We start from the raw sequence: 56245 nt of genomic DNA on the forward strand, positions 1-56245 counted from the left end.
GCCGGGCGGCCGCCGTCCCCGGCTTCGGCCGTGGCGTGGGGCCGGTGGCTTCCCACCGCCTTCGCCGCGGCATCCGTCGCGGTGCCTCCCGCTTCGGCCGGCCGCCCCCGTCATGGCGCCCGCCGGGCCGCTTCCTGCGCCCCGGGCACCGGACTGTCCGGCCGCCGCCCCCGTCACGGCACCCGCCCCAGCACCGCCGCCGACTCCGGAGGCAGGACCAGTTCGCCGCCCGCCCCGTCCGGCACCGACACCGGCTCCCACGAGGCCAGCACCCGCACTCCGTTGCCGCCCAGCGTGATGCGGGCCGGGCGGTCGCCCAGGTTCACCGCGACCCGCACGTCCCCGCGCCGGTACGCGAACCAGCGGGCCTCCTCGTCGTACACGATGTGCGGCGCCGTCAGGTCCGGGTCCGTCAGGTCCGGCTCAGCCGCCCGCAGCGCGATGAGCAGCCGGTACCAGGACAGCAGCCGGGCGTGCGGCTGCCGCTCCCGCTCGGGCCAGTCCAGACACGACCGGTCCCGGGTCGCCGGATCCTGCGGGTCAGGCACCTCCTCCTCCCGCCAGCCGTGCGCCGCGAACTCCCTCCTCCTGCCCTGCCGTACCGCGTCCGCCAGCTCCGGGTCCGTGTGGTCCGTGAAGAACTGCCACGGGGTGCCCGCGCCCCACTCCTCGCCCATGAACAGCATCGGCGTGAACGGACCGGTCAGCACCAGGGTCGCCGCGCAGGCCAGCAGCCCCGGCGACAGGGACGCCGCCAGCCGGTCGCCCTGGGCGCGGTTGCCGACCTGGTCATGGGTCTGGGAGTACCCGAGGAAGCGGTGTGCGGGTGTGGTGTCCAGGTCCACGGGGCGGCCGTGGGTACGGCCCCGGAACGTCGAGTACGTACCGTTGTGGAAGAACACCTGGCTCGTCGTCTTCGCCAGTGCGGCCAGCGGCGCCCCCGCGAAGTCGCCGTAGTAGCCCTGCGATTCGCCGGTCAGCGCGGTGTGCAGAGCGTGGTGGAAGTCGTCGTTCCACTGTGCGTGCAGCCCGAGGCCGCCCGCTTCGCGCGGGGTCGTCGTCCGCGGGTCGCACAGGTCGGACTCCGCGATCAGGAACAGCTCCCGGCCCTGCTCCGCCGACAGCGTGTCCACCGCCGCCGACAGCTCCTCCAGGAACGGCAGCGCCCGCGAGTCCGCCAGCGCGTGCACCGCGTCGAGCCGCAGCCCGTCGATCCGGTAGTCCCGCAGCCACGCCAGGGCGCTGCCCAGCAGATAGGCCCGCACCTCGTCCGAGCCCGGCGCGTCCAGGTTCACCGCCGCGCCCCACGGCGTGTGGTGGGTGTCCGTGAAGTACGGTCCGAAGGCCGGGAGATGGTTGCCGGACGGCCCCAGGTGGTTGTGCACCACGTCCAGCACCACGCCCAGGCCCAGCCCGTGCGCCACGTCGACGAAACGCTTGAGTGCCTCCGGGCCGCCGTACGGTTCGTGCACCGCCCACAGGGACACCCCTTCGTACCCCCAGCCGTGCCGCCCGGGGAACGGGCACAGCGGCATCAGCTGCACATGCGTCACGCCCAGCTCCACCAGGTGGCCCAGCCGCCCCGCCGCCGCCTCCAGGGTGCCCTCCGGCGTGTACGTCCCCACATGCAGCTCGTACAGGACCGCGCCCTTCAGCCCCGGCAGCCACAGCCCGCGCCCGGGCGGCTCGTGCCGCCACCGGTACGCCGCGTGGTCCACGACCGCGCTCGGCCCGTCCGGCCCGTCGGGCTGGCGGCGCGAGCGCGGGTCCGGCAGCACGGGCCCGCCGTCCAGCGCGAACCCGTACCGTGCCCCGTCCGGGACGCCCTGCTCCCCGGCGGGCGCGCCCACCGTGGTCATCCACCATCCGTCGCGCCGCGGGTCCCGCTCCATCGGGTGCCGGGCACCCTCCAGCTCCAGCTCCACCCGCTCGCGCGCGTTCGGCGCCCACACCTCGAACAGCACTGGCGATCCCCTCGTCGTTTCGGTACCGCGCCCCCATCCTGGCAAGACCGGGATCGGTAAGCACGGGACCCGGCCGATCGGCCGCCCGCCGATCCTTTCCCCGGGACGCCCGTCGCGTCACAGGTCAGCACCTGGAGGCCGCCCGTCTGGACACCTCGGGGCCCCGAGACCGACAATCGCGTCTGTGACGTCGTCTTTTGAGTCCTCAACGCATCCCGCCCGGCTGTCGGACGCCGAGCGGGACCGTGCGCTGGAGATACTCCGTGAGGGCGCCGCGAAGGGAAAGCTGTCCCATGACACGTTCCTCCGGCGCATGGAACTCGCCCTGGTCGCCCGTCGCCCCGACGAGCTCGCGGCGCTCACCGACGACCTGCGGGCCCAGGGCGGCTGGTCCAGGCGGCTGTTCGGCGCGGTCGAGCGGATGTCCGCGTTCACCGTACGGCTCGGGCGCGCCTGGCAGTCCGAGCGGCTGCCGAAACTGCTCCTGCCGGAGCCGGGCCCGTATCCCCTGCGCATAGGCCGCGACCCGGTGAACGGCCTGCGGCTCAGCCACGAGACGGTGTCCCGGCTGCACGCGGAACTGAGCCTGCAGGGCGGGCTCTGGATGCTGCGGGACCTCAACTCGACGAACGGCACGACGGTGAACGGGCAGCGGGTGACGGGCACGGTGGTGGTCCAGCCCGGGGACCTGATCTCCTTCGGCCGCATGGCGTTCCGCCTGACGGCCCGGAACGTCCAGCCCTGACGCCTGCGGCGGGACCGCTCCCCGCCCCCGGTCCGGAAGGCAACCGCCCGCCGCGCAGCGGCTATGAAGGCAGCGTGGAACGGACCAGCAGAGCCACCGGACGCCGCTCGAACAGCTCCGCCAGCCCCACCTGCCCCCCGCCCTGGAACCCGCGCGTCTCGTCCAGCGCGTCCACCCACCGCCCCTCCGGCAGCACGAGGGACGTGTCCCCCCAGCCCCCCGCCTCCGCGAGCCGCAGCGCCAGCCGCGTCACCGCCGTGACGACCCTGCCGCCACGGCAGAACGCCACACAGTGCCCGGCCGCCGGTCCCTCCGCCGCCAGCGGCACATAGGCTCCCGACTCGCCGAACGCCTCCGGACACCGCCTCCGCACCCTCAACGCCCCCCGCGTCAGCGCCGTCTTCTCGTCCGGCACCGGCTCACGGAACGCCTCCCGGTTGTCCGGGTCCACCAGCGCCTCGTACACCGCCTCCGTCGCCTGGTACAGGTCCGGCACCCCCGGCATCGTCAGATGCAGCAGCGCCGCGCCCAGCACGTTCGCCCGGACGTACGGGGCCAGTTCACGCGCCAGGTCCGCCACGGCCGCGTACGGGGCCCCCGTGGGGCCCGCCGCGACGAACTCCGCCACCGCCCGCTCGTACGCCGCGTCCTGCTCCGTCCAGCTCGTGCGCAGCCCCGCCTCCCGGGCCGCCTTCAGCAGCGCGCCGCCCAGCCGGTCCCGGTCGGGCGCGCCCAGACCCAGGGCGGTCTGCCACGCCGTCCACCCGAGCTGACCGTCCGGCGCGGGCACCCGCGCCACGTCGCCCAGCAGTTTCGCCCACCGGCCGGGGCACTCCGACAGCACCGCCACCCTGGCCCGCACGTCCGCACTGCGCTTGGTGTCATGAGTCGACAGCACCGTCCCCGTCCCCGGCCAGTCCCGGGCGACGCGCCCGCAGTACGCGTGGAACTCCTCGGGCGACACCGCCGGACGCCCCGGCTCGCCGCCCACCTCGTTCGCGGACAACAGCGGCACGTACCGGTAGAACGCCGTGTCCTCCACCGACTTGGCGCGCAGCGCCGAAGCCGTCTGCGCGAACCGCACCCGGAACGCCCGCTGCCCGGGTCCGTCACCGAGCCGGCCCAGCGCCAGGTCCCGTACGACGTCGACCGCCGCCGACTCCTCGGGCACCGCGAACGTGCCCTTCGCCGCCAGCGCCGCCTCCGGCGTCAGCACCTCCTCCGCCCCGGAGCTGTACGGCCGGTACACCGGCACGCGGATCAGCAGCTCCCGGACCGCCGCCCGCAGAGCCCACGGCGCGTGGTCCCGCAGTGCCGGGGAGGCAGCGCAGATCCGTCCCGCCGCCCGGGTCAGGAAGCCGACCTCCGCCGCCAGCTCGTGCGTCACCACCTTGTACGCGGCCCGGCGCGCCGTCGCCTCCCACTCGCCGCCCCGGTCCGCCGCCGCGCCCGCCGCACCCCGGTACAGCGCCGCCAGCTCCTCGGCCCCGTCCGCGTCCACGAACAGCCCGTCGACACGGCGCAGCGCGTCGTACCCGGTGGTGCCCGCGACCGCCCAGCCGGACGGGAGCCGCTCCTCACCGGTCAGGATCTTCTCCACCACCGTCCAGCACGCCCCGCCCGTCGCCGTCCGCAGGGCGCGCAGATACGCCTCCGGGTCGGCCAACCCGTCCGGGTGGTCGATCCGCAGGCCCTCGACGACCCCGTCCCTCACCAGCTCCAGGATCTTCGCGTGCGTCGCTTCGAACACCTCGGGGTCCTCGACCCGCACACCGATCAGGTCAGAGACGGTGAAGAACCGCCGGTAGTTCAGCTCCGTCCGAGCCAGCCGCCACCACACGGGCCGGTACCACTGCGCGTCCAGCAGCTCCGGCAGCGGCAGCCGGGCCGTGCCGTCGCGCAGGGGGAAGAGCTGCGTCCGGTACCGGAGGGCTCCCGCCTCCTCGTCCACCCGCAGTTCGTCGAAGACCTCCCCGAGCCGGGCGGGCAGCACCGGCAGCAGCACCTTGCCGCCGCCCGCCTCCCAGTCGATGTCGAACCAGCGCGCGTACCGGGACTCCGGGCCGTCCCGCAGCAGCTCCCACAGCGCCCGGTTGTGCGGGAGCGCCGCCGCCATGTGGTTGGGCACCAGGTCGATGACCAGGCCGAGCCCGTGCGCCCGCGCGGTCCCCGCGAGCGCCCGCAGCCCCGCCTCGCCGCCCAGCTCCTCCCTTACCCGGCCGTGGTCGGTGACGTCGTATCCGTGGGTGGATCCGGGCACGGACTCCAGGACCGGTGACAGGTGCAGATGGGTGACCCCGAGGGAGGCCAGATACGGCACGGCCTGCGCAGCGGCGGCGAACGGGAACGCGGGCTGGAGCTGAAGCCGGTACGTGGCGAGGGGCGACGTCATGCGATGTCCGTACCCGCCGGGCGGGTCGTCCTCTCATCACGTCATGCGACGGCTACGCCGAACGGGCCCTTCCGGGAGGCGTCGCCCCCGGTCGCGGGAAGGTGTCAGGCCGGGCGCCGCAGCACGGTCAGACTGCGCCCCACCAGCGCCAGCCGGTCCCCGGCCGCCACCTTGTCGCCCTGCCCCGGTGCCACCACCTCCGGCATCGCCGTGTCCACGACCACCTGCCACTGGCGGCCGTGGTTGACCGGAACCACGAACTCCAGGCTGTCCGGGCTCGCGTTGAACATCAGCAGGAACGAGTCGTCGGAGATGCGCTCCCCCCGCGGCCCGGGCTCCGAGATCGCGTGCCCGTTCAGGAACACCGACAGCGCCCGTGCGGAAGCCGCCTGCCAGTCCCGGGCCGTCATCTCCTGGCCCTCGGGGGTGAACCATGCGATGTCCGACAGGTCGTCGTGGGTGCCCTCCACCGGCCGTCCGTGGAAGAACCGGCGCCGCCGGAACACCGGGTGGTCCCGCCGCAGCCACACCATGGCCCGGGTGAACTCCAGCAGCGCCCGGGCCTCACCGTCCTCGGCGTCCCCCTCCTGTCCCGGCTGCTCCGCGCCCGGCCAGCGCACCCACGCCAGCTCACTGTCCTGGCAGTACACGTTGTTGTTGCCGTGCTGTGTCCGTCCGAACTCGTCGCCGTGGCTGATCATCGGCACGCCCTGGGACAGCATCAGCGTGGCGATGAAGTTGCGCATCTGGCGCATCCGCAGGACCCGTACGGCCCGGTCGTCCGTCTCGCCCTCCACCCCGCAGTTCCACGAGCGGTTGTGGCTCTCGCCGTCCCGGTTGTTCTCGCCGTTCGCGTCGTTGTGCTTCTCGTTGTACGAGACCAGGTCCCGCAGTGTGAACCCGTCGTGGCAGGTCACGAAGTTGACGGAGGCCAGCGGGCGCCGCCCGTCGTCCTGGTAGAGGTCGGACGAGCCGGTCAGCCGGGACGCGAACTCCGCGAGGGTCCTCGGTTCGCCCCGCCACAGGTCGCGGACGGTGTCCCGGTACTTGCCGTTCCACTCGGTCCACAGCGGGGGGAAGTTGCCCACCTGGTAGCCGCCCTCACCGACGTCCCACGGCTCCGCGATCAGTTTGACCTGGCTGACCACCGGGTCCTGCTGCACCAGGTCGAAGAACGAGGACAGCCGGTCCACCTCGTGGAACTGCCGGGCCAGTGTCGCCGCGAGGTCGAAGCGGAAGCCGTCGACGTGCATGTCGGTCACCCAGTAGCGCAGCGAGTCCATGATCAGCTGGAGCACGTGCGGGGACCGCATGAGCAGTGAGTTCCCGGTGCCGGTGGTGTCCATGTAGTACCGGGGGGTGTTCTCCACGAGCCGGTAGTACGAGGTGTTGTCCAGGCCCCGGAAGGACAGCGTCGGGCCCAGGTGGCTGCCCTCCGCCGTGTGGTTGTAGACCACGTCCAGGATCACCTCGATGCCCGCCTTGTGCAGGGCCCGCACCGCGGACTTGAACTCCAGCACCTGCTGGCCCCGGTCGCCCCAGGAGGCGTAGGCGTTGTGCGGGGCGAAGTAGCCGATCGTGTTGTAGCCCCAGTAGTTCGCGAGCCCGGTGTCCACCAGCCGGTTGTCGTGGACGAACTGGTGGACCGGCATCAGCTCGATCGCGGTCACCCCCAACTCGGTCAGGTGCTCGATGATCGCCGGGTGGGCGAGCCCCGCGTAGGTGCCGCGCAGATCCTTCGGCAGCGCCGGATGAGTCATCGTCAGGCCCTTCACGTGGGCCTCGTAGATGACGGTCCGGTGGTAGTCGGTACGCGGGGGCCGGTCGTCGCCCCAGTCGAAGTACGGGTTCACCACGACCGACGACATCGTGTGCGGCGCCGAGTCCAGGTCGTTGCGCGAGTCCGGGCGGCCGAAGTGGTACCCGTACACCGCCTCGTCCCAGTCGATGGTGCCCGCGACGGCCCGTGCGTACGGGTCGAGCAGCAGCTTCGCGGAGTTGCAGCGAAGTCCGCGCTCCGGCGCGTACGGCCCGTGCACCCGGAACCCGTACCGCTGGCCCGGCATCACCCCGGGCAGGTACGCGTGCCGGACGAACGCGTCGGTCTCGCGCAGCTCCACGGCCGTCTCGGAGCCGTCCTCGTGCAGCAGGCACAGCTCGATGCGGTGCGCGGCCTCCGAGAAGACCGCGAAGTTCGTTCCGGCGCCGTCGTAGGTGGCGCCGAGGGGATACGCCTGTCCCGGCCAGACCTGCATAGATAAGACTCTTCCACTTCTGATCCGGCGACTGGGGTCATCCGATGGGGTCATCCGAGGGTTCCGGCTGATCCTCCACCAAAGGCCGCCCGTCACCTAGCACGCCGGACGGTGCTACCGGGTGACCTGTCGTCTGCCCGGACCCGTGCGGGACCTCCGCCCGGTCCCGGCGCGGGCGGCTGCCCGGGTCAACCCCGCGTTCCGCGGGTTCCCTCGGAGCGCGGAACGGCGGATGCTCCGGCGACGCCCGCCGAAGGGCCCGTCCGGCCCTCTCGGCCAGGCCTCACCGGGCGGCTCACCACTATGAATCAGCTCACTCCGACCACCCCCAAGATCCGGAACGACCGCCCCGGAAAGGGCGGTTGGGAAAGTCGGCCGGTCCATCCGGCTGCACTTGCTCGCCCTCCCGGAGTACTCTCCTTGATCGTTGGAGGCCGGTGCGTGAAAGAAGCAGAAGGCGGTGCGCGGGTGAGCTCGGGAGGGCTGGAGCTGCCCCCAGGCGACTCAGGTCACGGCGACTCGGGTCAGGAGGGGGACGCCGCGGGCGGCCCCGCTGACGTCCCGCCCGGCGCGGTGTCACTCGCCCGGCCGCTGGAGATCGGCGCGGAACTGGAGTGGGACGCCGACGACTGGAGCGAGGTCCGCACCCGCGCCCAGCGGGCCGGCCGTGCCTACATCTGGCTGAATCTGGTCGAACAGCGGCTGCGGGCGGTGGTGGCGGCGGTCCTGCGGCCCATCTACGAGCCCATGCACGGCGACGACTGGGTGGTGGCGGCTGCCGGTCCCGCCGGCCAGGAGTGGGTGCAGCGGGCCGTCGCGGTACGGGAGGTCTCGCGCCGCAAGGGCTACCTCCTGGACCCGGCGGACGATAACGTCCTCAGCTTCCTCACGCTCCCGCAGCTGCGGGAGCTGATGGTCCAGCACTGGCCGTGCTTCGAGCCGTATCTGGACGAGCGGCGCGAGGTGGAGCTGGTGCTCGACGAACTGGAGGTCACGCGGAACGTCGTCTCCCGTAACCGGGCCCTGTCGCGCACGGTCCTGGACCAGTCGGAGCGCGCCTCCGCGCGGCTGCTGGAGATCCTGGGCAGCGGGGCCGGGATGCCCTCGGCGCAGCGGCTGCCGGTCGACGCGGTCGAGGACCTGGTGGGGGACCGGTACGCGGACGTGGTGTCCGTGCACCCCGACCGCGTACGGCTCCAGCGGCAGATCCCGGCCGAGGACCTGTTCGGCGGGGCGCGGCGGCTCGACGCCATCGGCATAGGCCTGAACCTGCTGGTGCAGAACTTCTCCGGGCGGAGGCTGGTACGGCTCGCGGAGTCCGGCTGCCGGATACGGCTGCTGTTCCTCAACCCGGCGAGCAGTGCGGTGAAGCGGCGCGAGCGGGAGCTGGGCATCAAGAAGGGCGAGCTGAGCCGGTCCGTGGAGATGAACATCCTGCACATGAGGCGGGTCCGCTCCAGGCTCCGCGACCCGGGCGCCTTCGAGATCCAGGTGTTCGACGAGACGCCCCGCTTCACCGCCTACCTGGTGGACGGGGACGGCCCGGACGGCGTGGGCATCGTCCAGTCGTACCTGCGGCGGGCCCGGGGCATGGAGGCGCCCGTGCTCGTCCTGCGGGGCGGGGGGCGGCGGCCGGTGGTCACCGCGGGAGCGGACACCGAGCACGGTCTGTTCGAGACCTACCGCGAGGAGTTCGAGTCGGTCTGGGTGGATTCGCGCCCTGTGTCGTGAGGTGGGCGCCCGTGGCGTTGTCAGTGCCGCGTGCAAGGGTGAAGGCCCACTGGGGGAGCGCGCCGCGTGGAAGGCGGCGTGGCGAAGGAGGAACGGCATGGGCTGGCACGGGGAGACACTGGTCGGCTTCGACCTGGAGACGACGGGCACGGAGCCGCAGGAGGCGAGAATCGTGACCGCCGCGGTCGTCGAGATGCGGGGCGGGGACATCCTGGCGCGCCGGGAGTGGCTCGCGGATCCGGGCGTCCTCATCCCCGCTCAGGCATCCGCCATCCACGGCATCAGCACCGAGCGCGCCGCCGCGGAGGGCCGCCCGGCCCGCGAGGTCGCGGACGAGGTGGCGTCCGCGCTCGTCGGCTGCTGGAAGCGGGGCGTTCCGGTGGTCGCGTACAACGCCGCGTTCGACCTGACCCTGCTGGCCGCCGAGCTGCGGCGGCACGGCCTGCCGTCGCTGGGGGAGCGACTGGGAGCGGCCGGGGACCCCGGTGAGGGCCCGGGGGGCGCCGCGACGGGGCCGGTCGTCGACCCGTACACGATCGACCGGGCCGTCGACCGCTACCGCCGCGGGAAGCGGAACCTCGAAGCGGTGTGCGGCGAGTACGGCATCGTGCTGGACGGCGCCCACGAGGCCACCGCCGACGCGCGGGCCGCGGTCCTGCTGGCGTGTGCGATAGCCGAGCGGCACGGCGCGGTGGCCGCGCTCACCCCGGCCGAGCTGCACGCGCGGCAGGTGGAGTGGTACGCGGCCTGGGCGGCCGACTTCCAGAGTTTCCTGCGCCGCAAGGGCTCGCCGGACGCGGTCGTCGACCCGCTGTGGCCGCTGCGCGAGCCGCAGCGGCAAGCCGTGGCGGGGGCGGAGCCGGTGGCGGGGTGACCGGGCGCGGAACGACGCCCGGCGGACCACGGGCAACCGCCGCCGGGCCTCGGACACCCCTTCACGAGGAGCGCGCGCTCAGATCTGCGAGCACTCCGCGAGGAAGTCCAGCAGCAGCCCGTTGACCTGTTCCGGCGCGTCGAGCTGGAGCCAGTGTCCGGCGCCCTCGACCCGCTCGTACCGCCAGGACCCGGCGACATGCTTGCCCGTCCCGGCCATCGACGCCTCGCTGAGGAACCGGTCGCCGGTGCTCCACAGGCCCAGCACCGGACCCGGCAGCGGGGGCAGCGGCAGTTCGGGGCCGAACATCACCTCGGGCGGCAGCCCCGCACGGTAGATGGCGAGGGCGGCGGTCAGCGCCCCCGGCTCGGACAGCCGGGCCACTGCCTCCTCCGCGTCCGGGTGCTCGGCCAGGAACTCCCGGGCCTGCGCGGCGCCGTCCCGCAGCAGCCACTCCTCTGCCAGGCCCGCGTACTGGAACAGCAGCATGTACCAGGACAGTCTGCGCTGCTCCCACCCGGCGTCCCGCAGGGCGGCCAGGTTGCCCACGGACAGCAGTGACAGTCCGGCCACCCGGTCGGGCGCGGTCATGGCGAGCTGCTGCACGACGGCCGAGCCCCAGTCGTGCCCGACCAGATGCGCCCGCTCCACACCGCTCCGGTCCAGCAGCTCCAGCAGATCGGCCACGGAACGGGCCGGGGCGTACGACTCCGTGCCCTCCGGCCGGCCGGAACGGCCGAAGCCGCGCAGATCCGGGGCGATCGTGCGGTAGCCGGCCGCGTTCAGAGCCGGCACCTGGTGGCGCCAGCAGTCGTGCGTGTCCGGGAATCCGTGGACCAGCAGCACCACGGGCGCCGCGCGGTCGCCGCAGTCCTGGACCTCCAGCTCGACATCGCTCAGCTGTATGCGCATCGGCCCATCATGACACTGCGTCAGAAGGCGTACCAGCGGATCTCCGGGTCGCCGTCCCGCAGCGACGAGACACGGCGGTGGAACTCGGCCAGCGCCCGCGGGTCGGCGGGCGCGTGCTGAGCGACCCACGCACAGCTCGCCGTCTCCCGCGCCCCTCGCAGCAGCGCACACCCCTCCCACTCCCGCACGTCCCACCCGTACGAGGCGGTGAACGCCTCGTACGCCGCGGGGTCCAGACCGTACCGGTCCCGCGCCAGCGCGAGCACCACCAGATCGTGTTCGCGCAGGTCGAAGGAGAAGGTCTCCAGGTCCATCAGCACCGGCCCGTCCGGCCCGACATGGACGTTCCGGGGCAGTGCGTCCCCGTGGACCGCGCCCGGCCTCAGGCGCGGAGCCAGGGTCCCGGCCGCAGCGGCGAAGGCGTCCCGCCGCTCCCGCAGGTACGCCGCGTCCGCCGGGTCGATAGCGTCGCCCGCGAGCCGCAGCCACCGCTCCATCCCGCCCAGGAGATCCCGGCGCGGCAGTGCGAACGGCGGCGCGTCCAAGGCGTGCACCCGCCGCAGCAGCGGCGCCAGGTCCCGGGGCTCCGCCGCGCGCACGGCCGTGGGAAGCCGACGCCACACGGTCACCGGATGGCCCTGCACCAGCCGCGCGTCCGGTTCCGCCGCCCGTACGGCCGGAACCCCGGCGTCCGCCAGCCACTCGGACACGGCCAGCTCGCGCCGTGCCCGCTCCAGCAGCTCCGCGTCCCGCCCGATCTTGACGACGAGACCACCGGCGGCGAACACCGCGTTCTCGCCCAGCGTCAGGAGGTACGCGCCCGCCCCGTACCCCGCACCGCGCAGCACCTCCCGGGCCCGCTGCTCGTCCATGCCGTGCCTCGTCTCCTGGTGCCGTACCGCCTGGTCGGCCCCAGTCTCGCACCACTTCCGGACAGGCCCGGAGAACCGCCGGGCCCAGCCGCCGGAGTACGGCGCGGGCAGGGCGGGCACCACCGTCCCACGGGGGAGACCGGCCCTAGTCTGACGTCCATGACGACCATCACCCGATACGCCGTCCTCCTGCGGGGAATCAACGTGGGCACGTCCAGGAAGGTCCCCATGGCGGAACTCCGCACGGTCCTGACGGACCTGGGCCACACGGACGTGAAGACCTATCTGCAGTCGGGAAACGCGGCCTTCACCACCGACTCGAAGGCGGACGAAGCCACCCTCACGAAGGACCTGGAACAAGCCGTCAGGAAACACTTCGGCTTCGAGGTCCACTGCCTGATCCGCGAGGCCGACTACCTCCGGCGGATCGTCGAGGACTGCCCCTTCCCGGCTGCCGACCTGCAGCCGAAGCAACTCCACGTCACCTACTTCTCGGCGTCCGTGACCCCGGCCCGCTTCGCCGCCGTCGACCAGGAGGCCTACGCCCCGGAGGAGTTCCGCCTGGGCGACCGCGCCCTCTACCTGTACGCCCCGGACGGCCTGGGCCGCTCCCGGCTGGCCGAGGTGCTGTCCCGTCCTGCCCTCCTCAAGGGCATCACCGCCACCACCCGCAACTGGAACACGGTCCTGAAGCTGGCCGAAATGGCCCAGGAACCGACGGCCTGATTGGCCCGCGGCCGAAGGCCGGTCCCCGCATAGCGTCGGCTTCATGACGGCTACGCACCCCTCACGGACCAAGGTCGACTTCTGGTTCGACCCGGCCTGCCCCTTCGCCTGGATCACCTCCCGCTGGATCCTGGAGGTCGAGGCCGCCCGCGGTCTCGACCTCCGCTTCCACCTCATGAGCCTCCACCTGCACAACCTCGGCAACGAACTGCCCGACTGGTACCGCGACCTGATCGACCGCTCCCGCGGCCCGGTCCGGGTCGCGGCAGCCGCCGCGGAACACCTGGGCGAGGGCGTCCTCCGAGGGCTCTACACCGAGTTCGGCACCCGCATCCACAACGAGAGGAACAAGGACTTCGACGCCGTCGTCACCGACTCGCTGGCCGCCCTGGACCTCCCCGCCACACTCGCCGCCGCGGCCCACGACCCCTCGTACGACGAGGCCGTACGCCGCAGTCACGACGCGGGCAAGGACCCGGCCGCCGACGCCTACGTGGGCACGCCGACCCTCCACGTCGACGGCGCCGTCTGGTTCGGCCCGGTCCTCAACTCCGTCCCCCGAGGCCCCGAAGCCGTCCGCCTCTTCGACGCCTTCCACACGCTGGCCGCCCACCCGGACCTCTACGAACTGAAACGCACCCGCACGGGCGGTCTCAGCTTCGACTGAGGCGCCGGGCCTGCAGGCCTGCCACCCCGGCGCGGCGGGAGGAGCGGCGGCCCTAACCCGCCACCGCCAGCGGCCGGCGCACCGCCCCGGCCTCGTCGTAGCGGGTCAGGAGCAGTCGGGCCAGCTCGGGCGCCGGGCCCAGGACGGGGGCCAGGAGGTCCGCCTCCGCCGCGCCCGCGGCGATACGGTCCGGGAGTCGGCCCGGGGCTATCACGTACGGGGCGACCGCCACACGCCGTACGCCGTCGGCGCGCAGGGCGCGGACCGCGTCCTCCGTGCGGGGAAGGGATGCGGAGGCGAACGCAGGCCGCACGGCGCACCAACCGGTACGCCGCAGCTCCCGCGCCACATCTGCGATCGCTGCGATCGCCTCCGGGTCTGTGGACCCGGCGGAGGCCAGGACGACGCCGGTCGAGCGCTTCAGGCCCGCCATGGTGCGCCGCCGCTCGGGCGTCTCCGCCGGGGAGCCGGGGGCCGTCCCCCGGAAGGCTTCGGACAGGCGCCGCTCCAGCGCCCCGATCAACAGGGGCGACGGGCCCAGGACCTGCGCCTGGTGGATGCGCAGGGACCGCGGGGCCCGGCGCAGCACCGACGGGATGTCGGACTTCGCGTGGAAGGCCCGGGTGAGAAGGAGGGGGAGGGCGACCACCTCTCCGGCACCGTCCGCCGCCAGGGCCTCCAGGACCGCCGGGACCGAGGGCACGTTGAAGTCCAGGAACGCCACCTCCACACGGAGGCCCGGCCGCTGCGCCGACACCTCGCGGACCAGAGCGTGGACCGTCGCCGGGTGACGGGCGTCCCGGCTGCCGTGGGCGACGACCAGGAGGGTGGGGGATCCGGTCACGGCGCTCAGCTCCTGGCCAGCAGGCCGCGGCGGCGCAGCACCCGGCGTTCCAGGGGGCTGAAGACCAGCAGGTCGACGGCGATGCCCACGAGCAGGATCAGGAAGATCGCCAGGAAGATGCCGGGCATGTCCGCGTTGTTGCGGCCGTTGTCCAGCAGCTGGCCCAGGCCCAGACCCAGTTCGGGGGAGGACGCGATGATCTCGGCCGCCATGAGGGAGCGCCACGAGAACGCCCAGCCCTGCTTCAGACCTGCCAGATAACCCGGCAGCGCCGCCGGCATCACGATGTGCCACGCGCCCCGCAACCCCGACGCGCCGAGCGTCCGGCCCGCCCGCAGGAACAGCGGCGGCACCTGGTCCACGCCGGCCACCAGGCCGTTCGCGATCGACGGCACCGCGCCCAGCAGGATCACCGCGAACATCATCCGGTCGTTCAGGCCCAGCCACAGCACCGCCGGGGGCACCCACGCCACCGAGGGCAGGGACTGGAGGCCCGACAGAATCGGGCCGATCGCCGCCCGTACCGGCTTCACCCGGGCCACCAGCAGGCCCAGTGGCGTACCGATGGCCAGCGCCAGCACGAAGCCGAGCAGCGCCCGGGACACGCTCGTCCACATGACGTCGAACAGCGTTCCCCGGAGCCACATCTCGGAGAGGCTGTCCCAGACCGCGGACGGTGCGGGGAGTTTGTACGCCTCGGTGACCTCCGCCCACACCAGCAGCTGCCATACCGCCAGTACCAGCGCCACCGCCACCACCGGCGGCAGGACCTTCTTCAGCAGCGTCTCGCGGAGGGGGGTGCGGCGGGTCTCGACCGTGTCGAGGGCGTCCAGGCCCGCTTCGAGGTCCTCCAGGTCGTCCGCCCTGCCCGGCGCGCTCACGCCACCGGACCTGGCGGCCGGCGTATCAGTGCTTGCCATGTCGGCGGATCTCCTCCCGCAGTCGTCCGGTGATCTCCAGGGACAGCTCCGCCACCGCGGCGTCCTCGATACGGCGCGGCTGCGGGATGCCGACCGTCCACTCCCGGGCGATCCGGCCCGGGCGGGACGACAGCAGCACGACGCGCTGTGCCAGCCGTACCGCCTCCCGCACGTTGTGCGTCACGAACAGCACCGACAGGCCCGTCTCGGCCCAGATCCGGGTCAGCTCGCCGTGCAGCACGTCCCGGGTGATCGCGTCCAGCGCCGCGAACGGCTCGTCCATCAGCAGCAGTCGGCTCTCCTGGGCCAGCGCCCGGGCCATCGCCACCCGCTGCCGCATCCCGCCCGACAGCTCGTGCACCCGCTTCCCGTACGCACCGCCCAGCCGGACCAGCTCCAGCAGCCGCTCCGCCTCCGCGCGGCGCTCGCCCCTCGGCACGCCCCGCAGTTTCAGGGCCAGCTCGATGTTCTTCCCGGCCGTCAGCCACGGGAACAGCGCGTGCTCCTGGAACATCAGCGCCGGGCGGCCGTCCGTCGCGATGGACCCGGACGTCGGCCGGTCCAGGCCCGCTACCAGGTTGAGCAGGGTCGACTTCCCGCAGCCCGAGGCCCCGAGGAGGGTGACGAACTCGCCCGGCGCGACATCGAGACTGATGTCGTCCAGGACGAGCTGCTGCCCGGCGGGGCCGGCGAAGGACTTGGAGACGTGTTCGAGCCGTGCGGCGTACTCGACCGCCGCACGGTCCGAGGCCTGCGGTACCGCCGTCGTGAGCGTGGTGGCCATGGTCGTCACCTCCTGGGAGCTGGTCTGTGGGGGGTTCACGGGGACTGCTTCGTGCCTCGTCCGGCGTCGGTGACCTCTGGTCGGTTCTCCGACTTGAGGATCTTGTTCAGCAGTCGCAGGTCGTAGATGCCGGACAGGTCCGCCCGCTCCAGCAGACCCGCCTTCACCGCGTGGTCCGCCTGTTCGTGCAGCGTCCGTGCCAGCGGGTCGTCCGTGAACCGCAGCGACGGCCACGCCGAGTCGAGCACCGCGCCCGGCAGCGGCTTGCCGTTCAGCTTCCGCAGCTGTGCGTTGGCCGCGTCCTTGGCCTGCTTCGGATGGGCGCCGATCCACGCGTTGGCCCGCACCGCGCCCCGCAGCACGGCCTCCACCACGTCCGGGTGCTCGGCCAGGAAGCCCCGGGCCACCACGATGTTCGTGATCGCGAACCGCTCGTCCGGCCACAGGGACGCCTCGTCCAGCAGCACCTTCGCGCCCTGAGCGACCAGCCGGGAGGCGACGGGCTCCGGCACCCACGCGCCGTCCACCGAGCCCGACCGGTACGCGTCCGGCAGGATCTTGTTGTCGACGCGCAGCACCGACACATCACCCTTGCCGCTCTGCGGGTCGATCCTCCAGCCCTGCGACGCCGCCCAGTCGAGGAAGGCGACGTCCTGCGTGTTGCCGAGCTGAGGGGTCGCGATCCGCTTGCCCTTCACATCCGCCGGGCTCGCGATCCGGTCCGGGTTCACCACCAGCCGTACGCCGCCGGACGCCGCGCCGCCCACGATCCGCAGGCTGTCGCCGCCCGACCGCACGTACCCGTTCACCGCGGGGGAGGGGCCCATGAACGCGATGTCCACCGACCCGGCGTTCAGTGCCTCCACCGCCGACGGGCCCGCGTTGAACACGGACGTCCGCAGTGCCGTACCGCGCAGCTCCTTCTGGAAGAAGCCCTCCCGGTCCCCGACCAGCGCCGTGCCGTGCGTCAGATTCGCGAAGTACCCGACCCGCACGGTGTCCGCCGAGAGCTTCGGGCCCTCCGGCGCGACCTTCACCTCGTCCGTGACCGCCTGCGAGCCGTAGCCGAGGCAGGAGGCCAGCACCGCCATTAGCAGCGGTACGACCGCGACGGCGGCCAGACCGCGGCGCGGCGCGGCGCGGGGCGGGCGGGGGGTGGCAGGCACGGGAGGGGTTCCTCTCGTCGGCCCCGCGCTACACCCCGTACGGAAGCGGGGGCGGCGCCGGGCGGTCGGCGGTCGATGATCGGGCGGGGAGGGGCATGTCGGGCACGGTCATCGGGCACATCGCGCCACGCCTCCCGTGCCCGAGCCCAGCTCGCCGCTGCCCACACGACCGCCCTCCTTGGCGAAGGTCGCGTAGACGTCGGCGTAGCGGGGGACCATCAGAAGTCCCAGCCCTCGTCGTCGGCCCCGGCCGCCTTCGCCTTCTCCGTCGCGAACGACTCGCCCGCCATGCCGGCTGCGAGCGTCGTGCCGTCGGCCGGGTCGATCAGCAGGAACGAGCCGGTACGGCGCGAGTGGGCGTACGAGTCGAGCGCGAGCGGCTCGGCCGTGCGGACCCTCACCGTGCCGATGTCGTTGGCGACGAGCTGCCCCGGCTCCGGGTGCTGGGAGAGGTCGTCCAGGGTCAGCCGGGACGGGATCTCCTTCACGATCGCCTTGACCGTGCGGGTCGTGTGCTTCAGCAGCACCCGCTGGCCGACCGTCAGCGGCTGGTCGGCCACATGGCAGACGGTCGCCTCGACGTCCTGAGAGGTGGCGGGTGTGTCGTCGCTCGGCACGATGATGTCGCCGCGCGAGATGTCGATGTCGTCCTCCAGGAGGAGGGTCACCGACTGCGGGGTCCAGGCGATGTCGACGGGGGTGCCCAGGAGGTCGATGCCGGACACCTTCGACGTACGGCCGGACGGCAGGACGGTGACCTCCTGGCCCACCCGGAACGTACCGGCGGCGATCTGCCCGGCGTAGCCCCGGTAGTCGGGGTGCTCGGAGGTCTGCGGGCGGATCACGTACTGGACGGGGAGGCGGGCGTGGCAGCCCGTCAGGTCGTGGCTGACCGGGACGGTCTCCAGGTGCTCCAGCACCGTCGGGCCGCCGTACCAGTCCATGGCCGCGGACGGCTCCACCACGTTGTCCCCGGCGAGCGCCGAGATCGGGATCGCGGTGACCTCCGGGACGCCCAGTTCGGTCGCGTACGCGGTGAACTCCTCCGCGATCGCGGCGAACACGGACTCCCGGTAGTCGACCAGGTCCATCTTGTTGACCGCCAGCACGACGTGCGGAACACGCAGCAGCGCGGCGAGGGCGGCGTGGCGGCGGGTCTGCTCGACGACGCCGTTGCGGGCGTCGACCAGGATCACCGTCAGCTCGGCGGTCGAGGCGCCCGTCACCATGTTGCGGGTGTACTGCACATGGCCCGGGGTGTCGGCCAGGATGAACCGGCGCCTGGGCGTGGCGAAGTAACGGTACGCCACGTCGATCGTGATGCCCTGCTCCCGCTCGGCCCGCAGACCGTCGGTGAGCAGCGCCAGGTCGGGGGCCTCCTGGCCCCGGGAACGGGAGGCGTGCTCGACGGCCTCCAGCTGGTCCGCGAGGACCGACTTGGAGTCGTGCAGCAGCCGCCCGACCAGGGTGGACTTGCCGTCGTCGACGGACCCGGCGGTGGCGAAGCGCAGGAGGGTGGTGGCCGAGAGCTGCTCGACGGCCGTGGTGGTGGTGCTGGTCATGTCTAGAAGTACCCTTCGCGCTTGCGGTCTTCCATCGCGGCCTCGGACAGCTTGTCGTCGGCGCGGGTGGCGCCCCGCTCGGTCAGCCGGGACGCGGCGATCTCCGCGATCACGGCGTCGAGCGTGGTGGCGTCGGAGTCGACGGCGCCGGTGCAGGACATGTCGCCGACCGTGCGGTAGCGGATGAGCCGCTTCTCGACGGTCTCGTCGTCCTTCGGGCCGCCCCAGTCGCCGGCGGTCAGCCACATGCCGTTGCGCTGGAAGACCTCGCGCTCGTGCGCGAAGTAGATCTGCGGCAGCTCGATGCCCTCACGGGCGATGTACTGCCACACGTCCAGCTCGGTCCAGTTGGACAGCGGGAACACGCGCACGTGCTCGCCGGGGGCGTGGCGGCCGTTGTACAGCTGCCACAGCTCGGGGCGCTGGCGGCGCGGGTCCCACTGGGAGAACTCGTCCCGCAGCGAGAACACCCGCTCCTTGGCCCGGGCCTTCTCCTCGTCGCGCCGCCCGCCGCCGAAGACCGCGTCGAACCGCTCAGACTGGATCTTCTCGGTCAGCGGCACGGTCTGGAGCGGGTTACGGGTCCCGTCCGGGCGCTCCCGCAGCTTCCCGGCGTCGATGTACTCCTGTACGGACGCCACGTGCAGCCGCAGACCGTGGCGGGCGACCGTGCGGTCGCGGTACTCGATGACCTCGGGGAAGTTGTGCCCGGTGTCGACGTGCAGCAGCGAGAACGGGACCGGCGCCGGCGCGAACGCCTTCAGCGCCAGGTGCAGCATGACGATGGAGTCCTTGCCGCCGGAGAAGAGGATCACCGGCCGCTCGAACTCGCCCGCCACCTCGCGGAAGATGTGGACCGCCTCGGACTCCAGCGCGTCCAGGTGGGACAGCGCGAACGGGCTGTCCTGCTGCTCCTCCGTGGCATTCAGCGTGGCCGTCATGCCAGGCCCCTTTCGGTCAGCAGTGCGTGCAGCGCCTGCGCGGACTCCTGCACCGTCTGGTTCTGGGACTCGATCCGCAGGTCGGGGCGGTCCGGCTGCTCGTACGGGTCGTCGACGCCGGTCAGCCCGGAGATCTCCCCGGCCGCCTGCTTGGCGTACAGGCCCTTCACGTCCCGCACGGAGCAGACGTCGACCGGGGTGGCCACGTGCACCTCCACGTAGGGGGTGCCCTCCTGCTGGTGGCGCTTGCGGACGGCCTCGCGGCTGTCGGCGTACGGGGCGATGACGGGCACGAGGACCTTCACGCCGTTGGACGCGAGCAGCTCCGAGACGAAGCCGATGCGCTGCACGTTCGTGTGCCGGTCCTCGCGGCTGAAGCCGAGGCCCGCCGAGAGGAACTCGCGGATCTCGTCACCGTCGAGCACCTCGACACGGTGGCCCTCCTCGCGCAGCCGTCCCGCCAGCTCGTACGCGATGGTGGTCTTGCCCGCGCTGGGCAGACCGGTGAGCCAGATGGTGGCCCCAGTCACGTGCTTCTCCTGAAGGTTCTGGTCGTTGGTCATCCGTGCAGCCCGCACTCCGTCTTGGCTCGGCCCGCCCAGCGGCCGGCGCGCGCGTCCTCGCCCTCCGCGACCCGTCGGGTGCAGGGGGCGCAGCCGACAGAGGCGTAACCGTCCATCAGCAGCGGGTTGGTGAGGACCCCGTGCTCGGCGACGTACGCGTCGACGTCGTCCTGCGTCCAGCGGGCGATGGGGGACACCTTGACCTTGCGGCGCCTGGCGTCCCAGCCGACGACCGGGGTGTTCGCCCGGGTCGGGGACTCGTCCCGGCGCAGTCCGGTCGCCCACGCGTCGTACCCCGCCAGGCCCTCCTCCAGCGGCTTGACCTTGCGCAGCGCGCAGCACAGGTCCGGGTCCCGGTCGTGCAGCCTCGGTCCGTACCGGGCGTCCTGCTCGGCCACGGTCTGGCGCGGGGTGAGGGTGATGACGTTGACGTCCATCACCGCCTCCACCGCGTCGCGGGTGCCGATGGTCTCCTCGAAGTGGTAGCCGGTGTCGAGGAACACGACGTCCACGCCGGGGAAGGCGCGCGAGGCGAGGTGCGCGACGACAGCGTCCTCCATCGAGGAGGTCACGCAGAAGCTCTTGCCGAAGGTGTCGGCGGCCCACTTGAGGATGTCCAGGGCCGGGGCGTCCTCCAGCTCGCGGCCCGCCTGCTCGGCGAGCGACGCGAGCACCTGGAGATGGTGCTCCGCACCGGTGTCCGTCTCCGTCATGTCTCGTCCCCTCCGCTGCTTTCGTCGCGCCGGAGCCCGCGGGCCAGCAGGCCCAGGAACTTCAGCTGGAAGGCCCGGTTACAGGCCGCGCAGTCCCACGCCCCGTGTCCCTGCTCGTTGGGGCGCAGGTCCTCGTCGCCGCAGTACGGGCAGTGGAACGGCGCCGCCCGCCCGCTCACGGCATCTCCTTGTTCGCTTCTCCGCCCGCGCGGCGCGCCGGCGCGGCCGTCGTGGTCGTCGTGGTCGTCCGCGGCCCGGCGGCCGCGCGTGCGTCGCTCACGAGAGGGCCTCCTCGGAGGCACGGGCCGCCCAGGCGGCGAAGCGCTCGCCGTCCTCGCGCTCCGCCTGGTAGCGGGTGAGGACACGCTCGATGTAGTCGGGCAGCTCGGCGGAGGTGACCTTCAGGCCGCGCACCTTGCGGCCGAAACCGGCCTCCAGGCCGAGGGCGCCGCCCAGGTGCACCTGGAAGCCCTCCACCTGCTCGCCCCGGTCGTTCATCACGAGCTGGCCCTTGAGGCCGATGTCCGCGACCTGGATGCGGGCGCAGGCGTTGGGGCAGCCGTTGACATTGATGGTGAGGGGCTGGTCGAAGTCCGGCAGGCGCCGCTCCAGCTCGTCGATGAGCGAGGCGCCGCGCGCCTTGGTCTCGACGATGGCCAGCTTGCAGAACTCGATGCCGGTGCAGGCCATCGTGCCCCGCCGGAACGGGGACGGCTTGACCCGCAGGTCCAGTGCCTCCAACGCGGTGGTCAGCGGCTCGACCTGGGCCTCCTCGACATCGAGGATGATCATCTTCTGTTCGACGGTGGTGCGGACCCGGCCGGAGCCATGTGCCTCGGCCACCTCCGCGATCTTGGTGAGGGTCGCCCCGTCGACCCGGCCGACACGCGGTGCGAAGCCCACGTAGAAGCGGCCGTCCTGCTGCCGGTGCACCCCGACGTGGTCACGCCACTGCTGTACGGGCTGCGCCGGCGCGGGTCCGTCGACCAGCTTCCGCTCCAGGTACTCGTCCTCCAGGATCCGGCGGAACTTCTCCGCACCCCAGTCCGCCACCAGGAACTTCAGCCGGGCGCGATTGCGCAGGCGCCGGTAGCCGTAGTCGCGGAAGACCGAGATCACACCGGTGTAGACGTCCGGGACCTCGTCGAGCGGCACCCAGGCGCCTAGCCGGACACCGATCTTCGGGTTGGTGGACAGGCCGCCGCCCACCCACAGGTCGAAGCCCGGGCCGTGCTCGGGGTGCTCGACACCGACGAACGCGATGTCGTTGATCTCGTGTGCCACGTCCAGGAGCGGTGAACCGGAGATCGCGGACTTGAACTTTCGGGGCAGGTTCGAGAAGTCCTTGTTGCCGACGATCCGGCGGTGGATCTCGTCGACGGCGGGCGTGCCGTCGATGATCTCGTCCGCGGCGATCCCGGCGACCGGGGAGCCGAGGATGACGCGCGGGGTGTCACCGCAGGCCTCGGTCGTGGAGAGGCCGACCTCTTCGAGGCGGCGCCAGATCTCCGGGACGTCCTCGATCCGGATCCAGTGGTACTGGATGTTCTGCCGGTCGGTGATGTCGGCGGTGCCGCGCGCGAACTCCTCGGAGATCTCCCCGATGACCCGCAGCTGCCGGGTGGTCAGCCGGCCGCCGTCGATGCGGACGCGCAGCATGAAGTACTCGTCGTCCAGCTCCTCCGGCTCCAGGATCGCCGTCTTGCCGCCGTCGATCCCGGGGCGGCGCTGGGTGTAGAGGCCCCACCAGCGCATCCGGCCGCGCAGGTCGTTGGGGTCGATGGAGTCGAACCCGGCCTTCGAGTAGACCGTCTCAATGCGTGTCCGCACATTGAGACCGTCGTCGTCCTTCTTGAACTGCTCATTGCCGTTGAGGGGCGTGAAGTGACCCCTGGCCCACTGGCCCTCGCCACGGTGGCGCCCCGGCTTGCGGCGAGGCGTGGCGGGTGCGGGCTTTTCGGGGGTGGCGGCCATGGCTATACGTCCTTCGGGACTGCAGGAGGGCGGCTTTGACCTGCGCAATGTCGCGCAGGGCTGGGCCTTGCGCGACATTGCGCGGAGGGTCGGGAAGTGTCGGGGAACGCGGCGGTGCTGGTTCGCTCAGCGCGCCGGACAGATGGCGCTGGACATGCGGCCGAGGTCGACGTGCCGCCGACTCACCAAGGCAATTCCAGCTGAAGACATGACGGAAGCCTGTCATGGGGGTTTGGACTCAGTCCACCTTTGTCCGAGATGTGGACGCGGGTGTCTCGAAAAATGGACAGCTGTGGTGCGGGTCACGTGCCGCTCCGGCCTGTCCGGCGCGTGGGGACGGACGCCGGACAGGCGGGAGCGGAGGTCCGGGGACGTAGCCCCGGTGAAGGTGAGGAGCGTGGGCTAGGCCCGGGCGCCCGGCCACGGGCCCGGCGTCGGGGTCTCGGCCCGCTCGCCCACCTTCGTGTCGTACAGGCGGAAGCCCCGCCGCAGGTAGTTCGGCACCGCGTGCTCGCCGTCCAGCGAGCACGTGTTCAGCACCACCCGCCCGGTCGGCGCCCGCCCCGGCCAGCGGTCCGCCAGGTCCCAGGCCCGCGCCGTGCCGTACGAGAGCAGATGACCGCCGATGCGGCGGCCCCGGAACGCCGGGAGCAGTCCGAAGTACATGATCTCGACCGCGCTCTCGTCGTGCGGTGTGAGCTCCACGTACCCGGCCGGTGTCCCCTTCTCGTACGCCACCCAGATCTCGGCCCCGGGACGCTCGAGGATGTCCCGCCACTCCTTGTACGTGAGCCCGAGCCGGTCCTCCCAGTGCAGGTCCCCGCCCACCGCCGTGTAGAGGAAGCGGCCGAACTCCGGCGAAGGCACCTCCGCCCGCTCGATGCGCAGGTCCCCGCCCTCGGGTGCGGGGGAGGGGCGCAGGTCCTCCGGGGAGGTCTGCTCCAGGTACCAGGTCGTCACGGTGATGCTCATGCCGGCCAGCGAACCATGCCGGGGCCGGGGTGCGCTGCCTGCTGTGTCACAGTGTGGGACGCCGTCTCATGATGCGCGCGTCTCATGCGGCGCGCGCCGCCACCACCGCCGGAGCGGTCGAGTGCGGCAGCAGATCGCGCGGGTCGGCAGGGCCCCGGACCTCCACCTCCAGCTCGTCCCGGAAGCGGTACGGCCGGTGCGCCAGCACACCCGACAGAGTGCGCCGCATCCGGGACATCTCCGCCCGCACGGTCACCGTACGCGTCCCGTCCCCGAAGAGGTCGGCCGCGAGCTGCGCGGCCGACCTCCCGTCGCGGTGCACGGCCAGCACGTACAGCAGCTCCGCGTGGCGCGGGCTCAGCTCCCGCACCCAGCCGCCCAGCGCCCCCGACACCCGCAGGGTCCAGTCCCGCGCCCGGCTCACGTCCAGGACGACCCGGGTCACCGTCCCGTCCGCCCCTCCGGGCCCGCTCCCGCCGCTCGTACCGTCCAGCACCCGCAGCAGCCATCCGCCCGGCAGCGGCTCCACCGCGCACTCGCCCAGCGACGGCAGCCACACCCGGCCGTCCACCGGGGCACCGGAACCGGCCTCCGGGCCCCCGCCCGGCTCTCCGGCCCCGCCCCGCAGCGCCCCCGGCAGTGGCAGCCGGTCCGGCGGGGCCATCCCCGCCACCGCCGCCGTCCATCCGTACCGGTCCACCGCCACCGCCCGGCCACCCACCCGGTGCAGCAGCGGCGCCGCCACCGCCCGCAGCCGCGCCAGTTCCGTCAGGTGCCGGTTGCGCAGCTCCGCCTCGGCCAGCCGCGCCACCGAACCCACCAGAAGCAGCGTCGCCGGGTGCATCGTCGCCACGGGGCCGCTCAGGTCGACGACCCCCATCAGCCGCCCGTCCCGGGGGTCCGTGACGGGCGCGCCCGCACAGGTCCACGGATGATGGGTCACCACGAAGTGCTCCGCCGAGTGCACCTGCACCGGCCGCCGCGTAACCAGGGCCGTGCCCACCCCGTTGGTGCCGACCGTCGACTCCCGCCAGTCCGCGCCCGCGTCCAGACCGTGCCCGTCGGCCATCCGCAGCACGGACGAGTGGCCCTCCCGCCACAGCACCCGCCCCTCGGCGTCGGCCACGATCATGATGTGTGCGAGCGGGTCCGCCACCGAGCCCGGCGCCTGCGTCAGGCCCTCCCGCAGCGCCGGGAGCACCTCCAGCAGCGGCGACGCGGCCCGGCGGGCCTCCAGCTCGCCGGCCGTCAGCAGGTCCGAGCGGTGGTCCCGGTCGGGGTCGACGCCCTCACGCAGCATCCGCTGCCAGGACGCCCCTATGTCGGCGCGCGGCGCCAGCGGAGCCGTACGCCCGCGCAGGGCCGCGTCCCGTATGCCCCTCAGGAGCCGGGTCGCCTCCCGCGCGTCCATCGCGGCGAGGCGTGTCATCTCGACTGTGGCGTCATGCACCGGGCCTCCCCCGCCCCGCGCCGGGTTCAGTGGTCCACCCCATCATCCCCCGCGACCGCGGCGCCCCCGGCACCGGGCTGCAACCCCCTGCAACTCTCGCGCCGGGCGCGGCGCCTGTACGAGAGTGGGAGGCGTACCGGGCATCCGGTACCGCCGGGATGGTGCCGTGTCGGCGCAGCACCATCCCAGCCGCGCCACGGGGCGCGGGCCGTCCCACCACGGCCCGCGCCCTGCCCGTGCCGCGGACGCCGTACGCGGCGGGACCGCCCGTGACCCGCGCCGCCCGGGCCGTACGAGGCCGCCCGGCGTCGGCCGGGTGCCCATGCCACCGGCCGCCTGCCAGGCGGGCCGCCTCACACCACGGCCCGCGCCCGCTCCACCACCGCCCCCAGGTCCAGCGTGTGCGGCAGCGTCCCGAAGGCCGTGCCCCAGTCGCCGCCCAGCCGTGAGCCGCAGAAGGCGTCCGCCACCTCCGGTGGTGCGTACCGCACCAGCAGCGAGCCCTGGAGCACCAGCGCCATCCGCTCCACCAGGCGCCGTGCCCGTGCCTCCATGCCGTCCAGGTCGGCCAGTTCGGCCAGCAGGTCCTTGATCGCCGCGTCCAGGCGGTGGTCCGCGCCACGCGCCGCGCCCACCTCGTTCAGGAACGCGTTCAGCGCCGCGGGCTCCCGGCCCAGTGCTCGCAGCACGTCCAGCGCCTGGACGTTGCCCGAACCCTCCCAGATCGAGTTGAGCGGCGACTCGCGCAGCAGCCTGGGCATCCCGGACTCCTCCACATAGCCGTTGCCGCCCAGGCACTCCAGCGCCTCCGCCACCGTCGGCGTACACCGCTTCGTCACCCAGTACTTGGCCGCCGGGACCGCCAGGCGCAGCAGCGCCTGCTCGGACGCGGCCTCCGGGCCGCCCGCCGCGACCGCGTCGTACGCCGACGCCAGGCGCATCCCCAGGACCGTCGCCGCCTCCGACTCCAGCGCCAGGTCCGCGAGCACGTTCCGCATCAGCGGTTTGTCGATGAGCAGTCCGCCGAACGCGCTGCGGTACGCGGTGTGGTGCACCGCCTGGGCCACCGCCTGCCGCATCAGCGCGGCCGACCCGAGCACACAGTCGAGCCGGGTCGCGGCGACCATCTCGATGATGGTGCGCACCCCGCGCCCCTCCTCACCGACCCGGCGCGCCCACGTCCCGTCGAACTCGACCTCGCTGGACGCGTTCGACCGGTTGCCCAGCTTGTCCTTGAGCCGCTGGATGCGGAACACGTTCCGGGTGCCGTCCTCCAGGACGCGCGGCACGAGGAAGCACGTCAGGCCGCCGGGCGCCTGGGCCAGCACCAGGAAGCCGTCCGACATCGGCGCCGAGCAGAACCACTTGTGCCCGGTCAGGACGTACTCGCCCGCCGCGGTGAGCGGCTTCGCCTCGGTCGTGTTGGCCCGGACGTCGCTGCCGCCCTGCTTCTCCGTCATGCCCATCCCGAAGAGCACCCCGCCCTTCTCCGCGGCCGGGCGCAGCTCCTCGCCCTCGTACACGCGTGCGGTGAGCTTCGGCTCCCAGAAGGCCGCCAGCTCCGGCTCCGCCCGCAGCGCCGGCACGGCCGCGTGGGTCATCGACAGAGGACAGCCGTGCCCCGCCTCGGCCTGGGTCCACACCAGGAATCCGGCCGCCCGCCGCACATGTCCGCCCGGAGTGCTCCAGGCCGCGGTCAGCCCGGCGGTCACCGCGTGGCCGAGCAGCCGGTGCCAGGCAGGGTGGAACTCGACCTCGTCGATCCGGTTGCCGTACCGGTCGTGGGTACGCGGTCTGGGAGGGTTCTCGTTGGCGAGGATGCCCCAGGACTGGGCCTGGGCCGATCCGGCGGCGGTGCCCAGCGCGGACAGCTCCTCGCGTGCCTCCTCCCGGAGTCCGGGGGGAAGGTGACGCTCCACGGCCTCGGCCAGGGCCCGGTCCGCGGTGTAGACGTCGTATCCGACCAGCGGCGGAGGCTGATTGGTCACGGTGTGGGTGGTGGCTGCCATGCGGATACGGTAAGGAGGTGCAGGCAGCAAAGGAAACACCCGAGTCGGCCATGAGCCAGCCGGAAGACGATGCCTCGTCCCACGGCCGGCTCCACCGGGCCCGTGTGCTCTACCGCAATGTCTCGAAGCGGAAGATGGTCTGGCTCCTCCTGAAGGACACGGTCAACTCGTGCATCGAGTACCGGATCCTCGGGCTGGCCGCCGAGGCCGCGTTCTTCACCCTGCTGTCGCTGCCCCCGCTGATGCTCGGTCTGCTCGGGCTCCTCGGCTACATCGACGACTGGACCGACACCACCACCGTCGCCTCCATCGAGGAGAACATCCTCGCGGCGGTCGGCACGGTCCTGTCCGACCAGGGCGTCAACGAGATCGCCCGCCCTCTCCTGGAGGACGTCACCCGGGCCGGGCGGCCCGACATCATCTCCATCGGCTTCGCCATAGCGCTGTGGTCCGGGTCGCGGGCGGTGAACGTCTTCATCGACACCATCACCGTCATGTACGGACTGGACGGGCACCGCGGCATCGTCGCGACCCGGCTGCTGGCCTTCCTCCTCTATCTCGTCGCCCTGCTGATCGGCGCGGTCGTGCTGCCGCTCGCGGTGGTCGGCCCCGACCGGCTGGTCGAACTGGTCCCGTGGGGCGCGGAGCTGGTCGCCGTCCTGTACTGGCCGGTGGTCATCGTCCTGTCCGTCGCGTTCCTGACGACCCTGTACCACGTGTCCGTCCCCGTCAGGTCGCCCTGGGTGGAGGACGTTCCCGGAGCTCTGGTCGCTCTGGGCATGTGGGTGCTCGGCAGCTTCCTGCTCCGCATCTACCTGACCAACACGGTTGAGGGACCCACCATCTACGGCTCGCTCGCCGCGCCCATCGCCGTCCTGCTCTGGATCGGCATCTCCGCCTTCGCCGTCCTCGTGGGCGCCGCCGTGAACGCGGCGATCGACCGGGTGTGGCCCTCGGTCGCCACGGCCGCCGCGCGCGCCGAGACCGAACGTGCCCGGGCCGCCGAGGCCGCCGCGCTGGTGGCCCGCAGCCGGGCGGCCGAGCCGGAGCCGGACCCCGACGACCCGGACATGCCGTCGGAGTTCCCGGAGCGGTGGTCCCGCTTCCTGCCGCCGGACGACGTGAAGGGCCGCTTCCAGTGGGAGCCCCGCGACCGTACGGAGAGGAACGTCAAGGAAGGCAAGGGCGACAAGGGGGGCGGAGGCAGGAAGCAGAACGGGAGGAACGGCGGGGTCAAGCAGGGGGAGCCGCGCGGGGGGATCTCCTGAACGGCGGCTACCGGGAGCGGCCCTCCCGCCTGCCCGGCGCCGCCGTGTGGACCGTGCCCGGCGGCCGGGCGCCGCAGAACGTGCTGCCCGTGCTGCCGGACGGCTGCATGGACCTGCTGTGGCGCGAGGGGGTACTGCTCGTCGCCGGACCCGACACGCGCGCGTACGACCCCGAGGGCGGGGCCGCCGCCTGGGCGGGGGTCCGGTTCGCCCCGGGTGACGCGCCCGCGCTGCTGGGCGTCCCGGCGCACGAGCTGCGTGACCGGCGGGTACTGCTGGCCGATCTGTGGCCCGCGCCCCGCGTACGGCGACTCGCGGCGGGGGTGACCGGCGCGCGGGAACTGGAGGCGCTGGCCCTGAGGCTGGCCGCCGGGGTGCCCCCGGCCGATCCCCTGGTGCGGGCGGTCGCCGCCCGGCTCGGCGCGGGCTGGACGGTCGCCGCCACCGCCGGGGCCGTCGGGCTGAGTGCCCGGCAGCTGCACCGGCGCTCCCTGGACGCGTTCGGCTACGGGCCCAAGACCCTGGCGCGGATCCTGCGCCTCCAGCGGGCGCTGGGTCTGGCCCGGGGCGGGACGCCTCCGGCCGAGGCGGCGGTCGTCGCGGGCTGCGCGGACCAGGCGCACCTGTCCCGTGAGGCCCGGGCACTGACGGGCCGCACCCTGACCGCCTGCCTGGGGCCGCCGCCGCTCACCGCCGCCGCACGTCACGACGCCGCGTCCGCGAAGAGCTGGACGCCCCGGCCGTCCGGGTCCAGCACGACCGCGTAGCGCTGGCCCCACACCGCGTCCCAGGGCTCGAGGTGGCCTCGGTGCCCGTCCGCGACCAGCGCCTCGTAGACGGCGTCGACCTCCGCGGGGCCGGCGCAGCGGAACGCGAGCGCGGTCGCGTCGCCGCCGCTCGGGCGCGTCCAGCCCGGATCGTACGAGCGGACCGTCTCCTCCGTGTCCCACAGGACCCGCAGGCCGCCGGGCAGGTCGGCCTCCACGTGCGGGGCGTGGTCGGCGGAGGCGGGGATCTCCAGACCGAGGCGGCGGTAGAAGGCGAGCGTGGCGGCCATGTCGGAGGCGACCAGGGACAGGGCGTCGAACCGGGGTGTCGGTGTCATGCACGCGAGCCTAGGGAGCGGTGCCCGCGTGCGTCTTGTACGGATCGGACACGGCCCGCCGACAGGAGACGCCGGGCCGGACGTAAGCCTTTCGTCATCCGATCGGCGGCCCGGATCGGCAGAGAACCGCGTTGAATGGATCAGGAGACAACGTGTGAGTGCGAGGAGACCGTGAAGATGGCAGGTGTGCGGGGTCTGCTGACCCGACCCGTGGTGATGGGCGTGGCGGCGGTCGCGGTGGTGGCGCTGGGCTTCGGGCTGTACTGGTTCCAGCCCTGGAAGCTGGTGACGGAGGAGACGGTGAACGACGCCCTCCCCGAGGCGGTGGCCCCGGCCGCGCCCGGCGACTCCAGCCCCTCCGGCCCCTCCGGCCCCTCCGGCCCCTCCGGACCGTCCGCTTCGCCGGGGACGGACAAGCCCGCCGACACCGGGCCGGAGACCGTCGCCACGGGCACGTTCATCAGCCACGAGCACGAGACCACCGGCACGGTCCGTGTCCTGAAGCTGTCAGACGGGTCGCAGGTGCTCCGTCTGGAGGGCCTGGACACCAGCAACGGGCCCGACCTGCGCGTGTGGGTGACCGACGCGCCCGTCATCGAGGGCAAGGACGGCTGGTTCGTGTTCGACGACGGCGCCCACCACAGCCTCGGCAAGCTCAAGGGGAACAAGGGCGACCAGAACTACGCGCTCCCCGCCGGGTTCGACCTGGAGACGTACAACAGCGTCACCATCTGGTGCGACCGGTTCGACGTGTCCTTCGGCGCGGCGGAGCTGGCGAAGGCCTGACGGCTCCGGACGGCAAGCCATACCCAAAAGCCGCATAAGGCGTATGAGCGTGCATATGGGATAAGGTGAGGGTCCCGTCCCGCTCATCGTGCGCCTTCCCGGAGGTGCGGTCATGGGTACGCGTCGCACACCTCTGCCCGGCGTCGGCACGCAGTACGACTTCACCACCGAGGAGGGCCGACGGCTGTCCGTCGTCGTCCATCACGACGGCCGCCGCTTCCTCGGCTTCTACCGGGAAGAGGATCCCGACACCTGCGAGGCCTCGGTTCCTCTCACCCCCGAGGACGCCGAGACCCTCGCCCAGCTCATCGACCCCAACCCGGTCGAGGGCATCCGCACCGACGGGCTCGACCTCGTCACCGAGCACATCCCGCTCACCAGCCGCTCCCCGTACGGGGGGCGGCTGCTCGGCGAGACCCGCGCCCGCACCCGCACCGGCGCCTCGGTCGTCGCAGTACTGCGGCGCACCAGCGCCCACCCCGCCCCCGGACCGGACTTCCGGCTCGCCATCGGAGACACGCTCGTCGTCGTCGGCACCCGGCAGGGCGTCGACGCGCTCGCCGCGATCATCGGCGGTGAGTGACCGTGCACGACACGACGGCGCTCCTCATCGAACTCGGAGCGGTCATCCTCGTGCTCGGCCTCGTCGGCCGGTTCGCGGAACGTGTCGGGCTCTCCCCCATCCCCCTCTACCTGCTGGCAGGGCTCGCCTTCGGAGAGGGCGGCGCCCTCCCGCTCGACGCCAGCGAGGAGTTCGTCGCCGTCGGCGCCGAGATCGGCGTCATCCTGCTGCTGCTCCTGCTGGGACTGGAGTACAGCGCCTCCGAACTCGTCACCAGCCTGCGCACGCAGTACCCGTCCGGCGTCGTCGACTTCATACTCAACGCGGTGCCCGGCGCGGTCGCCGCGCTGCTCCTCGGCTGGGGTCCGATCGCCGCCGTCGCCCTCGCCGGGGTCACCTGGGTGTCCTCGTCCGGGGTCATCGCCAAGGTCCTCACCGACCTCGGACGCCTGGGCAACCGGGAGACACCCGTCGTCCTCGGGATCCTCGTCATCGAGGACCTGCTGATGGCGGTGTACCTCCCGGTCCTCACCGTCCTCCTCGCCGGCATCAGCATCGCCGGGGGCAGCGTCACGCTGCTCATCTCGCTCGGCACGGTCGGCGTCGTGCTCTACCTGGCGCTGCGTCACGGCCGCCACATCAGCCGCGCGGTCTCCTCCGAGAACCCCGAGATGCTGCTCCTCGTCGTGCTCGGCCTGACCCTGCTGGTCGCCGGGCTCGCCCAGCGGCTCCAGGTCTCCGCCGCCGTGGGCGCCTTCCTGGTGGGCATCGCCCTGTCGGGAGAGGTCGCGGAAGGCGCGCGGAAGATCCTCACGCCGCTCCGGGACCTGTTCGCCGCCGTCTTCTTCCTCTTCTTCGGTCTGTCGACCGCGCCCGGGGCGATCCCGCCGGTCCTGGTGCCCGCGCTGCTGCTGGCGCTGGCCACCGCCACCACCAAGATCTTCACCGGCTGGTACGCGGCCCGCCGTGCCCGCGTGGGCCCGCGCGGACGGCTGAGGGCGGGCGGCGCGCTGGTCGCGCGGGGCGAGTTCTCCATGGTCATCGCGGGACTGACGGTCGGGACACAGCCGCAGATCAGACCGCTCGCGACGGCGTACGTACTGATCCTGGTGATCCTCGGCCCGTTCACCGCGCGGTGGACGCAGCCGGTGCTGCACGGGGTGTGGGAACTGGTGGGGCGCCCGTTCCGGCGGGGGGAGGGCAAACCGGTCCGGAACCTGCGGACGAGCGCCCCCGGGCTCTTCGAGCAACGGGTACCCCCGAGGCGCGAGTGACGGGGGGCCGGGGCGGAGCCTCCCCCGTGCCGGAACCGGGGGAGGAGGCTAGCGCACGGCCACCAGCACACAGCTCGGCCCGTACTGCCACACCGGACCCGCCGCCCCGAACCCCGCCTTGTGCAGCAGCTCCACATGCCGCTGCAACGTCAGCCCGTTGTCGCCTCCCCCGCAGGGCCCGCGCAGGGCCCGCTCCGCCAGGGGCGCGGCCAGCTCCGGCGCGCGGGCCGCCGCCGCCCACCATCCGCGCCAGTCCTCATGCGCGTCCGCACCATGCCGCTCGGCATGGCGGCGGCCCACCAGGGAGGCCAGCGCGGCGACCGCCGGATCCTCCTGGAACAGGTGGTCGCCGTTCACCAGCACCCCGCCCGGCCGCAGCCGATCCCACAGCTGCTCGTACACCGACAGCAGCCGGGGCTCCGGCAGATAGTGCAGGGCCGTCGCGGACACCACCGCGTCCAGCGGCCGGTCCAGCTCCAGCGCCGCCAGCCACCCGGGCGCACCGATCGTCGCGTCCGCGAACCGCACCAGCACACCGTGATGCGCCCGCCCCAGCGCCAGCAGCAGGGGATCGGTGTCCACGCCGACGACCTCGGCCCGGGGCAGCCGCTCCGCCAGCCGTGCGGCCAGCGATCCGGGCCCGCAGCCGAGGTCCGCGATCAGAGGGCGCTCCACCGGCGCCGTCGCCCGCTCGACGACATCCGCGATCACCGTGAAGCGGGCCTCGCGGTCACACGCGTACCGCTCCTGCTGGAGGTCCCACCTGCGGATCCATTCCCCCGCACGTCCGGCCGTCAGACCGCCCGCCGGTTCCTGTGCCGCCGCTGCCATCGTTCCCTGTGCTCCCTTGCCGCCTTGCATACGTTCCGGGCCTGATCGAGGAGTGCCCTAGGACTCCAGGCCCTCCAGGACCCCGAGAAGCCGGTCGATCTCCTCGGGCGTGTTGTAGACGTGCAGACTGACCCGCACGGAACTGTCGCTCTCACCCGCCCGCGCCTGGCACAGCCCGTCCGCCCGGACCAGCAGCCCGTGCGCGGCCAGGATGAACCCGAGGTCGTTGGCGCTGACCGCGCGATGCCGGAAGGTCACCAGACCCTGGCGCCGCTGGACCGTGGATGCCGCCGTCAGACTGAGCGGGCAGCCCAGCACCTCGTACGCGCCGAGCTTGCTCAGCCCGTCCGTGAGCCGTATGCCGAGACCGACCGTCCATTCCTCGATACGGGCCACTCCCGCCGCGTCCAGCCAGTCCAGCGCCGTCCGCAGGCTGAGGATCCCGGTCGTGTTGGGCGTGCCCTGCCAGCCGCCCGGCCGGAACGCCCCGCCGCGCCGCCCGCGCGCCCACACCACGCCCGTCCCCGGCAGCGCCAGCGCCTTGTGCCCGGAGAACACCACGAAGTCCACGTCCAGCGCGCCCAGGTCCACCGGCAGATGCCCCACGCTCTGCGCCGCGTCCAGACAGATCGGCACCTCCGGCCCGAGCACCTCGCGCACCCGGTGGACGTTCATGTCGGAGCCGTACACATGGTGGACGTGCGTCACCGCCACGAACCGGGTGCGGTCCGAGACCAGCCCGGCCAGCGCCTCCAGGTCGTAGTCCCGGGACTCCTGCTGGTACGGGAGAGGGTGCACGGTGATCCGCACGCCCCGCTCGGCCAGCAGGTCCCGGGCTTCCAGCCACGGCAGGTGGTTGGCCTCGTGGTCCGCGAAGGGCACGACGATCTCGTCGCCGTCCGTCAGCTCCCCTACCAGCCAGTCCAGGGCCACCGTCCGCAGCCCGTCGCTCGCGCCGCTGGTGAACCACACCGTGGAGCGGTCCGGGTCCGGGTCGCCCAGGAAGGCCTTCACCCGCTCCCGGGTCTCCTCGATGAGCGCGGTCGTCCTGTTGGCCCAGGTGTAGGTGCCCCGGCCCGCGTTGGCGTTGCAGCCGGTCAGGTACGCCTGGACGGCGTCCAGCACCGCCTTCGGCTTCTGCGCGGTGGCCGCGCTGTCCAGATACGCGAGCCCGGGGTTGCCGGTCACGATCGGGAACTGTTCCCGCAGCGGACGCTGCCACTCCCGCAGCCCCGGCGACGCGACACCGCTCATATGCGTGTTCATCCCCGCCCCCGTCTCAGTCCCGCACCATCGGCGCGCCCGCGTCCCGCCAGGCGATGACCCCGCCGGCCAGGCTCCGTACGCTGCGGTGGCCCATCCGGGTCAGCAGCGCCGCGTACGCCACGGACTGCTCGCCCACCGGGCAGACCAGCAGCACCGGCTGTGTCCGCCCGAACGGCAGCCCTCCGTGCAGAAGTTCGGCGAACAGTTCGTCCACGATGTTCACCGAGCCCTCGATGTGCAGCGCCGCGAACGCGAACCCGCCCCGCAGGTCCACCACCACCGGCCGCTCGGTCGCGATCCACGCCCGGGCCTCCTCGACCCCGATGACGTGCACCGCGGCCAGCTCCTCCGGGGTCAGCGTGGCGGGGGAGTTGGGGCGTGGCGGGCGCCGCAGCAGCTCGGGCCTGCGCTGCCTCACGTAGCTCATATAGCTCTCGACCCGGTCACAGACGATGAACACCGCCGTCCGCCGACGCCCGTCCTGATGCTCCGCCAGTCCGGCCTCCATCTCCCGGAGATGGCGTACGGCTCCGAAGTAGGCCGCCCCGCCGGTCGGTCCGGCGAGAATGCCGCAGCGGCGGACCAGGGTCAGCATCCCGTCGATGGCTTCGTCGGCGGTCACCGACGCGATCGTGCCGTAGGTCTCCGGGTCGAACAGGCCCACCTCGTGCACCTCGTCGATGTTCCGGATACCCGGGATGAAGTCCGACTTGTGGGCGACGAGCCCGATGACGGCGGTGTCCGGGTTGTGGGCGCGCAGGGCCCGGGCGGTGCCGGTGGAGGAGCCCGCCGTGCCGACGGCGGCCACGAACCAGTCGGGCGCGGTGCCGCCCAGGTCCTTGATGATCTCCGGGCCGGTGCCGGAGGCGTGCGCCTCGGCATTGGCGGGGTTGTAGTACTGGTCGGTGTGCAGATACTCGCCGTCGTCCTCGGTGAGCATCCGGTGGATCCGGGTCAGCGGGTCCTCGGTGGCCGTCGGGTCCAGGCACTCGGCCTGGCCCGGCAGTTCCTCGATCTCCGCGCCGAGGAGCAGCAGCAGGTCCTTGATCTCCGGGACCTTCATCCGGTTGGTGACGCTCTTGAACGGCAGTCCGTGCATCCCGGCGATCACGGCGAGTGCCTTGGCTGTGTTGCCGCTGGACAGTTCGACGACGGTACGGCCCTGCGCCCGGGCGTCCGCCAGGTGCGGGCGGGCCATCCGCCAGGCGGCCCGGTCCTTGACGGAGCCGAACGGGTTGAGCATCTCCAGCTTGGCGTACAGGTCGACATGGGTGAGTCCGTGCACCTCGGGGGAGATCCGGACGAGCGGGGTGTCCCCGATGGCGTCGGTGATGTGGTCGTACCTCACAGGGCGCCCCCCAGATCCGTTCCGATGCCCTCTCCGGCGTCCTCACCGGTGTCCTCTCCGGCGCCGAGGTGCGGCCAGTACTGCTCGTCGAGACACCAGTTCCAGTCCGCCGCCCCGTCCGCCCGGTAGGCGGCGACCTTGCGGGCGATGGGCTGCCGCATGGCGTGGTCGGCGGTGAAGTCCATGAAGTATCCGGCGGTGTTGACGAAGGCGAGCAGATCGCCGGGGCGCGGTGCCCGGGGCAGGAACACCAGGCGGCGGCTGATCAGATCGGACTCCAGGCAGAGGTTCCCGAGCAGGTAGGCGGCTGCCGGGCCGTTCCCGTCCGAGGGCCGCTTCCGCCGGGACACGAGAACGGGGTCGACCAGCAGGCCGTGGTCCTCGAGCCCCACGTCGCGCGCGTTCGCCCCGAGGCGTACGAGGAGCTCGCCGCCCGCCGCCTCCCGCACCTCCAGCACCTGGGCCAGAGTGATCCCGCACTGGTCGGCGAGGGCGCGGCCGGGCTCGGTGTCCAGGTCGTACAGGTTCTCCAGGAGCAGTGTGGCCAGCGGGCGGCCCAGGGAGGGGGCGGTCTGGGCGAGCAGCTCGTCCAGATAGCGGGGCCCGGCGACGGGCCGGTGCCCCGGGTAGACGCCGAGCGCGCCGCGCAGGGTGCCGTTCTCGGCACGCAGCCCGTAGCCGTGGCCCTCCCAGGTGAGCGGCGCCCGCCTGCCGAGCAGGGCACGGGTCAGTTCGGTGGTGTACGTCTCCCACTGGGCGCCGTCCGCGAGGTAGTCGACGCCGAAGCCGCCGCCGATGTCGACCGCCCGGGGCCGCAGCCCCCGTCGCCGGCACTCGTCCAGCACCTTGACAGACGTCTCCAGGGCGGCGGCCTTCTCGCTGACGGCCATGGTGTCCAGGTGGTAGGAGACGCCGGTCAGTTCGATGCTGTCGCGGTGTTTCTCCGCCAGGTCCAGCAGGGCGCCCGCCTCGTCGGACGGGGTGCCGAAGCGGCTGCGCCGGGCCAGGGTGCGGATGCCGGAGGGGGAGAACCCCGAGGACGCCGCGAACTCCGCGAGCCTCGGCATGACGGCGGTTCTCGGCAGGCTGTGGCGCTCGACGAGCCGTGCGAGCGCGGTGAGTTCGGCCGGGGAGTCCACGCACACGGTGACCCCGGTACGGGCGGCGAGCCACAGGAACGCGGGGTCCTTGGGGCCGGTCGCGGTGATCCGCTCAGGGGTGAATCCGGCGCCCAGCGCGTGCTGAAGCTCCCCGAGGGACGCCACGTCGATGCCGACGGCGGCCGTTCCGGCACCCGGCCGGGCCGGGGCGACGGCGGCGAGCCTGCGCACGAGGGCGCTGGACCGGTTCGCCTTGTGCGCGAAGGAGATCCGCCCGGCGAGCCGGTGGCGGGCGTAGACCTCCTGGAACCGGCGGACGTTGTCCGCGATCTGGTCCGGCAGGACCACGTTCAGAGGTGTGCCCAGGGCGGTCACCAGCGAGTGGAGGAAGGCGGGGGAGTCCAGCAGCGCTGCCAGCCGGGACTCCAGGCGTGGTGCGAGATACAGCGGTTCGCTCATGCGGGTGTGGTCCTCGCTTGTCAGGAGCTTGTGCTGCGTGCTGGGCAGAGTGTGACGGTGCGGTGAACGGAGGACGAGCATGCCACCACATGACAATGGTTGTCATGAGCGATCCCGGCGTGCGTCGCGGAACCCGCACAATCGGAATGTGTGAGTCCGCAGCGTGTCCGGGCCTGTGCCGTTCGTGCGCCCCGTCGCGACCGCCCAGGCTCGCGTCCCACCGGCGAACCACCACCTCATGCACTCGGCGTATGAAGCGATGGACGGTCCGGTGCCGGACGCCGCATCCGGTTACGGCAAGGGGAGAGGAGTCCGCATACGTCGGATGCCGTATGCGGAATGAGGCGGTGGTGGTGTTGCACTGCGCTTTCCCGGGGGATAGCGCCGGGAACCCCGCCGGAAAAACATTGGCGCGGCCGTCGGTGGCCCGGCTAGCGTGTGCGACGACGACGTCAGGACGACCACATGGGAGGTGAGGACCTTGATGACTGTCACGGTCCCGGGCCCGACCCGGCTTCAGAAGATCATCAATCCCACTTCCGTGGTCTCCGGCTGACGCCTCCTCGTACCGTCGTACACGTTTCGCGCGGGCCTGCGCGCCCGCGCGCCGGGGACCACCCTTGTGAAGGGTCATCCCTTGTCTTCCTCTTTCTCCCCGTCCTCCTCTTCCACCGGCGGGGGCGACTCCCTCGTTCCCTTCGGGTGGGACACCGAATGGGAGGCCGCCTTCGCGCCGTACGCCGAGCGCGGCCTCGTCCCCGGGCGGGTCGTACGCGTCGACCTCGGCCAGTGCGACCTCGTCACCGAGAGCGGCGTGATCCGGGCCGACACCACGTACGTGACGCCGAACGACCCTCTCCGCGTCATCTGCACCGGCGACTGGGCCGCCGTCGACCCGGAGGGCTCGCCCCGCTACGTACGGGACTACCTGCCACGCCGTGCCGCCTTCGTGCGGTCCACTTCGTCGAAGCGGTCCCAGGGGCAGATCCTCGCCGCCAACATCGACCACGCGATCATCGCGGTGTCGCTCGCCGCCGAACTCGACCTCGGGCGCGTCGAGCGCTTCCTGGCGCTGGCCTGGGAGTCCGGGGCCCAGCCCCTGGTCCTGCTCACCAAGGCCGACCTCGTGCCCGACCCCGTCGGCCTGTCCTACCTCGTCCAGGACGTGCAGACCGCCGCGCCCGGCGTGCGGGTGCTGCCGGTCAGCTCGGTCACCGGGGAAGGGGTCGAGGAGGTCCGGGCTCACGTCGCCGGCGGCACCACCGTGCTGCTCGGCGTGTCCGGTGCCGGGAAGTCCACGCTCACCAACAGCCTGCTCGGCGCGGACGCCATGGCCGTGCAGGCCGTGCGGGACATCGACGGCAAGGGCCGTCACACCACCACCACCCGCAACCTGTTCCCGCTGCCGGGCGGCGGCGTCCTGATCGACACGCCCGGGCTGCGCGGGGTCGGGCTGTGGGACGCCGGGACCGGCGTCGGCCAGGTGTTCTCGGAGATCGAGGAGCTGGCCCGGGACTGCCGCTTCCACGACTGCGCCCACCAGGCCGAACCCGGTTGCGCGGTGCTGGCCGCCGTCGAGGACGGCAGCCTGCCCGAGCGGCGGCTGGAGAGCTACCGGAAACTGCTGCGGGAGAACCAGCACATCGTGGCCAAGACCGACGCGCGGGTCCGGGCGGAGATGCGGCGGGAGTGGAAGCGTCGGGGAGCCGAGGGGCGCGCGGGCATGGAGGCGAAGCGGGGCCCGCGGGCCACCTGGCGCCGCTGAGGGTGTTCCCGCCCCCGGCCCGGGTCCGGGGGCTCCGCCCCCGGACCCCCCGTGACGCGGCTTCGCCGCTCGTCCGCCGTCGTCCGTGTTCTTCGGGCAGCGGGACCCCCGGTGGGGGGAGAGAGGCGCCGTACGTGTCGGCTCACACCCCCGCCACCACGGCCAGCCACGCCGCCACTATCAGCAGGCACGTGAACAGCTCCACCAGCACGCTCGTGCCGATCGCGCGCATCACCAGGCGGGTCGACGCCGCCGCCGGGCCGTGCCCGCCCAGGCGGCTGCGTTCCGTCAGGTAGATGCCCGCCACGTACCCGGGCACCGCGCCCACCACCGGGACCAGGACGAAACCCAGCAGCGCCCCCACCCCCGCGTACACCACCATCCGCCGGGTCACCCCCACCCCCCGCAGCCTCCGGGGCGGCAGGCGCCATACCGCCACCTGGGTGACCAGCAGCAGGACCGTCGCCCCGACCAGCAGCCACCACGCCGCCGCCGTGGTGTCCTGCAGCGACCACCACAGCACGCCCGCCCACACCAGCCACGGCCCCGGAACGCCCGGCAGCAGTACCCCGAACAGGCCGAGCAGCAGCACCAGAGCGACCAGCAGCAGCTGCCACACTCCCACCCCACCAGCCTGCCGGACCCGCCGCCGGGCCGCGCGGGCTCAGCGGGTGAGCCAGCCCCGCTCGTACGCGTGCCAGCCCAGCTGGAGGCGGGTCGTCACGCCCGTCAGCTCCATCAGGCTCTTCACCCGGCGCTGTACCGTCCGCAGGCCCAGGTCCAGCTGCTTCGCCACACTCGCGTCCGTCATCCCGGCCAGCAGCAGCGACAGCACCTCCAGGTCCGTCGCGTCCGGGCCGGGCGTGCCCCGTTCCGCGACCCGGCCGCCGCTCCCGGCCCCGTCCGGATCCAGGCACAGCGGCACCGCCTCCCGCCACACCGCCTCGAACAGCCCCCGCAGCGACTCCAGCAGCCCGCTCGCGTGCACCACCAGAGCCGCGGGCTCCGCCCCCCGCGCGGACAGCGGGACCATCGCCAGCGCCCGGTCCGCCACCAGCAGCTTCGTCGGCACCCGGTCCACCACCCGCACCCGCTCGTCCCGGTCCAGCGCAGCCGACAGCTCCGCGACCCCGCCCGGCTGCTCCAGCACCTCCCGCTCCACCACCACCCGGTACATCACGCCCCGCGCCGCGGCGTCCTCCTCCGCCTCGTTCTCCGGTCCTGTCACCGCCACCGGACGGCCCGTGACCAGCGCGCACACCTCCGCCTCCGCGCCCAGCTGAAGCTGCCGGAACCGGTGCGCCACGGCGCTCGCCCCGGTCACCACCTCCACCAGATCGTGGACCTCGGGCTCCACCGCCTCCGCCCGGTACTCCTTCGCCAGCAGCGCCGCCGCCAGCTCCGCACGCTCCAGCTCGTGCCGCTGCCGCCTGAGCAGCGCCCCGAGCGCCACCCCGGGCGCCGCGGCCACCCACCGCCCCGGCCGGTACGAGGACCGCGCCGCCAGCCCCTGCGCCTCCAGCCGCAGCAGCGTGCGCTCCGTCTGCGGCTCCGCGAGCCCCAGCCGGAGCGCCAGGTCCGAGACCCCCGCCGCGCCCAGCGTCACCAGCTCCCGGTACGCCGCCTCCTGGCGCTCGTCCAGCCCTATCGCCCCCAGCACACCCGAACCCGCCCCTCCAGTCGTACGGAACCCCTGTCCGGGCCGTGCGCATGGCGGGAAACGGCCACGGCGCAAACCCGCCGCGCTCATCATCCCCACACCACCCGCACCTCTGCCAAGGTGGCATCGCAGGCCGTGGCCGGTGCGCCCGGTGCCGTGCCGCGCGACTCCGCGCACGGCATGCTCCGGCCGCGCGGGACCCGCCGGGCGGGACGAACCTCCGGCGGCGGAGGGCGCCCGGCGGGACCCGGCACGATGAGCACTTTTTCCCGAAGCCCCGTTTGGCCGCGGCCTCCGCTGGGACAATCAAGGGCATGAGTCCACAGGGGGACAGGCACACCGCCGACGAGGACGACTGGTGGGACCGGCTGTACGACGGCACCGCCCCCGACACGGCTCCGTCCGCGTCGGGCGACACCCTCGACGACCGCTTCCACTCCGCCACCGGCACTTTCACCACAGGCACGGCCGTCACGGCGCCCGACGCGCCTCCCGGGCCGCCGCCCGCCTACCGGCCGGCCGCGCCCTGGGAGCCCCGCTCCGCCCCGGGGCCCCGCACCTTCCCGGGCGGCCCCCGGCCCCCGGCCGTGGAACAGGCCCCGCCGCCCGCCGAACCGGCCGCCCGCGACCCCCGCGCCGTCCACCGGCCCGGCGACACCCGCGCGGGTACCGGCGAGGGCCCCCGCCCCGTCCCGCACGCACGCGCCCCGCAAGACGCTCCGGAGCCGTTCGGGCCCGTCGCGCGGGAGGTGCCGCGCGCGGTCCCGTACGTCGGTGACGGGCCGCCCACCTACGATGCCGAGCCGACCGCGCTGCCCCCGGCCCGGGCCCACGAACTGGACGAGGTGGTGCCCGACACCGTGCTGGACGGCGCCCGGTACGGCACGTTCACCCTGCGGGCCGCGTCGGTGCGGGGCGACTCCGCCCGGTACCGGGGCGAGCCCCGGCGGGACGTGCTGCTGACCGCCCGGTTCGGCACGGGGGACGGCGCGCTGCTGATGGCCGCCGTCGCCACCGGGACCCGCGCGGCCGAGGGCTCCCACCTCGCGGCGCGCGACGCCTGCCGCTGGATCGGGGAGGCCGTGGGCCGCAGTCACGCCCGGCTCGCGGAGGACATCGGCGCCGGGCGCCGCGAGGACCTCAAGTCCGGACTGCACCGGCTCACCGACCGCACCTACGGCAGGCTCCGCGCCCGCGCCGCCGAACTGGGCCTGGAGAGCGACGCGTACACCGCCGACCTGCGCTGCCTGCTGCTGACCGCCGACTCCGGCTGCCGCACCCGGATCTTCTTCGGCGTCGGCGGGGGCGGGCTGTTCCGGCTCCGGGACGGCGCCTGGCACGACTTGGAGCCGTCCCCGCCGGAGCCCGGCGCCGTCACCGGCGAGCCCGTCGTCGGGTACGGCTCACCGGCCGGTGCCTCACCCCCCGTACCGGCCCAGGCCCAGCCGCCCTCCTCCGGGGCCGAGGCCGCGGACAGCGGCCCCGACCGGCTCACCATGAGGCTCGGCGTCACCCCGCACCCCGGAGCCCCCTACATCGAGGACCTGCTGCCGCCGCCCGCCGTGCCGTTCCGCTTCCGTGCCTCCGTCGCCCGGCCGGGTGACACCCTCCTCCTCGCCGGTGCCGGACTGGCCGAGCCCCTGCGCTGCGAGCCCGCCCTGGCTGCCGAACTCGCCGCCCGCTGGGCCGTCGTCACAGAACCGGGGACGGAGCCGCCGGGGCCGCCCGGCCTGGCGGCGTTCCTCTCGGACACCCAGCTGCGGGTGAAGGGGTACGCCGATGACCGTACGGCCGTGGCCGTCTGGGAGGCGTGAAGGCACGGGCCGTGCGTGGATGGTCCCATGGCCAGACAGACCGTCGCGGAACAGTTCGTCGAGATCCTCCTGCGCACCGGCGTCCATCGGCTGTACGGGGTCGTGGGCGACAGCCTCAACCCGGTCGTGGACGCCGTGCGCCGCACCCGCGGCATCGACTGGATCCAGGTCCGGCACGAGGAGGCCGCAGCCTTCGCCGCCGGGGCCGAGGCACAGCTCACCGGCCGGCTCGCCGCCTGCGCCGGATCCTGCGGGCCCGGCAACCTGCACCTGATCAACGGCCTCTACGACGCGCACCGCTCCATGGCCCCGGTCCTCGCGCTCGCCTCCCACATCCCGTCCGGCGAGATCGGCCTCGGCTATTTCCAGGAGACCCACCCCGAACAGCTCTTCCAGCGCTGCAGTCACTACAGCGAACTCATCTCCAACCCGCGCCAGATGCCCCGCCTGCTGCGGACGGCGATCCAGCACGCCGTGGGGCGGGGCGGGGTGAGCGTCGTCGCCCTGCCCGGTGACATCGCGGGCCGGCCCGCTCAGGAGAAGACGCTGAGGCACGACCTGGTGACCGTGCGCCCCACCGTGCGCCCCGGCGACACCGAGGTCGACGCCCTCGTCCGGATGGTCGACGAGGCGAAGCGGGTGACCCTGTTCTGCGGCAGCGGCACGGCCGGTGCCCACCCGGAGGTCATGCAGTTCGCGGAGCGTGTCAAGGCCCCTGTCGGCCATGCCCTGCGCGGCAAGGAGTGGATCCAGTACGACAATCCGTTCGACGTCGGCATGAGCGGTCTGCTCGGGTACGGCGCCGCCTACGAGGCCACCCACGAGTGCGATCTGCTGATCCTGCTCGGCACCGACTTCCCGTACAACGCCTTCCTTCCCGACGATGTGCGGATCGTGCAGGTGGACGTACGGCCGGAACACCTCGGCCGACGCTCCCGGCTGGACCTCGCGGTGTGGGGCGACGTCCGCGAGACCCTGCGCTGCCTCGTGCCCCGGGTGCGCCCCAAGACGGACCGCCGGTTCCTCGACAAGATGCTGAAGAAGCATGCGGAGGCGCTGGAGGGCGTTGTGAGGGCGTACACGCGCAAAGTGGAGAGGCACACCCCTCTGCACCCGGAGTACGTGGCGTCCGTTCTCGACGAACTCGCCGACGATGACGCGGTTTTCACAGTCGACACCGGCATGTGCAACGTCTGGGCGGCCCGCTATCTCACCCCCAACGGGCGGCGCCGGATCATCGGCTCGTTCAGCCACGGCTCCATGGCCAACGCGCTGCCCCAGGCCATCGGCGCCCAGTTCACCGACCCGGGCCGACAAGTCGTCTCGATGTCCGGCGACGGCGGATTCGCCATGCTGATGGGTGAGTTCCTGACACTTGTGCAGTACGACCTGCCGGTGAAGGTCGTACTGTTCGACAACTCGTCGCTGGGCATGGTCGAGCTGGAGATGCTGGTGTCCGGTCTCCCCTCGTACGGCACCACCAACCACAACCCCGACTTCGCGGCGGTCGCCCGCGCCGCCGGGGCCTTCGGTGTGCGGGTGGAGAAGCCCAAGCAGCTCGCGGGCGCCCTGAAGGCCGCGTTCAAGCACAAGGGGCCGGCACTGGTGGACGTGGTGACGGACCCCAACGCGCTGAGCATCCCGCCGAGGATCAGTGCCGAGATGGTGACCGGTTTCGCTCTCTCCGCAAGCAGGATCGTGCTGGACGGCGGGGTGGGCAGGATGCTCCAGATGGCCCGCTCCAACGTGCGGAACATCCCGCGACCTTGACACCCCGCTGTGCCCCACTGCTCCCCTCCGTGCGCCCGCTCGTCGGTGCTTCCCATGCGTGACCCTGGGAAGGCAAGGGCATGGATCCCGTGAGCCTGTTCGAGGTTCGAGGGAAGAGTCAGTGACGTGGGGCGGGGGCTATGAGTGGGCGTCAGGCAGAAGTCGGACCCATGACGGCGGACGGCATACGCCTGCGGCGGCACGTGCGGGGCGGTGACCTCACGGCCGTCGCGGAAGTGCGCTGCTCGCTGCGGGAGTTAGTCCGGCATCGGATCGCGGCCGATCCGGCGGACACGGCCGAGCTGCTGACCAGCGAGCTGGTGACCAACGCGCTCATCCACACCCGCCGCGGCGCGGTGGTGACGGCGACCCTGGGCCGTACGACGCTGCGGGTGGAGGTGCGGGACTTCGTTCCCGAACTGCCCGACCCCTATGTGCCGGTCACGGACGACGGCACGCATGGCAGAGGACTGCTGCTGGTGCAGGCGCTCGCAGACGCCTGGGGAGTGCACACCCAGGGTGTCGGCAAGGTGGTGTGGTTCGAGCTGACGGATGTGAAGCCTGCGGCGTGAACGGGCTGCCTCCGCCCCTTGTCCGCCCGGCGTACGCCGATGGGCCCACCCGTCGGCATGCGGGTGGGCCCATCGCCTGAGGTGACACCGGCAGGGATCAGCCGAACTGCTTCTCCAGGCTCTTCAGCTTCTCCTCCAGGGAGTCGAGTCGGGGAACCGCCTGGGTGTCGTCCTCCGCGGTGAGATCGACCGTGCGGGGCTCAGTCCCTCTCACGGCCTGCAGGGAGGGCCGGGATCGGTGCGGCAGCTGTCCTTGCTCTGGTATGGCGGGCTCCGCGACGGCCGCCGAGGAACCCGTCGCGGAGTTCAGGGTCTGCACGTCCACCTGGCGGCCACCTCGGCCCAGCCCCCAGGCACGGTGCTGCCGGTTGAAGGCCCGGAGCCTCGCCCGGTCCAGCTTCTGCTGCTCCCGCCGCTGCCTGCGGGCCTGCAGCTTCTCCCGCCGGTCCTCGCGCACCTCCTCGACGGCGTCGTCCAGGGTCCGCACGCCCTCCAGCAGCATCAGCGACCAGGCACCGAAGGTCTCCCTGGGTGCCCGCAGCCAGCGGACCACCCGGATCTGCGGCAGCGGGCGCGGCACCAGGCCCTGCTCGCGGAGTGCCGCCCGGCGGGTCTGCTTCAGAGCCCGGTCGAACAGCACGGCCGCGGAGAGCGACATGCCCGCGAAGAAGTGCGGGGCGCCGTCGTGGCCCATACCGCGCGGCGCGTGCACCCAGTTGAACCAGGCGGCGGCCCCGGCGAACAGCCACACCAGAAGGCGGGAGCCGAGCGCGGCGTCACCGTGGCTGGCCTCGCGGACGGCGAGCACCGAGCAGAACATGGCGGCGCCGTCCAGGCCGAACGGGACCAGGTACTCCCAGCCGCCGGTGAGGTTGAGGTTCTGCCGGCCGAAGCCGACGAGTCCGTGGAAGGAGAGCGCGGCGGCGACGGCCGCGCAGCAGAACAGGAGCAGATAGGACGCGATGCCGTAGATAGCCTCCTTGCGGCGGCGACGTTCCTCGCTGCGTTCCCAGGAGTCCTCGGCCGGGGCCTTCGCCCCGGCGGCGCGCTTGCCGCGCGCGAGCACCACCACCGCCGCCACGGCCCCAGCGAGCATCACACCGCCCGGGAGCAGCCAGTCCAGCGATATGTCGGTCAGTCTCATGCGGTGTCCCTCGCATCGCGGTAGAGCGTTACGGAGCGCCATACTGGCCGACTCGCGCGGTGCGGCAGGGGGTTTCTGAGGAAGAGAACGCCATTGGGGCCGCAGGACATGCAAATAGGTGCGATCTACTCGAACTGCTGTATGTGCAGCCTTAGTTGAGTTCGATTAATCTCACCCGGCCGGGTGGCGTGGCGGTCCCGGCCCGAGGCCCTCAGGCCGCGGCCGTCAGTTTGCGTACCCGGTCCGCGTCGCAGGTGCGCGGGCAGGTGACGCAGGTGTCCTCGGGGCGCAGGGTGTAGAAGAGGCAGCAGCTGGCCCGGTCGCGGGTGGGGAGGGCGCGGCCGTCGGGGGCGGTCAGTTCACGGAATCCCGCGTTCCCCACGTACGGCTTGTCGCTTCCCGGGAGGAGCAGTTCCAGCTCCGCCATCGCGCGCGACTCCTCGCCCAGCAGTCCCGCGATGTACCAGAGGCCCTCGACGATCTCGTCCGTCGCCATGCCCCACAGGGCCCGGCTGCCGCGCCGCATCCGCGGCCTGAAGCCTTCGAGCACCGGGTCCAGGTGCTCCGCGACGGCGGCCCGCACCTCGGCGCGCAGGGCCTCCTCGTCCGGCACGACCCGCGCCTCCGGCAGCAGGGCGGCGGGGTCGTCCGGAAGGCACGCGAACTCCCTCACCCGTACGGCCATGTACCCCAGCGCCCGCTGGAAGGCGACGTCTCCGGCCGGAACCCGGGGCACCCGGCGGCCCAGGAACCAGGGGACGGTCACCAGCAGACAGGCGGGCCAGGCGTAGCGGTGGAGTCCGAAGCTCGCCACCACGTCCGGGCGTGCCGGGCGTCCGTGGTCGCGCTCCACCTGTGCGGCGTCCCAGGACAGGAAGGCGTCCAGGGCGGGGCCGCCCTCCGCGAGTTCGCCGGCCCCGACCCATCCCTCGCCGTCCGGCAGCTCCTCGTGCTGACCGAGTTCCCGTACCCGCAGTCCGGGGAAGACCGCCGAGAGGCGGGCGTACGAGGAGGCCAGGGGAGGGGCGACGGGAGAGGGGGCGGGCGGCAGTGTGGTGACGGACATGCGGGGACCACCGATTCGCGATCGCGGGAAGGTCGCTTTAAGGTAAGCCTTACCTTACCCGATCTGATCGATGTGTGAACGCCGTGCGTCTGCGCCTATCGTGCACACCGGGCCCTTTCACCGCGAGCCGGGCCCCGGTACGGAGCGGTAGGAGGACCCGAGTGGAGCAGGGCGGCGGAAGGGCGACCCCGGTCGTGGTGCGCGCGGCACACGGGCTCGCGGAGGCTCCCGGGCAGACCGGGGCCGGGGGCTGTGCACGCGGCGAGCACACGCACGCCTCCGCGGGGCCGGTGCCCCGGGGCGGCACCCCGGGGGCCGTGGCCGTCGCGGGCGGGGAGACACCGGCCCCGGTGCGGGCGTCCGGGCGCCGGGAAGGGCCCGGGGCGCCGGGCTCGGGCCGGGCGGTCCCGGTGAGGCCGGCGGGCACGGGACCCGAAGCGGTCCAGGCCGACGCCGCACGGCGGGTGCAGAGGCATTCCGTGCGGGGGCAGGTCCTGCAGGCGCTGCGGGCCGCGCTGGTCGGCGGGGAGCTGGTGCCCGGCGAGGTGTACTCGGCGCCCGCGCTCGGCGTGCGGCTCGGCGTGTCGGCCACGCCCGTCCGGGAGGCCATGATGCAGCTCGCCCTGGAAGGGGCCGTCGAGGTCGTGCCGAACCGGGGCTTCCGTGTCGTCGAGCGCAGCCCTCGCGAGCTGGCCGAACTGGCCGAGGTCCGCGCCCTGATCGAGGTCCCGGTGATGCTGAGGCTCGCCCGCACCGTGCCCGCCGCGCGCTGGGCCGGGCTCCGGCCGCTGGCCGAGGCCACCGCTGCCGCCGCCGCGCACGGCGACCTCGCCGTGTACGGGGAGGCCGACCGCGCCTTCCACCGCGCCCTCCTGGGCCTCGCGGGCAACGAGCAGCTCGTGGCCGTGGCGGACGACCTGCACCGCCGCTCGCAGTGGCCACTGGTGAGCCCGCCCGTCACACGGCGCGCGGACCTCGTGGCCGACGCCGCCGAGCACGGCGCGCTCCTGGACGCCCTGGAGGCGGGGGACCTGGCCGTCGTCGAGTCCCTGGTGCGGGAGCACTTCACCGGAGCCGTGGACTGAACCGGCGGGAGGAACTGTGCGCGCCACGGTATGGGCGGCCGCCAATCAACTGGGCGTGGCGGCCGGAACCCCGGCCGAGCTGCTGACCGCCGTCCTGGCCGGGCCCCGCCGTGCCGCCCGCGTGGAGCTGGCCGGGAACGACCCGGAGACCGGCGCGCTGGCCCGCGACCTGCGCGCGCTCGGGCGGCTGGAGGTGACCCTGCACCCGCCGCCCCCGCCCGGGCCCGCGCCCGAGCCGGACCTGTCGGACCCCGTGGCGGTCTGCGCGGCCGATCCGGTGCGGGTGACCCGCGCGTACGAGGCGTCGCCCGGCGGCCACCGGGGCCTTCGCACCGCGTGGCTGCGGGCCGGGCAGGCGCTGATCCGGCCGGGCCAGACCCCGGCGGGGCGTGCGCTCGCGCTGTGGGCCGCGCTGGGGGAGGGCGGTGCGCAGGAGCTGCGGCCCGCACTGGAGGAGCTGGCGCGGGATACGCCCTGGGAGGTGGCGGGGGTCCGGGAGGCACCGGTCAGTGCGCTGACCACCTGCGGCGGGCGGCTCGTCCTGGCGGAGGACCCGAGGGTCAGGGCCCTGGCGTGCATGCCGCCGGGCGGAGCGGAACTGCGGCTGGACGAGCGGGGGAGGCTGCGGGTGGAGGGGCCCGCGCCCCGGCTGGTGCGGGCCGTCGCGGCCACGCTGGCCACGCACCCGGCCAGTGCGCTGGCCGCCGCGGCCGATGCGGTCGTCACCGGTGACCGGATGGGCTCGGTCCATGCCTTCAGCCTCGGCGGGCTGCGGCAGGCGGCGCCGCATTCCGGGCGCGTCACCGCGCTCGCGGCGACGGGAGCCCCGGGACTGCGGGTGTACAGCGGCGGGGCCGACGGAGCCGTACACCTGTGGGAGCCGCCCCGGGAGCCGCGGCTCGTGGCCCGGCGCCCGCACCCCGTGGTGACGCTGCACGCCGGAGGGGGCGGCCTGGCGGTCGCGTGGGCGGACGGCCTGGTGGAGCTCCACGAGCAGGCCGGGGACCGGGAGACCGCCGTGCGGCGGTTTCGGCCGGGACCGGCGGTGCGGGCGGTGGCACTGCGGGGGGACGGCGGACTGGCCGTGGCGGCGGGGGACGTGCTGGTCACCTTGCGGGTGCGGTGAGGGCAGCGGCGGGGGTTCCTCCCCTGCCGCCTTCGACCGCCGCCACGCGGCGGGTGCGCCTTCCCGGTCGTGCCCGATGTGCGGCCCGACCGCGTGGACGGCGGCCGTCCACGCTGACCGGGCCGGCTTGGGCGCGCCGGTCCGAGTGTGCCGTACGTCCGGTGCGTGCCGGGTCCGGCAGCGCCGACTCGGCGGCGGACTCGCAGACATGGGCCAGGTCGGCGCCGGAGAGGCCGTCGGTGGCCTTGGCCGGCCTGCCCAGGTCGACGCTCTCGATGGGCCGGTCCTTGAGGTGGTAGCGGAGGATCGCCTCGCGGGCGGGCGCGTCCGGCGGCAGGACGAGCAGGGCGCGGTCCAGGCGCCCGGGGCGGCGCAGGGCGATGTCCACGTCCCAGGGCACGCCGGTGGCGGCCAGGACGAAGACGCCCTCGGCGGCGGCGTCGATGCCGTCCGGTTCGGTCAGCAGCTGGTTGACGGTGGTGCGCATGCCGCTGTTCCGGGTGCGGCTGCGTTTTCCGCCGAGCGCGTCCAGCTCGTCGGGGAGGACCACGCAGGGGGCCTGGCGGCGGGCGGTGGCGAACACCTCGCGCATGTTGCGCTCGGAGTTGCCGGGACGCGCCCCGGGCGGTTACCGCTCGCGCGACTTCCTCGTCCTCGACCGGTTCTCCTTCCTCAGCGCGTCGACCAGCTCCGACTTGTTCATCTGGGAGCGGCCCCCGATCCCCATGCGCTTGGCCAGGCCGTACAGGTGTTCCTTGGACGCGTTCTCGTCGACGCCCTCGCCGCTGCGGGCGGGTGCGTCGCGCGGGGTGGCGGCGCGGGGGCCCGAAGGGCCCTTGCGGCCCCTCTCCTTGGCCTCCCAGTGGTCGCCGACCTTCTCGTACGAGTGCTTCAGCGCGCCGTACGCGACCCGGTGGGCGCGCTCGCCCTCGCCGTACTGGCCGACGGCCGAGTCGTGCGCCCTGATCCAGGTCTGCCGGGCCGCCTCGGACGACCGCTCCAGCGTCGACGGAAGTTCCTCACGCCCGGGCATGTGCCATCACCTCCGGTGGACGTACCGCCAGGGACGGGATGCCGGACGCGTGCCCCTCCGGGGCCTTCCGAAACAGCGCCTGTCCGGATCCGCCGGTCACGCCGCCGGACGCGGCGCCAGGTGGCCGGCCAGCCAGGTCGGCACGCCGCCCAGGAGGTGGAAGAGGCGGCGGGCCTCCGTACGCAGCCGGGTGGCCTCCGGTTCCGGTTCCGCGTCCGCGAGCGCAGCCAGTGCCGGAGCCGTGCCCACCAGGTAGCCCAGTTCCTCGCGCAGCCGCAGCGACTCCGCGAAGCCGTGCCGTGCCTCCGCCAGTTCACCGTCCCCCAGTGCCAGCGCCGCCAGGTGCCGCCAGGTGAACGACAGCAGTAACGCGTCGCCCCGCGCGGTCGCCCCCGCGTGCGCCCTCCGGTACGCCGCCCGCGCGGCCTGCGGTGTGTCCGCCAGGTACTGCGCGAGGAGCCCGCGGCGGAAGTCCAGCAGCGGGCGCCCCGGCGAGGACGGGCTCAGCAGCGCCGCCGCCCGCCCCAGCGCCGACCGTGCCTCGTCCGCCCGGTCCCGCACCCCGTGCAGGGTGGCCGCGTACGCGAGGTAGCCGCGCTCGCAGGCGGCGGCGCCCCGGTCCTCGTCCTCGCGCGCGACCGCCTCGGCCGCCCGCAGCGCATCCTCCGCCTCCGCCCATCCGCACTCCGCGTACAGGCACCGCTCGATCAGCAGCGCAGCCCGCTCCACGGCGACGGGCGGCCGGTCGGCGGTGGGGGCGAGCAGTGCGGCGGCGTCGGTCCAGCAGCCGCGCGAGCGCAGCCGCCACACCGCGGTCCGGAGGGGATCGTCTTCTTCGGTGGTTCCGGATCCAGACATGGCGGACTGCGCCACATTGCCCTCCCCGAGCGCGCCATCGAGCTGTTGGGTCGTGAATGGGTCCGAGCGCATCTCAGCACGGATCGGAGCGCTCGGCCAAGAGGGTTACGTGAATTGATTCACAATCATGCGACCGGAGGGCGGCGGGGGAGATGCGTGCCGGACCGTTTCAGCGGCCCACCGGATCGGCCTCCGCACCGTCGTCGGGCGTGATCAGCGCCAGGTGGCCGCCCTCGTCGAGCGAGGTCGGCACGGTGAACGTGGCCTGTGGCTCCGCTTCCCCGGTTCCGTCGAAAAGGTGAATCTCACCGTGCCCCCCGCGCGTGACGGCGATCAGCGGACCGCCGGGCGAGGCGGCGACCGCCCGTCGCTGGACCCCGTCCCACGGCGTGGCGCCGGGCTTCGGGGCGCCGTCCATCGGGGGCAGCGGGAACCGGGCCGCCACGCGTGGGCCTCCCGCGGCCGAAGGGTCGACGAGGATCAGCTCGTCGCCGTCCGGGTGGACACGCGCACAGGTGATGTGCCGGTCGCTCACCGCCAGCCGGAAGACCAGGCCGGGGCCGAGCGGCACACGGCCCGTGCGGCCGTCGTCGAGCCCGTGGAACCAGGCGTCGTTCGTCCACTCCGGCCACGCGCCGGGGGCGGGCGGCCCGCCGCGCACACAGGACCACAGAGCGCGGCGCACCGGGTCGAGCCGCAGGTAGTAGCCCCGCCCGGGCCCGGCCCAGGGCAGCGGCTCCTCCGGGACGAGCCGGTCGCCCTCCCGGCGGGCGCGGTGCACCCCGGACCCGGCCGCCGCGAACAGCCGCCCGGTGACCGGGTCGTGGGCGTCCCCGTGGCCGTCGTCGTCGGCCAGCGCGGTCTCGTACGAGGGCGTGGCGGGCGGGCAGGCGGGCGCGGCGGACAGCAGGGTGTCGTGGCGGTAGGCGGCCAGCGTGCCCGGCTCGCGGTGGCGCAGCACCGTGAGGGGCCGTGACCCGGGGCCGCCCAGGACGGTCACACCCGGCTCGCCGGGGCGGGTGCGCACCCGCACGGCCCGGGGGCGGTCCCCGTCCCCGCCCAGGTCGACGGCGGTCAGCAGGTCGCTCCACGCCTCCGGATTGCGGCCGAGCCCGGTGGTGACGGCCAGGTGGCGGCCGGACGGGTCGGCGGCCAGGTGCTCGGCGGGGGTCGCGACCGGGACGGTCGCCGTGACCAGGGGGCGGCCGTGGTCGGGGCCGTACGGGTCGAGGACGACCAGTTCGCCCGCGAGGTCGTCGACGAACGCGGCACGGCCGCCCGGCAGCGCGAGGAATCCGGCGTGTTCCGCGAGGTGCCTGCCCTCCACGGCGGCTGTCTCCCTCCCGCCGGGCAGCTCCAGAACCCTCATGGATCCGGCGACCTGGTCCGCGACGAGCAGACGGGGGGTGGGGTGCATGCGGTGCCTCCGGAGTCAACGGCTTCCTTCTTATTGATAATGATTATCATGTGAGTCGTACTGGCCGTAGGTCACGCGGAACGAGGAGTGGGAGTCATATGTCACGCAGGATGCTGACGAGGGTGCGCCGTTGGGCCGCCGCCGCCGTCATGGGGACGCTGCTCACCGGGTGCGGTGGCACCGGGAACACCGTCTCCGGCGACACGGCGCCGGACGGCGCCCGCACGACCGGGGCGGAGGTCCAGCCCCTCACCGCCGCCAGGGAGATCACCGACCCCGCAGGTCACAAGGTCGCCACGGCCGCCGCCCCGCGGAGGGTCGTCTGCCTGGTGGCGCTCTGCGACGACATGCTGGCCGAACTCGGCATGAGGCCCGTCGCCACCAACTCCGGCCTCCTCGCCCACCCGAAGTTCCTCGGGAGGGACGAGGCCGCGAAGATCCCCGTCGTCCCGGGCGGGTTCATCGCACCGGAGACGGAGGCGATCCTGTCCCACAAGCCGGACCTGGTCATCGGTCTGGAGGACACCCACGGCAGGCTCGCACCCGCCCTGAAGGGGGCCACCGTCTTCTGGCCGGTCCAGCCGGACAGCTGGGAGGACAGCGTCGGCTACCTGCGCGGCCTCGCCGCGCTGACCGGGCGGACCGAGCGGGGCGAGGCCGCCGAACGGGGCTTCCGCGCCAAGCTCGCCGCCGCCGAGGCCGCCAGGAGCGACCGGACCGCACTGGTCGTCTTCGGCAGTGACGAGAACTTCGGGGTCGCCGCCCCCGGCAACGACGTCGCCGCCGGACTGTTCCCGAAGATCTCCCACTACCCGTGGAAGAGCCGGGGCGTCGAGGGCACCTACAGCATGGAGGAGATCCTCGCCGCCGACGTGGACGTGCTGTTCGTGGAGACGCTCTCCTTCGGCGGCCCGGCGGACGGCAGGCTGTCCGACGAACTCGCCGAGAACCCGCTGTGGTCCCGCATACCCGCCGTCAGGAACGGCGACGTACACGAGGTCGACGCGGACGTGTGGGCCAAGGGGCGGGGTACCCGGTCGCTGGGCCTGGTCCTTGACGAGGCGACGGCCGCGCTGAAGTGACCGCCTCGCGTTCCTCGCGGCACCTCGCCTTCGCCGGGGTGCTGCTGACCGCCGTGACCGGGGCCGCGCTGAGCCTCGGCACGCCGTACGTGGCGCCGGGCGCGCTGCCGGGGGCGCTCGGGGGCGAGGACCTCGCCGGGGTCGTCGTCACCGAACTGCGGCTGCCCCGCCTGGTGCTGGCGCTGGTCGCCGGGGCCTGTCTGGGCGCGGCCGGGCTGGTCCTCCAGGAGGCGCTGCGCAACCCGCTGGCCGTGCCCGAGATGCTCGGGGTGTCCAGCGGCGCAGCCCTGGGCGTGGCCGCACCGCTGGTGCTCGCGGTGTCGATACCGGCGGCGGTGCAGCCGTTCCTGGCGCTGGGCGGCGCCGGGCTGGGCGGCGTACTGACACTGCTGGCGGCGGGCTTCGGACGCAGCCCGTCTGCGGTGCTGCTGACCGGCGCGGCCGTGGCGGCAGCGTTGCAGGCCGCGCTGCTGGTGCTGATGGTGCTGGCCGACCAGCTCGACCTGCAGCTCATCTACCGCTACCTGCTGGGCAGTCTGTCCGCCCGCACCTGGGACGACGTGGCCGGACTGTGGCCCTGGACGGCCGTGGCCGTGCCCGCGCTCGTGCTGTGCGCGCCTGCGCTGGGCGTGCTGCGGCTCGGCGACGACGACGCGCGGGCGCTGGGCGTCCGGGTGCGGTCGGCCCGGCTGGTGGCGCTCGCCGTCGCCGTGGTGCTGATCGCGCCGGTCGTGGCGGTGTGCGGACCCGTCGCCTGGGTGGGCTTCCTGGCCCCGCACCTCGCGCGGCGGCTGCGGCCCGAGCTGGACGCGGTCGGCTGGCTGCCCTGGTCGGCGGCCTGGGGTGCACTCGCGGTGGCGGTGGCCGATCTGCCGGCCCGGCTGGCCCTCGCGCCCGTCGAGACACCGGTGGGGGCGTGGACGGCACTGCTGGGGGTGCCGGTGGGCGTGGCGTTGACGAGGGGAGGGGTGAAGCGTTGAGCGGCGCTCCGGCGAAGCGGATGCCGGTCCCCCGGAGGCAGCGGGCCGCCGGGCCGCGCCTGGCCGTGCTCCTGCTGCTCGTCCTCGCCGTCGCCGTCGCCGGTACGGTCGCCGGGCGGACGGTGTCCGGGGGCGGGGTGTGGGAGGTGCTGCGAGGCGGCGGGGACGCCACCGCCCGGCACGTCGTGCTCCAACTGCGCTTGCCGCGCGTGCTCGTGGCGCTGGTCGCGGGGGCGTCGCTCGGAGCCGCCGGGATCGTTCTCCAGTCGGCGCTGCGCAACCCGCTGGCCGGACCCGAGGTCACCGGGGTCACTCCCGGGGCGGTGCTCGGGGCGGTCGCGGCGACCGGGCTGGGGCTGGCCGGGTGGCGGTCGCCGGGCGCCGTGGTGGCCGCCGCGTGCGCGGGCGGGTTCGCCGGGGCCGGGCTGCTGTGGCTGCTGGCCGGGCGTGACCGGGGCGATCCCGCACGGACCGCCGTGCACGGGGTGCTCGTGTCGGCCGTGCTGGCCGGGCTGACCGCGATGGTGCTGCTGGTCGCGCCCGGTGAACTGGGAGGCGTCGTCCAGTGGCTGGTCGGCTCCACCGAGGGACGGCTGTGGACGCACTGGCACCTGCTGTGGCCGTGGGCGCTCGTCTGGGGAGCGGCGTCCTGTCTGCTCGCCGGGCCGCTCACCCTGCTGCGGTGCGGTGACGAGCAGGCCGCCGCCGCCGGGCTGCGCACCGGCCGGGCCCGGCTCGCCGCGCTGGTCTGCGCCGTGGCGCTCACCGCGGGCGCCGTCTCGGCGGTGGGCGCGCTCGGGTTCGTCGGGCTGCTCGTCCCGCATCTGGCGTTCGCGGTGTGCGGGGCGGACCTGCGGACGGCCCTGCCGGGGGCCGCGCTGCTGGGGGCGGCCGTCGTGGGCGGGGCGGACGCGGCGGCCCAGTGGGGGTCGCGGGCCCTCGCCCGCGTGCTGGACGCCGACCGGCTGAGCGTGCCGGCCGGTGCGCTGACCACCTGCGTCGGGGCGGTGCTGCTGCTCCTCGTGGCGCGACGACGGAAGGAGGAGGTGTGACCTCCACAGAGGTGACGTCCGGAGAACCACGGGACCATCCGGCGGGCGTCCGCCCTGCCGCCGGGGCCGTGCGGGCCGAGGGGCTGCGGTTCAGCTACCCGGGGCGTGAGGTGCTGTCGGGCGTGGACCTGCGCGTGGGCGCCGGCGAGTCGGTCGCCCTCGTCGGGCTGAACGGCTGCGGCAAGAGCACCCTGCTGAGGCTCTGCGCCGGGCTGCTGCGACCGGAGGCCGGACGGGTGCTGCTGGACGGCGAGGAGGTGGCCCGGCTGTCCCGCAGGGCTGCGGCCCGCCGGGTGGCGCTCCTGCACCAGTCGTCCCCGCCCGTACCCGGCATGACGGTCCGGCAGCTCGTGCGGCAGGGGCGCTACGCGGCCCGGGGCCCGCTCGGGATGCTGCGGGAGGGGGAGGACGGCGTGTGCGCCCGGGCCCTGGCGGACGTGGGGGTCGCCGGGTGGGCCGACCGGCCGGTGGACGCGCTGTCGGGCGGCGAGCGGCAGCGCGTGCGGCTGGCGATGGCGCTCGCCCAGGACACCCGGGTCCTGCTGCTGGACGAGCCGACCACGTACCTCGACCTGCGCCACCAGCTGGAGGTCATGCAGACCGTCGCAAGGCTCCGGGAAGAGCGGGGGCTCACCGTGCTGATGGTGCTTCACGATCTGGGGCACGCCGCCCGGTTCGCCGACCGGATCGTCGCCCTGCGGGACGGGCGGGTCGCCGCCGACGGACCGCCCGCCGAGGTCGTCACGCCGGAACTGCTGGCCGGGGTGCTGGGTGTGGCGGGGCGGG

At 73.5% G+C, this 56245-nt stretch carries 50 protein-coding genes and 2 pseudogenes (1 of these 52 cut by a window edge); 20 read left to right on the forward strand and 32 right to left on the reverse strand.

All coding sequences use genetic code 11. The annotated features are described in order from the left end of the window. Nucleotides 1-173: 173 nt before the first annotated feature. Nucleotides 174-1964, reverse strand: coding sequence for a malto-oligosyltrehalose trehalohydrolase (treZ, locus tag I3F58_RS18620; RefSeq protein WP_240109756.1), 1791 nt, complete (start codon nucleotides 1962-1964; stop codon nucleotides 174-176). Nucleotides 1965-2148: 184 nt separating this feature from the next. Here treZ and I3F58_RS18625 point away from each other — a divergent pair, with 184 nt between their 5' ends. Continuing rightward, entirely contained in the window at nucleotides 2149-2709 is a 561-nt protein-coding gene (locus tag I3F58_RS18625; protein ID WP_240109757.1) for a DUF1707 and FHA domain-containing protein, read from the forward strand. A gap of 61 nt (nucleotides 2710-2770) precedes the next feature. Here I3F58_RS18625 and treY read toward each other — a convergent pair whose 3' ends face one another. Beyond that, nucleotides 2771-5101: a malto-oligosyltrehalose synthase gene (treY, locus tag I3F58_RS18630; RefSeq protein WP_240109758.1), complete on the reverse strand. Its 2331-nt coding sequence runs from the start codon at nucleotides 5099-5101 to the stop codon at nucleotides 2771-2773. A 104-nt stretch (nucleotides 5102-5205) separates the two neighbouring features. Beyond that, nucleotides 5206-7356, reverse strand: coding sequence for a glycogen debranching protein GlgX (gene glgX, locus I3F58_RS18635; protein ID WP_240109759.1), 2151 nt, complete (start codon nucleotides 7354-7356; stop codon nucleotides 5206-5208). Between the two features lie 468 nt (nucleotides 7357-7824). On the opposite strand from glgX, the gene I3F58_RS18640 reads away from it, so the two are divergent. Both I3F58_RS18640 and I3F58_RS18645 read left to right on the forward strand, forming a co-directional pair. Continuing rightward, nucleotides 7825-9087, forward strand: coding sequence for an SAV2148 family HEPN domain-containing protein (locus tag I3F58_RS18640; RefSeq protein WP_240109760.1), 1263 nt, complete (start codon nucleotides 7825-7827; stop codon nucleotides 9085-9087). Between the two features lie 97 nt (nucleotides 9088-9184). After that, nucleotides 9185-9961, forward strand: coding sequence for a 3'-5' exonuclease (locus I3F58_RS18645; RefSeq protein WP_240109761.1), 777 nt, complete (start codon nucleotides 9185-9187; stop codon nucleotides 9959-9961). A gap of 78 nt (nucleotides 9962-10039) precedes the next feature. On the opposite strand, the gene I3F58_RS18650 is transcribed toward I3F58_RS18645, so the two are convergent. Next, complete coding sequence (locus tag I3F58_RS18650) at nucleotides 10040-10873, reverse strand: alpha/beta fold hydrolase (protein WP_240109762.1); 834 nt, start codon at nucleotides 10871-10873, stop codon at nucleotides 10040-10042. Between the two features lie 20 nt (nucleotides 10874-10893). Beyond that, nucleotides 10894-11745, reverse strand: a complete 852-nt coding sequence (locus tag I3F58_RS18655; RefSeq protein WP_240109763.1) for a phosphotransferase enzyme family protein — start codon at nucleotides 11743-11745, stop codon at nucleotides 10894-10896. 159 nt (nucleotides 11746-11904) lie between these two features. Between I3F58_RS18655 and I3F58_RS18660 the strand changes: the two genes are divergently transcribed. Next, the gene (locus tag I3F58_RS18660) at nucleotides 11905-12471 is read left to right on the forward strand and encodes a DUF1697 domain-containing protein (RefSeq protein ID WP_240109764.1); all 567 of its coding nucleotides are present in this window, start codon (nucleotides 11905-11907) and stop codon (nucleotides 12469-12471) included. 43 nt (nucleotides 12472-12514) lie between these two features. Beyond that, nucleotides 12515-13138, forward strand: a complete 624-nt coding sequence (locus I3F58_RS18665) for a DsbA family protein (RefSeq protein WP_240109765.1) — start codon at nucleotides 12515-12517, stop codon at nucleotides 13136-13138. 52 nt (nucleotides 13139-13190) lie between these two features. On the opposite strand, the gene I3F58_RS18670 is transcribed toward I3F58_RS18665, so the two are convergent. The 14 genes from I3F58_RS18670 to I3F58_RS18730 form a co-directional block, all read right to left on the reverse strand. Beyond that, nucleotides 13191-13982 (reverse strand): sirohydrochlorin chelatase, encoded by a 792-nt coding sequence (locus I3F58_RS18670; protein ID WP_240109766.1) that lies wholly within the window; start codon nucleotides 13980-13982, stop codon nucleotides 13191-13193. Nucleotides 13983-13987: 5 nt separating this feature from the next. Beyond that, a complete protein-coding gene (locus I3F58_RS18675) occupies nucleotides 13988-14902 on the reverse strand; it encodes an ABC transporter permease (protein WP_240109767.1) in 915 nt (304 codons plus the stop codon). Further along, entirely contained in the window at nucleotides 14889-15686 is a 798-nt protein-coding gene (locus I3F58_RS18680; RefSeq protein WP_240109768.1) for an ABC transporter ATP-binding protein, read from the reverse strand. Before I3F58_RS18680 ends, I3F58_RS18675 begins: the two co-directional genes overlap by 14 nt. A 35-nt stretch (nucleotides 15687-15721) precedes the next feature. Next, nucleotides 15722-16852, reverse strand: a complete 1131-nt coding sequence (locus tag I3F58_RS18685) for an ABC transporter substrate-binding protein (protein WP_240109769.1) — start codon at nucleotides 16850-16852, stop codon at nucleotides 15722-15724. Between the two features lie 218 nt (nucleotides 16853-17070). After that, nucleotides 17071-18414, reverse strand: a complete 1344-nt coding sequence (locus I3F58_RS18690; RefSeq protein WP_240109770.1) for a sulfate adenylyltransferase subunit 1 — start codon at nucleotides 18412-18414, stop codon at nucleotides 17071-17073. Between the two features lie 2 nt (nucleotides 18415-18416). Then, nucleotides 18417-19355: a sulfate adenylyltransferase subunit CysD gene (cysD, locus tag I3F58_RS18695; RefSeq protein WP_240109771.1), complete on the reverse strand. Its 939-nt coding sequence runs from the start codon at nucleotides 19353-19355 to the stop codon at nucleotides 18417-18419. Next, nucleotides 19352-19918: an adenylyl-sulfate kinase gene (gene cysC / locus I3F58_RS18700; protein WP_240109772.1), complete on the reverse strand. Its 567-nt coding sequence runs from the start codon at nucleotides 19916-19918 to the stop codon at nucleotides 19352-19354. Before cysC ends, cysD begins: the two co-directional genes overlap by 4 nt. Beyond that, nucleotides 19915-20631: a phosphoadenylyl-sulfate reductase gene (locus tag I3F58_RS18705; RefSeq protein ID WP_240109773.1), complete on the reverse strand. Its 717-nt coding sequence runs from the start codon at nucleotides 20629-20631 to the stop codon at nucleotides 19915-19917. Before I3F58_RS18705 ends, cysC begins: the two co-directional genes overlap by 4 nt. Then, a complete protein-coding gene (locus tag I3F58_RS18710) occupies nucleotides 20628-20810 on the reverse strand; it encodes a hypothetical protein (RefSeq protein WP_240109774.1) in 183 nt (60 codons plus the stop codon). The genes I3F58_RS18705 and I3F58_RS18710 overlap by 4 nt, the downstream gene beginning before the upstream one ends. A 97-nt stretch (nucleotides 20811-20907) precedes the next feature. Next, nucleotides 20908-22605, reverse strand: a complete 1698-nt coding sequence (locus I3F58_RS18715) for a nitrite/sulfite reductase (protein WP_240109775.1) — start codon at nucleotides 22603-22605, stop codon at nucleotides 20908-20910. Between the two features lie 126 nt (nucleotides 22606-22731). After that, nucleotides 22732-22815 carry a putative leader peptide gene (locus I3F58_RS29840; protein ID WP_374208000.1) on the reverse strand — a complete coding sequence of 28 codons (84 nt, stop codon included), beginning with the start codon at nucleotides 22813-22815 and terminating at the stop codon, nucleotides 22732-22734. Between the two features lie 192 nt (nucleotides 22816-23007). Further along, the gene (locus tag I3F58_RS18720) at nucleotides 23008-23577 is read right to left on the reverse strand and encodes a GNAT family N-acetyltransferase (protein WP_240109776.1); all 570 of its coding nucleotides are present in this window, start codon (nucleotides 23575-23577) and stop codon (nucleotides 23008-23010) included. An 82-nt stretch (nucleotides 23578-23659) separates the two neighbouring features. After that, nucleotides 23660-25027 carry a GAF domain-containing protein gene (locus I3F58_RS18725; RefSeq protein WP_240109777.1) on the reverse strand — a complete coding sequence of 456 codons (1368 nt, stop codon included), beginning with the start codon at nucleotides 25025-25027 and terminating at the stop codon, nucleotides 23660-23662. A 353-nt stretch (nucleotides 25028-25380) separates the two neighbouring features. After that, nucleotides 25381-27036, reverse strand: coding sequence for an acyl-CoA dehydrogenase family protein (locus tag I3F58_RS18730; RefSeq protein ID WP_240109778.1), 1656 nt, complete (start codon nucleotides 27034-27036; stop codon nucleotides 25381-25383). Nucleotides 27037-27053: 17 nt separating this feature from the next. Between I3F58_RS18730 and I3F58_RS18735 the strand changes: the two genes are divergently transcribed. Then, on the forward strand, nucleotides 27054-28304 hold the full coding sequence (locus tag I3F58_RS18735; protein WP_374207999.1) for a YihY/virulence factor BrkB family protein: 1251 nt from the start codon (nucleotides 27054-27056) through the stop codon (nucleotides 28302-28304). Then, complete coding sequence (locus I3F58_RS18740) at nucleotides 28301-29071, forward strand: helix-turn-helix domain-containing protein (protein WP_240109805.1); 771 nt, start codon at nucleotides 28301-28303, stop codon at nucleotides 29069-29071. Before I3F58_RS18735 ends, I3F58_RS18740 begins: the two co-directional genes overlap by 4 nt. Here I3F58_RS18740 and I3F58_RS18745 read toward each other — a convergent pair. Further along, a complete protein-coding gene (locus tag I3F58_RS18745) occupies nucleotides 29008-29409 on the reverse strand; it encodes a VOC family protein (RefSeq protein ID WP_240109780.1) in 402 nt (133 codons plus the stop codon). The two genes, I3F58_RS18740 and I3F58_RS18745, sit on opposite strands and share 64 nt — an antisense overlap. 177 nt (nucleotides 29410-29586) lie before the next feature. Here I3F58_RS18745 and I3F58_RS18750 point away from each other — a divergent pair, with 177 nt between their 5' ends. From I3F58_RS18750 to I3F58_RS18760, 3 genes are all read left to right on the forward strand, one after another. Further along, nucleotides 29587-30195, forward strand: a complete 609-nt coding sequence (locus I3F58_RS18750; RefSeq protein WP_240109781.1) for a DM13 domain-containing protein — start codon at nucleotides 29587-29589, stop codon at nucleotides 30193-30195. Between the two features lie 112 nt (nucleotides 30196-30307). Beyond that, nucleotides 30308-30778, forward strand: coding sequence for a cation:proton antiporter regulatory subunit (locus tag I3F58_RS18755; RefSeq protein WP_240109782.1), 471 nt, complete (start codon nucleotides 30308-30310; stop codon nucleotides 30776-30778). Between the two features lie 2 nt (nucleotides 30779-30780). Further along, nucleotides 30781-32031 carry a cation:proton antiporter gene (locus I3F58_RS18760; RefSeq protein ID WP_240109806.1) on the forward strand — a complete coding sequence of 417 codons (1251 nt, stop codon included), beginning with the start codon at nucleotides 30781-30783 and terminating at the stop codon, nucleotides 32029-32031. A gap of 48 nt (nucleotides 32032-32079) precedes the next feature. On the opposite strand, the gene I3F58_RS18765 is transcribed toward I3F58_RS18760, so the two are convergent. The 4 genes from I3F58_RS18765 to I3F58_RS18780 are packed head-to-tail and all read right to left on the reverse strand — an operon-like array spanning nucleotide 32080 to nucleotide 37035. Then, a complete protein-coding gene (locus I3F58_RS18765; protein ID WP_240109783.1) occupies nucleotides 32080-32862 on the reverse strand; it encodes a trans-aconitate 2-methyltransferase in 783 nt (260 codons plus the stop codon). Nucleotides 32863-32919: 57 nt separating this feature from the next. Beyond that, nucleotides 32920-34116 carry an aminotransferase class V-fold PLP-dependent enzyme gene (locus I3F58_RS18770; protein ID WP_240109784.1) on the reverse strand — a complete coding sequence of 399 codons (1197 nt, stop codon included), beginning with the start codon at nucleotides 34114-34116 and terminating at the stop codon, nucleotides 32920-32922. Nucleotides 34117-34141: 25 nt separating this feature from the next. Beyond that, the gene (locus I3F58_RS18775) at nucleotides 34142-35476 is read right to left on the reverse strand and encodes a pyridoxal-phosphate dependent enzyme (protein WP_240109785.1); all 1335 of its coding nucleotides are present in this window, start codon (nucleotides 35474-35476) and stop codon (nucleotides 34142-34144) included. Beyond that, nucleotides 35473-37035 (reverse strand): alanine racemase, encoded by a 1563-nt coding sequence (locus tag I3F58_RS18780; RefSeq protein ID WP_240109786.1) that lies wholly within the window; start codon nucleotides 37033-37035, stop codon nucleotides 35473-35475. The genes I3F58_RS18775 and I3F58_RS18780 overlap by 4 nt, the downstream gene beginning before the upstream one ends. 637 nt (nucleotides 37036-37672) lie before the next feature. On the opposite strand from I3F58_RS18780, the gene rsgA reads away from it, so the two are divergent. Further along, nucleotides 37673-38800, forward strand: coding sequence for a ribosome small subunit-dependent GTPase A (rsgA, locus tag I3F58_RS18785; protein ID WP_240109787.1), 1128 nt, complete (start codon nucleotides 37673-37675; stop codon nucleotides 38798-38800). A 142-nt stretch (nucleotides 38801-38942) separates the two neighbouring features. Here rsgA and I3F58_RS18790 read toward each other — a convergent pair whose 3' ends face one another. Both I3F58_RS18790 and I3F58_RS18795 read right to left on the reverse strand, forming a co-directional pair. Next, nucleotides 38943-39425, reverse strand: a complete 483-nt coding sequence (locus tag I3F58_RS18790) for a DUF456 domain-containing protein (RefSeq protein WP_240109788.1) — start codon at nucleotides 39423-39425, stop codon at nucleotides 38943-38945. A 39-nt stretch (nucleotides 39426-39464) separates the two neighbouring features. Then, entirely contained in the window at nucleotides 39465-40460 is a 996-nt protein-coding gene (locus I3F58_RS18795) for a LuxR family transcriptional regulator (RefSeq protein ID WP_240109789.1), read from the reverse strand. Nucleotides 40461-40774: 314 nt separating this feature from the next. On the opposite strand from I3F58_RS18795, the gene I3F58_RS18800 reads away from it, so the two are divergent. The 3 genes from I3F58_RS18800 (at nucleotide 40775) to I3F58_RS18810 (ending at nucleotide 44616) form a co-directional block, all read left to right on the forward strand. Next, entirely contained in the window at nucleotides 40775-42274 is a 1500-nt protein-coding gene (locus I3F58_RS18800; RefSeq protein WP_240109790.1) for a protein phosphatase 2C domain-containing protein, read from the forward strand. Nucleotides 42275-42301: 27 nt separating this feature from the next. After that, complete coding sequence (locus I3F58_RS18805; protein WP_240109791.1) at nucleotides 42302-44044, forward strand: pyruvate dehydrogenase; 1743 nt, start codon at nucleotides 42302-42304, stop codon at nucleotides 44042-44044. A gap of 170 nt (nucleotides 44045-44214) precedes the next feature. Further along, complete coding sequence (locus I3F58_RS18810) at nucleotides 44215-44616, forward strand: ATP-binding protein (protein ID WP_240109792.1); 402 nt, start codon at nucleotides 44215-44217, stop codon at nucleotides 44614-44616. A 97-nt stretch (nucleotides 44617-44713) separates the two neighbouring features. Here the strand turns inward: I3F58_RS18810 and I3F58_RS18815 are convergent, their stop codons facing one another. Continuing rightward, entirely contained in the window at nucleotides 44714-45760 is a 1047-nt protein-coding gene (locus tag I3F58_RS18815) for a DUF2637 domain-containing protein (protein ID WP_240109793.1), read from the reverse strand. A 211-nt stretch (nucleotides 45761-45971) separates the two neighbouring features. After that, nucleotides 45972-46826 (reverse strand): (2Fe-2S)-binding protein, encoded by an 855-nt coding sequence (locus I3F58_RS18820; protein ID WP_240109794.1) that lies wholly within the window; start codon nucleotides 46824-46826, stop codon nucleotides 45972-45974. A 194-nt stretch (nucleotides 46827-47020) separates the two neighbouring features. Between I3F58_RS18820 and I3F58_RS18825 the strand changes: the two genes are divergently transcribed. Both I3F58_RS18825 and I3F58_RS18830 read left to right on the forward strand, forming a co-directional pair. After that, nucleotides 47021-47911 carry a GntR family transcriptional regulator gene (locus I3F58_RS18825; protein ID WP_240109807.1) on the forward strand — a complete coding sequence of 297 codons (891 nt, stop codon included), beginning with the start codon at nucleotides 47021-47023 and terminating at the stop codon, nucleotides 47909-47911. Between the two features lie 16 nt (nucleotides 47912-47927). Then, entirely contained in the window at nucleotides 47928-49037 is a 1110-nt protein-coding gene (locus I3F58_RS18830) for a hypothetical protein (protein WP_240109795.1), read from the forward strand. Here I3F58_RS18830 and I3F58_RS18835 read toward each other — a convergent pair. The 4 genes and pseudogenes from I3F58_RS18835 to I3F58_RS18850 all read right to left on the reverse strand — a co-directional run. Further along, nucleotides 49018-49647, reverse strand: a pseudogene (locus tag I3F58_RS18835) (AAA family ATPase); the annotation flags it as partial. The gene I3F58_RS18830 and the pseudogene I3F58_RS18835 sit on opposite strands and share 20 nt — an antisense overlap. Nucleotides 49648-49665: 18 nt before the next feature. Beyond that, the gene (locus I3F58_RS18840; RefSeq protein ID WP_240109796.1) at nucleotides 49666-50070 is read right to left on the reverse strand and encodes a ChaB family protein; all 405 of its coding nucleotides are present in this window, start codon (nucleotides 50068-50070) and stop codon (nucleotides 49666-49668) included. 96 nt (nucleotides 50071-50166) lie between these two features. Next, nucleotides 50167-50928, reverse strand: a complete 762-nt coding sequence (locus I3F58_RS18845) for a hypothetical protein (RefSeq protein ID WP_240109797.1) — start codon at nucleotides 50926-50928, stop codon at nucleotides 50167-50169. Between the two features lie 169 nt (nucleotides 50929-51097). After that, nucleotides 51098-52345 carry a hypothetical protein gene (locus I3F58_RS18850; RefSeq protein ID WP_240109798.1) on the reverse strand — a complete coding sequence of 416 codons (1248 nt, stop codon included), beginning with the start codon at nucleotides 52343-52345 and terminating at the stop codon, nucleotides 51098-51100. Nucleotides 52346-52443: 98 nt separating this feature from the next. Between I3F58_RS18850 and I3F58_RS18855 the strand changes: the two genes are divergently transcribed. The 4 genes and pseudogenes from I3F58_RS18855 to I3F58_RS18870 all read left to right on the forward strand — a co-directional run. Continuing rightward, nucleotides 52444-53427 (forward strand): ABC transporter substrate-binding protein, encoded by a 984-nt coding sequence (locus I3F58_RS18855; protein ID WP_240109799.1) that lies wholly within the window; start codon nucleotides 52444-52446, stop codon nucleotides 53425-53427. A gap of 41 nt (nucleotides 53428-53468) precedes the next feature. Further along, nucleotides 53469-54407: an iron ABC transporter permease gene (locus tag I3F58_RS18860; RefSeq protein WP_275678681.1), complete on the forward strand. Its 939-nt coding sequence runs from the start codon at nucleotides 53469-53471 to the stop codon at nucleotides 54405-54407. 20 nt (nucleotides 54408-54427) lie between these two features. Next, entirely contained in the window at nucleotides 54428-55459 is a 1032-nt protein-coding gene (locus I3F58_RS18865; protein WP_240109809.1) for an iron ABC transporter permease, read from the forward strand. A gap of 11 nt (nucleotides 55460-55470) precedes the next feature. Next, nucleotides 55471-56245, forward strand: a pseudogene (locus tag I3F58_RS18870) (ABC transporter ATP-binding protein); it runs 96 nt beyond the window's last position.

Origin of the sequence: Streptomyces sp. MUM 203J, from assembly GCF_022414595.1 — a bacterium.
In the GTDB taxonomy this organism is placed as follows: Bacteria; Actinomycetota; Actinomycetes; order Streptomycetales; family Streptomycetaceae; genus Streptomyces.

Excerpts from the sequence above, each read along its gene's own strand:
- treY (WP_240109758.1), bottom strand. The coding sequence starts at position 5,101 with ATGACGTCGCCCCTCGCCACGTACCGGCTTCAGCTCCAGCCCGCGTTC.
- glgX (WP_240109759.1), bottom strand. The coding sequence starts at position 7,356 with ATGCAGGTCTGGCCGGGACAGGCGTATCCCCTCGGCGCCACCTACGAC.
- I3F58_RS18645 (WP_240109761.1), top strand. The coding sequence starts at position 9,185 with ATGGGCTGGCACGGGGAGACACTGGTCGGCTTCGACCTGGAGACGACG.
- I3F58_RS18650 (WP_240109762.1), bottom strand. The coding sequence starts at position 10,873 with ATGCGCATACAGCTGAGCGATGTCGAGCTGGAGGTCCAGGACTGCGGC.
- I3F58_RS18655 (WP_240109763.1), bottom strand. The coding sequence starts at position 11,745 with ATGGACGAGCAGCGGGCCCGGGAGGTGCTGCGCGGTGCGGGGTACGGG.
- I3F58_RS18660 (WP_240109764.1), top strand. The coding sequence starts at position 11,905 with ATGACGACCATCACCCGATACGCCGTCCTCCTGCGGGGAATCAACGTG.
- I3F58_RS18665 (WP_240109765.1), top strand. The coding sequence starts at position 12,515 with ATGACGGCTACGCACCCCTCACGGACCAAGGTCGACTTCTGGTTCGAC.
- I3F58_RS18675 (WP_240109767.1), bottom strand. The coding sequence starts at position 14,902 with ATGGCAAGCACTGATACGCCGGCCGCCAGGTCCGGTGGCGTGAGCGCG.
- I3F58_RS18680 (WP_240109768.1), bottom strand. The coding sequence starts at position 15,686 with ATGGCCACCACGCTCACGACGGCGGTACCGCAGGCCTCGGACCGTGCG.
- I3F58_RS18690 (WP_240109770.1), bottom strand. The coding sequence starts at position 18,414 with ATGACCAGCACCACCACCACGGCCGTCGAGCAGCTCTCGGCCACCACC.
- cysD (WP_240109771.1), bottom strand. The coding sequence starts at position 19,355 with ATGACGGCCACGCTGAATGCCACGGAGGAGCAGCAGGACAGCCCGTTC.
- cysC (WP_240109772.1), bottom strand. The coding sequence starts at position 19,918 with ATGACCAACGACCAGAACCTTCAGGAGAAGCACGTGACTGGGGCCACC.
- I3F58_RS18705 (WP_240109773.1), bottom strand. The coding sequence starts at position 20,631 with ATGACGGAGACGGACACCGGTGCGGAGCACCATCTCCAGGTGCTCGCG.
- I3F58_RS18715 (WP_240109775.1), bottom strand. The coding sequence starts at position 22,605 with ATGGCCGCCACCCCCGAAAAGCCCGCACCCGCCACGCCTCGCCGCAAG.
- I3F58_RS29840 (WP_374208000.1), bottom strand. The coding sequence starts at position 22,815 with ATGTCTTCAGCTGGAATTGCCTTGGTGAGTCGGCGGCACGTCGACCTC.
- I3F58_RS18720 (WP_240109776.1), bottom strand. The coding sequence starts at position 23,577 with ATGAGCATCACCGTGACGACCTGGTACCTGGAGCAGACCTCCCCGGAG.
- I3F58_RS18730 (WP_240109778.1), bottom strand. The coding sequence starts at position 27,036 with ATGGCAGCCACCACCCACACCGTGACCAATCAGCCTCCGCCGCTGGTC.
- I3F58_RS18745 (WP_240109780.1), bottom strand. The coding sequence starts at position 29,409 with ATGACACCGACACCCCGGTTCGACGCCCTGTCCCTGGTCGCCTCCGAC.
- I3F58_RS18750 (WP_240109781.1), top strand. The coding sequence starts at position 29,587 with ATGGCAGGTGTGCGGGGTCTGCTGACCCGACCCGTGGTGATGGGCGTG.
- I3F58_RS18755 (WP_240109782.1), top strand. The coding sequence starts at position 30,308 with ATGGGTACGCGTCGCACACCTCTGCCCGGCGTCGGCACGCAGTACGAC.
- I3F58_RS18765 (WP_240109783.1), bottom strand. The coding sequence starts at position 32,862 with ATGGCAGCGGCGGCACAGGAACCGGCGGGCGGTCTGACGGCCGGACGT.
- I3F58_RS18770 (WP_240109784.1), bottom strand. The coding sequence starts at position 34,116 with ATGAGCGGTGTCGCGTCGCCGGGGCTGCGGGAGTGGCAGCGTCCGCTG.
- I3F58_RS18780 (WP_240109786.1), bottom strand. The coding sequence starts at position 37,035 with ATGAGCGAACCGCTGTATCTCGCACCACGCCTGGAGTCCCGGCTGGCA.
- I3F58_RS18800 (WP_240109790.1), top strand. The coding sequence starts at position 40,775 with ATGAGTCCACAGGGGGACAGGCACACCGCCGACGAGGACGACTGGTGG.
- I3F58_RS18805 (WP_240109791.1), top strand. The coding sequence starts at position 42,302 with ATGGCCAGACAGACCGTCGCGGAACAGTTCGTCGAGATCCTCCTGCGC.
- I3F58_RS18810 (WP_240109792.1), top strand. The coding sequence starts at position 44,215 with ATGACGGCGGACGGCATACGCCTGCGGCGGCACGTGCGGGGCGGTGAC.
- I3F58_RS18815 (WP_240109793.1), bottom strand. The coding sequence starts at position 45,760 with ATGAGACTGACCGACATATCGCTGGACTGGCTGCTCCCGGGCGGTGTG.
- I3F58_RS18820 (WP_240109794.1), bottom strand. The coding sequence starts at position 46,826 with ATGTCCGTCACCACACTGCCGCCCGCCCCCTCTCCCGTCGCCCCTCCC.
- I3F58_RS18840 (WP_240109796.1), bottom strand. The coding sequence starts at position 50,070 with ATGCCCGGGCGTGAGGAACTTCCGTCGACGCTGGAGCGGTCGTCCGAG.
- I3F58_RS18845 (WP_240109797.1), bottom strand. The coding sequence starts at position 50,928 with ATGTCTGGATCCGGAACCACCGAAGAAGACGATCCCCTCCGGACCGCG.
- I3F58_RS18850 (WP_240109798.1), bottom strand. The coding sequence starts at position 52,345 with ATGCACCCCACCCCCCGTCTGCTCGTCGCGGACCAGGTCGCCGGATCC.
- I3F58_RS18855 (WP_240109799.1), top strand. The coding sequence starts at position 52,444 with ATGTCACGCAGGATGCTGACGAGGGTGCGCCGTTGGGCCGCCGCCGCC.
- I3F58_RS18865 (WP_240109809.1), top strand. The coding sequence starts at position 54,428 with ATGCCGGTCCCCCGGAGGCAGCGGGCCGCCGGGCCGCGCCTGGCCGTG.